This is a genomic window from Pantoea sp. VS1 (assembly GCF_002207995.1).
In the GTDB taxonomy this organism is placed as follows: domain Bacteria; phylum Pseudomonadota; class Gammaproteobacteria; order Enterobacterales; family Enterobacteriaceae; genus Pantoea; species Pantoea dispersa.
In genome coordinates this window covers 1-55303 of sequence record NZ_NHZE01000020.1, presented here as the reverse complement: position 1 = coordinate 55303, position 55303 = coordinate 1, and the positions used below count along the sequence as shown (strand labels likewise).

Annotated in this window: 60 protein-coding genes (1 of these 60 cut by a window edge); 32 read left to right on the top strand and 28 right to left on the bottom strand. The window is 56.6% G+C overall.

Annotated elements, in window-relative coordinates; translation table 11 throughout:
• On the bottom strand, nt 1–342 hold the 5' portion of the coding sequence (locus tag CBW22_RS11525) for a trimeric intracellular cation channel family protein (RefSeq protein ID WP_031279636.1). It extends 276 nt beyond the left edge of the window; the window shows 342 of its 618 coding nt (coding positions 1–342); it begins with the start codon at nt 340–342; the stop codon falls past the left edge of the window.
• A gap of 288 nt (nt 343–630) precedes the next feature.
• Here CBW22_RS11525 and CBW22_RS11520 point away from each other — a divergent pair, with 288 nt between their 5' ends.
• On the top strand, nt 631–1320 hold the full coding sequence (locus CBW22_RS11520; protein ID WP_058759435.1) for a response regulator transcription factor: 690 nt from the start codon (nt 631–633) through the stop codon (nt 1318–1320).
• A 79-nt stretch (nt 1321–1399) separates the two neighbouring features.
• On the opposite strand, the gene CBW22_RS11515 is transcribed toward CBW22_RS11520, so the two are convergent.
• The 6 genes from CBW22_RS11515 to CBW22_RS11490 all read right to left on the bottom strand — a co-directional run bounded on the left by CBW22_RS11515 (nt 1400) and on the right by CBW22_RS11490 (nt 6928).
• Nucleotides 1400–2044: an oligosaccharide flippase family protein gene (locus CBW22_RS11515; protein ID WP_088516691.1), complete on the bottom strand. Its 645-nt coding sequence runs from the start codon at nt 2042–2044 to the stop codon at nt 1400–1402.
• Between the two features lie 74 nt (nt 2045–2118).
• Nucleotides 2119–2385, bottom strand: a complete 267-nt coding sequence (locus CBW22_RS11510) for a hypothetical protein (RefSeq protein WP_088516690.1) — start codon at nt 2383–2385, stop codon at nt 2119–2121.
• 436 nt (nt 2386–2821) lie between these two features.
• On the bottom strand, nt 2822–3217 hold the full coding sequence (locus CBW22_RS11505) for a polyketide cyclase (RefSeq protein ID WP_088516689.1): 396 nt from the start codon (nt 3215–3217) through the stop codon (nt 2822–2824).
• A 121-nt stretch (nt 3218–3338) separates the two neighbouring features.
• Entirely contained in the window at nt 3339–4481 is a 1143-nt protein-coding gene (locus CBW22_RS11500) for an alanine racemase (protein ID WP_176428104.1), read from the bottom strand.
• 53 nt (nt 4482–4534) lie between these two features.
• On the bottom strand, nt 4535–5458 hold the full coding sequence (gene lpxP, locus CBW22_RS11495) for a kdo(2)-lipid IV(A) palmitoleoyltransferase (protein ID WP_021507097.1): 924 nt from the start codon (nt 5456–5458) through the stop codon (nt 4535–4537).
• Nucleotides 5459–6064: 606 nt separating this feature from the next.
• On the bottom strand, nt 6065–6928 hold the full coding sequence (locus tag CBW22_RS11490; RefSeq protein WP_021507096.1) for a YicC/YloC family endoribonuclease: 864 nt from the start codon (nt 6926–6928) through the stop codon (nt 6065–6067).
• A 566-nt stretch (nt 6929–7494) separates the two neighbouring features.
• Here CBW22_RS11490 and CBW22_RS11485 point away from each other — a divergent pair.
• From CBW22_RS11485 to pyrE, 14 genes are all read left to right on the top strand, one after another.
• Nucleotides 7495–8019: a fimbrial protein gene (locus CBW22_RS11485; protein ID WP_088516687.1), complete on the top strand. Its 525-nt coding sequence runs from the start codon at nt 7495–7497 to the stop codon at nt 8017–8019.
• Between the two features lie 63 nt (nt 8020–8082).
• On the top strand, nt 8083–8619 hold the full coding sequence (locus CBW22_RS11480) for a fimbrial protein (protein WP_088516686.1): 537 nt from the start codon (nt 8083–8085) through the stop codon (nt 8617–8619).
• Between the two features lie 29 nt (nt 8620–8648).
• Nucleotides 8649–11195: an outer membrane usher protein gene (locus tag CBW22_RS11475; protein ID WP_088516685.1), complete on the top strand. Its 2547-nt coding sequence runs from the start codon at nt 8649–8651 to the stop codon at nt 11193–11195.
• A 14-nt stretch (nt 11196–11209) separates the two neighbouring features.
• Nucleotides 11210–11959 (top strand): fimbria/pilus periplasmic chaperone, encoded by a 750-nt coding sequence (locus CBW22_RS11470; RefSeq protein WP_088516684.1) that lies wholly within the window; start codon nt 11210–11212, stop codon nt 11957–11959.
• Between the two features lie 3 nt (nt 11960–11962).
• Nucleotides 11963–12499: a fimbrial protein gene (locus CBW22_RS11465; protein WP_088516683.1), complete on the top strand. Its 537-nt coding sequence runs from the start codon at nt 11963–11965 to the stop codon at nt 12497–12499.
• On the top strand, nt 12492–12998 hold the full coding sequence (locus CBW22_RS11460; protein ID WP_088516682.1) for a fimbrial protein: 507 nt from the start codon (nt 12492–12494) through the stop codon (nt 12996–12998). The genes CBW22_RS11465 and CBW22_RS11460 overlap by 8 nt, the downstream gene beginning before the upstream one ends.
• Nucleotides 12999–13007: 9 nt before the next feature.
• Complete coding sequence (locus tag CBW22_RS11455) at nt 13008–13523, top strand: fimbrial protein (RefSeq protein ID WP_072208992.1); 516 nt, start codon at nt 13008–13010, stop codon at nt 13521–13523.
• Between the two features lie 9 nt (nt 13524–13532).
• Nucleotides 13533–14387, top strand: coding sequence for a winged helix-turn-helix domain-containing protein (locus CBW22_RS11450; RefSeq protein WP_088516681.1), 855 nt, complete (start codon nt 13533–13535; stop codon nt 14385–14387).
• Nucleotides 14388–14413: 26 nt separating this feature from the next.
• The gene (locus CBW22_RS11445; protein ID WP_088516680.1) at nt 14414–14863 is read left to right on the top strand and encodes a hypothetical protein; all 450 of its coding nucleotides are present in this window, start codon (nt 14414–14416) and stop codon (nt 14861–14863) included.
• Between the two features lie 190 nt (nt 14864–15053).
• Complete coding sequence (locus tag CBW22_RS11440; protein WP_141097309.1) at nt 15054–16049, top strand: fimbrial protein; 996 nt, start codon at nt 15054–15056, stop codon at nt 16047–16049.
• A 277-nt stretch (nt 16050–16326) separates the two neighbouring features.
• The gene (locus CBW22_RS11435) at nt 16327–18162 is read left to right on the top strand and encodes a PglL family O-oligosaccharyltransferase (RefSeq protein WP_088516678.1); all 1836 of its coding nucleotides are present in this window, start codon (nt 16327–16329) and stop codon (nt 18160–18162) included.
• A gap of 7 nt (nt 18163–18169) precedes the next feature.
• On the top strand, nt 18170–18574 hold the full coding sequence (locus CBW22_RS11430) for a DUF3574 domain-containing protein (protein WP_088516677.1): 405 nt from the start codon (nt 18170–18172) through the stop codon (nt 18572–18574).
• 85 nt (nt 18575–18659) lie between these two features.
• The gene (rph, locus tag CBW22_RS11425; RefSeq protein WP_021507082.1) at nt 18660–19376 is read left to right on the top strand and encodes a ribonuclease PH; all 717 of its coding nucleotides are present in this window, start codon (nt 18660–18662) and stop codon (nt 19374–19376) included.
• Nucleotides 19377–19425: 49 nt separating this feature from the next.
• Nucleotides 19426–20067: an orotate phosphoribosyltransferase gene (gene pyrE / locus CBW22_RS11420; protein WP_021507081.1), complete on the top strand. Its 642-nt coding sequence runs from the start codon at nt 19426–19428 to the stop codon at nt 20065–20067.
• A gap of 89 nt (nt 20068–20156) precedes the next feature.
• On the opposite strand, the gene slmA is transcribed toward pyrE, so the two are convergent.
• The 3 genes from slmA to coaBC all read right to left on the bottom strand — a co-directional run bounded on the left by slmA (nt 20157) and on the right by coaBC (nt 22525).
• Nucleotides 20157–20753 carry a nucleoid occlusion factor SlmA gene (gene slmA / locus CBW22_RS11415; RefSeq protein WP_021507079.1) on the bottom strand — a complete coding sequence of 199 codons (597 nt, stop codon included), beginning with the start codon at nt 20751–20753 and terminating at the stop codon, nt 20157–20159.
• A 115-nt stretch (nt 20754–20868) separates the two neighbouring features.
• A complete protein-coding gene (gene dut / locus CBW22_RS11410) occupies nt 20869–21327 on the bottom strand; it encodes a dUTP diphosphatase (RefSeq protein WP_031279631.1) in 459 nt (152 codons plus the stop codon).
• The gene (coaBC, locus tag CBW22_RS11405) at nt 21296–22525 is read right to left on the bottom strand and encodes a bifunctional phosphopantothenoylcysteine decarboxylase/phosphopantothenate--cysteine ligase CoaBC (RefSeq protein ID WP_088516675.1); all 1230 of its coding nucleotides are present in this window, start codon (nt 22523–22525) and stop codon (nt 21296–21298) included. Before coaBC ends, dut begins: the two co-directional genes overlap by 32 nt.
• A gap of 190 nt (nt 22526–22715) precedes the next feature.
• On the opposite strand from coaBC, the gene radC reads away from it, so the two are divergent.
• From radC to mutM, 4 genes are all read left to right on the top strand, one after another.
• Nucleotides 22716–23372 (top strand): RadC family protein, encoded by a 657-nt coding sequence (gene radC, locus CBW22_RS11400; RefSeq protein ID WP_021507076.1) that lies wholly within the window; start codon nt 22716–22718, stop codon nt 23370–23372.
• Nucleotides 23373–23615: 243 nt separating this feature from the next.
• Nucleotides 23616–23852, top strand: a complete 237-nt coding sequence (gene rpmB, locus CBW22_RS11395) for a 50S ribosomal protein L28 (protein WP_010616494.1) — start codon at nt 23616–23618, stop codon at nt 23850–23852.
• Nucleotides 23853–23863: 11 nt separating this feature from the next.
• Nucleotides 23864–24031, top strand: coding sequence for a 50S ribosomal protein L33 (rpmG, locus tag CBW22_RS11390; RefSeq protein ID WP_001051798.1), 168 nt, complete (start codon nt 23864–23866; stop codon nt 24029–24031).
• Nucleotides 24032–24101: 70 nt separating this feature from the next.
• Complete coding sequence (gene mutM / locus CBW22_RS11385) at nt 24102–24911, top strand: bifunctional DNA-formamidopyrimidine glycosylase/DNA-(apurinic or apyrimidinic site) lyase (protein ID WP_088516674.1); 810 nt, start codon at nt 24102–24104, stop codon at nt 24909–24911.
• Here the strand turns inward: mutM and coaD are convergent, their stop codons facing one another.
• From coaD to CBW22_RS11345, 8 genes are all read right to left on the bottom strand, one after another.
• Nucleotides 24912–25397: a pantetheine-phosphate adenylyltransferase gene (gene coaD / locus CBW22_RS11380; RefSeq protein WP_088516673.1), complete on the bottom strand. Its 486-nt coding sequence runs from the start codon at nt 25395–25397 to the stop codon at nt 24912–24914.
• On the bottom strand, nt 25394–26170 hold the full coding sequence (locus tag CBW22_RS11375; RefSeq protein WP_088516672.1) for a glycosyltransferase family 2 protein: 777 nt from the start codon (nt 26168–26170) through the stop codon (nt 25394–25396). Before CBW22_RS11375 ends, coaD begins: the two co-directional genes overlap by 4 nt.
• Before the next feature lie 3 nt (nt 26171–26173).
• Nucleotides 26174–27448 (bottom strand): lipid IV(A) 3-deoxy-D-manno-octulosonic acid transferase, encoded by a 1275-nt coding sequence (gene waaA / locus CBW22_RS11370; protein ID WP_021507071.1) that lies wholly within the window; start codon nt 27446–27448, stop codon nt 26174–26176.
• Between the two features lie 85 nt (nt 27449–27533).
• Nucleotides 27534–28667 (bottom strand): glycosyltransferase family 4 protein, encoded by a 1134-nt coding sequence (locus tag CBW22_RS11365; protein WP_088516671.1) that lies wholly within the window; start codon nt 28665–28667, stop codon nt 27534–27536.
• Nucleotides 28660–29736: a putative lipopolysaccharide heptosyltransferase III gene (gene rfaQ, locus CBW22_RS11360; protein WP_088516670.1), complete on the bottom strand. Its 1077-nt coding sequence runs from the start codon at nt 29734–29736 to the stop codon at nt 28660–28662. Before rfaQ ends, CBW22_RS11365 begins: the two co-directional genes overlap by 8 nt.
• 73 nt (nt 29737–29809) lie before the next feature.
• Nucleotides 29810–30811 carry a glycosyltransferase gene (locus tag CBW22_RS11355; RefSeq protein WP_088516669.1) on the bottom strand — a complete coding sequence of 334 codons (1002 nt, stop codon included), beginning with the start codon at nt 30809–30811 and terminating at the stop codon, nt 29810–29812.
• Complete coding sequence (locus CBW22_RS11350; RefSeq protein WP_058759423.1) at nt 30792–31913, bottom strand: glycosyltransferase family 9 protein; 1122 nt, start codon at nt 31911–31913, stop codon at nt 30792–30794. The genes CBW22_RS11355 and CBW22_RS11350 overlap by 20 nt, the downstream gene beginning before the upstream one ends.
• Nucleotides 31914–31956: 43 nt before the next feature.
• On the bottom strand, nt 31957–33081 hold the full coding sequence (locus CBW22_RS11345) for a glycosyltransferase (RefSeq protein WP_058759422.1): 1125 nt from the start codon (nt 33079–33081) through the stop codon (nt 31957–31959).
• 314 nt (nt 33082–33395) lie between these two features.
• Here CBW22_RS11345 and CBW22_RS11340 point away from each other — a divergent pair, with 314 nt between their 5' ends.
• A complete protein-coding gene (locus CBW22_RS11340; RefSeq protein WP_088516668.1) occupies nt 33396–34361 on the top strand; it encodes a polysaccharide deacetylase family protein in 966 nt (321 codons plus the stop codon).
• A gap of 14 nt (nt 34362–34375) precedes the next feature.
• Here the strand turns inward: CBW22_RS11340 and rfaC are convergent, their stop codons facing one another.
• Genes rfaC through rfaD form a run of 3 tightly spaced genes read right to left on the bottom strand, consistent with a single transcriptional unit; the run spans nt 34376 to nt 37343 of the window.
• Complete coding sequence (rfaC, locus tag CBW22_RS11335; RefSeq protein WP_088516667.1) at nt 34376–35347, bottom strand: lipopolysaccharide heptosyltransferase RfaC; 972 nt, start codon at nt 35345–35347, stop codon at nt 34376–34378.
• A gap of 2 nt (nt 35348–35349) precedes the next feature.
• On the bottom strand, nt 35350–36393 hold the full coding sequence (gene rfaF / locus CBW22_RS11330; RefSeq protein ID WP_058781669.1) for an ADP-heptose--LPS heptosyltransferase RfaF: 1044 nt from the start codon (nt 36391–36393) through the stop codon (nt 35350–35352).
• A 17-nt stretch (nt 36394–36410) separates the two neighbouring features.
• Nucleotides 36411–37343 (bottom strand): ADP-glyceromanno-heptose 6-epimerase, encoded by a 933-nt coding sequence (gene rfaD, locus CBW22_RS11325; protein ID WP_021507062.1) that lies wholly within the window; start codon nt 37341–37343, stop codon nt 36411–36413.
• A gap of 231 nt (nt 37344–37574) precedes the next feature.
• Between rfaD and CBW22_RS11320 the strand changes: the two genes are divergently transcribed.
• Both CBW22_RS11320 and tdh read left to right on the top strand, forming a co-directional pair.
• Nucleotides 37575–38786 (top strand): glycine C-acetyltransferase, encoded by a 1212-nt coding sequence (locus CBW22_RS11320; RefSeq protein ID WP_058771026.1) that lies wholly within the window; start codon nt 37575–37577, stop codon nt 38784–38786.
• Nucleotides 38783–39811 carry an L-threonine 3-dehydrogenase gene (gene tdh / locus CBW22_RS11315; RefSeq protein WP_058759416.1) on the top strand — a complete coding sequence of 343 codons (1029 nt, stop codon included), beginning with the start codon at nt 38783–38785 and terminating at the stop codon, nt 39809–39811. The genes CBW22_RS11320 and tdh overlap by 4 nt, the downstream gene beginning before the upstream one ends.
• 30 nt (nt 39812–39841) lie before the next feature.
• Here tdh and CBW22_RS11310 read toward each other — a convergent pair whose 3' ends face one another.
• The 4 genes from CBW22_RS11310 to envC form a co-directional block, all read right to left on the bottom strand.
• The gene (locus tag CBW22_RS11310) at nt 39842–40753 is read right to left on the bottom strand and encodes a hypothetical protein (RefSeq protein ID WP_088516666.1); all 912 of its coding nucleotides are present in this window, start codon (nt 40751–40753) and stop codon (nt 39842–39844) included.
• Nucleotides 40746–41975, bottom strand: coding sequence for a glycosyltransferase (locus tag CBW22_RS11305; RefSeq protein WP_088516665.1), 1230 nt, complete (start codon nt 41973–41975; stop codon nt 40746–40748). The genes CBW22_RS11310 and CBW22_RS11305 overlap by 8 nt, the downstream gene beginning before the upstream one ends.
• Before the next feature lie 67 nt (nt 41976–42042).
• Nucleotides 42043–42948, bottom strand: coding sequence for a divergent polysaccharide deacetylase family protein (locus CBW22_RS11300; protein WP_088516705.1), 906 nt, complete (start codon nt 42946–42948; stop codon nt 42043–42045).
• Nucleotides 42949–42951: 3 nt separating this feature from the next.
• Nucleotides 42952–44253 carry a murein hydrolase activator EnvC gene (gene envC, locus CBW22_RS11295; protein ID WP_088516664.1) on the bottom strand — a complete coding sequence of 434 codons (1302 nt, stop codon included), beginning with the start codon at nt 44251–44253 and terminating at the stop codon, nt 42952–42954.
• Between the two features lie 249 nt (nt 44254–44502).
• On the opposite strand from envC, the gene CBW22_RS11290 reads away from it, so the two are divergent.
• The 5 genes from CBW22_RS11290 (at nt 44503) to cysE (ending at nt 47616) form a co-directional block, all read left to right on the top strand.
• Nucleotides 44503–44934 carry a rhodanese-like domain-containing protein gene (locus tag CBW22_RS11290; RefSeq protein WP_058759412.1) on the top strand — a complete coding sequence of 144 codons (432 nt, stop codon included), beginning with the start codon at nt 44503–44505 and terminating at the stop codon, nt 44932–44934.
• 19 nt (nt 44935–44953) lie between these two features.
• On the top strand, nt 44954–45208 hold the full coding sequence (grxC, locus tag CBW22_RS11285; protein ID WP_010616518.1) for a glutaredoxin 3: 255 nt from the start codon (nt 44954–44956) through the stop codon (nt 45206–45208).
• A gap of 40 nt (nt 45209–45248) precedes the next feature.
• Complete coding sequence (secB, locus tag CBW22_RS11280) at nt 45249–45713, top strand: protein-export chaperone SecB (protein ID WP_021507054.1); 465 nt, start codon at nt 45249–45251, stop codon at nt 45711–45713.
• Nucleotides 45713–46732 carry an NAD(P)H-dependent glycerol-3-phosphate dehydrogenase gene (gene gpsA, locus CBW22_RS11275; protein WP_059010949.1) on the top strand — a complete coding sequence of 340 codons (1020 nt, stop codon included), beginning with the start codon at nt 45713–45715 and terminating at the stop codon, nt 46730–46732. Before secB ends, gpsA begins: the two co-directional genes overlap by 1 nt.
• Before the next feature lie 68 nt (nt 46733–46800).
• Nucleotides 46801–47616 carry a serine O-acetyltransferase gene (cysE, locus tag CBW22_RS11270; protein ID WP_021507052.1) on the top strand — a complete coding sequence of 272 codons (816 nt, stop codon included), beginning with the start codon at nt 46801–46803 and terminating at the stop codon, nt 47614–47616.
• On the opposite strand, the gene trmL is transcribed toward cysE, so the two are convergent.
• Genes trmL through cpxR form a run of 3 tightly spaced genes read right to left on the bottom strand, consistent with a single transcriptional unit; the run spans nt 47613 to nt 50193 of the window.
• On the bottom strand, nt 47613–48086 hold the full coding sequence (gene trmL, locus CBW22_RS11265) for a tRNA (uridine(34)/cytosine(34)/5-carboxymethylaminomethyluridine(34)-2'-O)-methyltransferase TrmL (protein ID WP_088516663.1): 474 nt from the start codon (nt 48084–48086) through the stop codon (nt 47613–47615). The genes cysE and trmL overlap by 4 nt on opposite strands.
• A gap of 35 nt (nt 48087–48121) precedes the next feature.
• The gene (gene cpxA / locus CBW22_RS11260; RefSeq protein ID WP_031279625.1) at nt 48122–49498 is read right to left on the bottom strand and encodes an envelope stress sensor histidine kinase CpxA; all 1377 of its coding nucleotides are present in this window, start codon (nt 49496–49498) and stop codon (nt 48122–48124) included.
• Nucleotides 49495–50193, bottom strand: coding sequence for an envelope stress response regulator transcription factor CpxR (gene cpxR, locus CBW22_RS11255; protein ID WP_007885339.1), 699 nt, complete (start codon nt 50191–50193; stop codon nt 49495–49497). The genes cpxA and cpxR overlap by 4 nt, the downstream gene beginning before the upstream one ends.
• Nucleotides 50194–50343: 150 nt before the next feature.
• On the opposite strand from cpxR, the gene cpxP reads away from it, so the two are divergent.
• The 5 genes from cpxP (at nt 50344) to CBW22_RS11230 (ending at nt 55143) form a co-directional block, all read left to right on the top strand.
• Nucleotides 50344–50856 (top strand): cell-envelope stress modulator CpxP, encoded by a 513-nt coding sequence (gene cpxP, locus CBW22_RS11250; protein ID WP_021507049.1) that lies wholly within the window; start codon nt 50344–50346, stop codon nt 50854–50856.
• A gap of 194 nt (nt 50857–51050) precedes the next feature.
• On the top strand, nt 51051–51953 hold the full coding sequence (fieF, locus tag CBW22_RS11245) for a CDF family cation-efflux transporter FieF (RefSeq protein WP_088516662.1): 903 nt from the start codon (nt 51051–51053) through the stop codon (nt 51951–51953).
• Nucleotides 51954–52160: 207 nt separating this feature from the next.
• Nucleotides 52161–53123, top strand: coding sequence for a 6-phosphofructokinase (gene pfkA / locus CBW22_RS11240; protein ID WP_021507047.1), 963 nt, complete (start codon nt 52161–52163; stop codon nt 53121–53123).
• A gap of 147 nt (nt 53124–53270) precedes the next feature.
• On the top strand, nt 53271–54260 hold the full coding sequence (locus tag CBW22_RS11235; RefSeq protein WP_021507046.1) for a sulfate ABC transporter substrate-binding protein: 990 nt from the start codon (nt 53271–53273) through the stop codon (nt 54258–54260).
• A 127-nt stretch (nt 54261–54387) separates the two neighbouring features.
• A complete protein-coding gene (locus tag CBW22_RS11230; RefSeq protein ID WP_058781661.1) occupies nt 54388–55143 on the top strand; it encodes a CDP-diacylglycerol diphosphatase in 756 nt (251 codons plus the stop codon).
• Nucleotides 55144–55303: the final 160 nt, after the last annotated feature.

The window sequence follows — 55303 nt, the reverse complement described above, 5'->3', positions numbered from 1 at the left end:
CGCATGGCCGGAATCCAGCGCAACCTGTGCGCCGATAATCGAGAACACCACCAGACCCAGCGCATCCAGCACCAGAAACACTTTACGCAGATGATTCATCAGCGGCGCGACAAAGGTGGTGACCACGGCCGCCGCCGCGACGATCATGATGTATTCCGGGTGTTTCACCCAGCCGAGCGGATAGTGGCCCAGCAGAATATCGCGCACCGAGCCGCCGCCAATCGCCGTGACTGACGCAATAATAATGACGCCGAACAGGTCCATTTTGCGTCGGCCTGCCGCCAGCGCACCGGTCATTGCTTCGGCGGTAATACCAATGATGTACAGGACGGTTAATAACATAGAGCACTCCAGTAAACTGGCGGCAAGGCTAAAGATTTCCCAGAGTGTAGACCACTGAGATTTTCTAAAAAAAGGTTTTCGGATTAGCCATCCTGATGGCAAGGCTGCTGATGGGCTTGTTACAGAGGAAACGCGGTTGTCAGCCGTTGTTTTCGCATCAATAAAAATGATGCGAGACGGCGGATCGGCCCTGATTTAAGTTTCGCCGATGATGTGTCGTACCTGATTAATGCCTGCTCATTCAGGCTCATCATTTACGGGCGCGACGTGCAGCAACTCTGGACAGGCATGAAAAAACACAGCGAAGACATCCTCTATTACTCCTCCGACAAGCTGGCGGCACTCGGGCTGGAAAGCCTGCTGACGGCATTACCGGTAGGCTGCCGGGTGCATGAGCTCTGGTCGCTCAGTACCGTCATCTCGCAGTGTGAAAAGCTGCGACCCCGCTTGCTGGTGTTTATCTTTCACGAGAATATGCCGCTGAGTGGCACCTTCAAAGTGCTGTATGCGCTGCAGCAGCAGTTTCCGGCTATGCAGGTGCTGGTACTGACGCGACGCCTGTTGCCGATGATGCACGCTCTCAGTCGTTATCTGCCCGGACTCAGCGTCCTCGATTTAAAGTCCTCACACACCGCGCTGTGTCGTTGCCTGCTGGCCTGTATCGCTGGCGGGATACCGCAGTTGCAGGAGGGGGCTGACATTCTGCTACCGGACCGGCAGCTGCGGGTGCTGCTGATGATGGCGTGGGGCTACAACACGGAGCAGATTGGTAACCGGCTCGGTATCAGCCATAAAACGGTGAATGCACACAAGCTGAATGCGCTAACCCGCCTGCAGGTGAAAAGCAAAAACGACATGGCCGATCTGTTTATGGTGATTGATGAGCTGCGCATGCTGGTGGGATGGCTGCGCCTGCACCGCAATGGCAAGCTGAGCGAGCTGGCTTATCATTCGCTGGAAGAGTTACTGGAAGCATAAAAAGAAAAAAGCGTGCTGGTAACCAGCACGCGAACGCATCTTGCAGATGCCCAGAGCCCACCATACAGACTTGTTGTTATTATCCGTTTCTTGCTCGCACTGCGGCGAAAGCTTTCAGGCTAAAACGGTACTCCGGCTGGAACCAGGGACGTCCGTAGTAGCAGTAGATCAGCATTCTGATGGAAACCATCGCCAGGTAACCCCAGATGGCGCACAGCACTGACGGCGTCAGCCACACGGTAAACAGCGTGACCGCCAGCCCTGCCAGCACGGAAGACGTTTCCGTAAAGGCAATGCGCGTAAATTGTTTTTCCCGTTGCAGGATGGCGCGATAGTGCTGCCCCTGCGGAATAATAATAAAGATAACGGAAATCATCTCCAGCATAATTGCCAGTTCCGGCTGTCCCATTATTCGGCTGTAAATATCACTGCCGATAAACAGCGCGGCAAAAATGAATAAACCGCTTAATACATTACCCCAGTAAAGCGTCGAGAGTTCGCTGTTATTTAAACTTTGATAGCGAATAAGTGCGTTACCGAAGCCGCGATCGGCTAGTGTATCAATCACTAATAAGATCACTACGGCAATCGCGAGCAAATTGAGCTCATTTGCCTGCAGGATTTGCGCCAGCAGTGAAAGCTGTAATACCCCAATGCCAACGATTTTTATGGATGACAACACTGACCATTTGGCGCTGGCCAGATTTCTTTCGCGTATCGCCATACTCTGCTCATTATGGTACATGTACCAGTGCAATTAAGGGTTCACCCGGGCGGCGGCCCAGAGTACAGATCACATCAATGCAGCGCTTGCTGTCGCAGTCCTGAGATACCTTTCAGTGCCGGCCATGTCGCGATGCTGTTAATTAAGTGATGCTCTGATAATAAAATGATGCCCCTGGCGCGTAATTGTTGTGGCGTCTGCGCGGTATCTCCTCCGGTCAGGAGGAAATCCGCGAGATCGTTATAAAATCCTTTTGCATTATTATATTTCCCGGCCAGTATCCGTCTGGCAATCTCAACAAATTCTTTTTCAGATAACAAAGGATAGGTTGAGCGATCCATGTTATGTCCCTGCTGTTTTTATTATTAAGTACTGCTGTGTGTGAAGGAGTTATACCGTGTTTTATTTAAATTAACACCATAAGAAAATTCCTATAAATCGACTGCAGGAATAAATGGTTTCAGAATATGGATGTGAATATATAAGTTCTGGTCTTTACAATTTATTAGTCCTTTTCCACCTTTTATGGCGCTGCAAAGTTGAACAAGTCAGCGCACAGGAAAAAACAGAGTTAAATCAGAAGCACTCAGCTCTCGCCAGTCCGGCACGTCCAGGAATTTTCCCGGTTACGACGCTTTAGCCAGACTGGTGAATGGTGCGAAAATGCGCTTTGCGCGCGGTGAAACAGTTAAACACCGCTGCGCGAAAAAAATGCCGCTTTTTAGCGATTGCGTCCAGCGGAGGATAAAGGGTGGCTGGTGGTATAATGCATTGATTCTAATGGGTTAACAGATGCAGGAGGCGCTCAAGATCGCGTTTTACCCAGGCAACATCCCCGGCGAACTTCTCGTCAGACATCAGCGGCTGGCGATAAACCACCATGACGACTTCGGCACCCTGCTCGTTGGCAATGACCCGCATCGGCATATAAATCTCTTTACCGCTGCCGGTGTCAATCCAGTGATCCATCACGCCAAACGGGTTATAGGGAGTGAAACGAATCTTCACTGTGCCTTCCGGGCCTTTCGCTTTCCAGTACTGGCCTTCCTGCGTCAGCGTGCTGTTGCTCAGGCCGCTGGCCCACTTCGCAAAACATTCGGGTTTCCAGATGGTTTCGTACAGATCTAACCAGTTACGGGGAATGGTGAGCGTCACTGTCTGAGATGGCAGCATGGAGCCTCCGCGGGGCAGGTAAACGACAAATTAAACCTGAAACATCGCCTGTCACCTTAACTGAAGGGCACCGGACTGCAAACGGCCCGGTGACGGAAGTGTGCTGCAACAGCGTTTTCTGTCAGATAAAACGGCCACGGCCCTGAATGTCATGCAGTCCGGAGCTGCCGTCGGCCTGACGCAGCACGAAGCGATCGGATTGCGCCACCACCGCGCAGCTGTGATTAGGGAAGATGCGCAGCAGGGCACCAACCGCAGGCGCATGTTCGCCATAGGTTAAAAAGCCGTGCTCTTCCGACAACTTCTGCACTTCATACTGATGGCCATGCTCGTCCACCGCGATGCCGAAACCGCTGGCATTGGTGCCGTGCGGGCCTTTGTCCGAGCTCAGCATTTTGGAGCCGGCATCAATGATGGCGTAATAAGGATTAACGGCCACCACGCGCGTCACGACCGTTAACGCCAGCGCATCCGCCTCACACAAGCCCAGACGCCAGGCAGTGAGATCCAGCAGGGCATAATTGCCGGGACGAATTTCATCGCTGCCGGCGGCTACCGGTGCCGCCAGCGCCGTGGGCGTGGAGCCAACCGAGATGGGACAAGGGGCAAAACCGGCATCCAGCAGTCGCCGTTGCAGGTCACGCATCAGCGCGATCTCCTGCTGCGCCACCTCAGCTATCGCCGTGGCATGACCCGCAGCGTACGCATGACCCGCATGCGAGATCAGCCCGGCGAAGGGCAATCCGCTGGCGACAATCTGCTGCGCCAGCGTCAGCGCGCTATCGCTATGCGGATCGACGCCAACGCGATGCAGACCCACATCCACTTTAATGGCGATCGCCAGCGCGCAGTCCGGCTGCTGCTGATGGGCGGCGGCGATGGCGCTTACGCCCACCGCGCAATCTGCGATGCAGGTAATGCGTGCCTGATGCTGTGCCGCCAGCTGCAACAGTTCGGTCAGCGCGGCGGCGTGCACCACGGGATAGGCCAGCAGCACATCGCATGCCCCGCCGTGCACAAAAGCCACGCCTTCGCTCGGTTTCGACACGGTAATGCCGCGCGCACCCAGCTGGCGCTGCTGTTCAGCGATCCAGACGCTTTTATGGGTTTTAATATGGGGACGCAGCGCGACGCCGGCGGCATCGGCTTTCTGTTGCATAAGTTGCAGGTTACGCTGCAGGCGCGCAGCATCAACTTCCAGGTAGGGCGTAAGCCGGTCGGCGTGCAGCGGTCGCAGCCAGCCTGCTGTCTCAGAGTGTTCCATTATAATAGTCCGCAGGTTATGTCTTGGTGCGGACTATCATTCACGAGCGCCGGTTAGACGTAAAGTGAAGCTTCGCCTGGCGGACGGGTTTTAAAGCGGCGATGCAGCCACAGATATTGCTCAGGCGCGCGCAGAATTTCTTTCTCAATCACCCGATTCATGTACGCCGCGGCGGCCGCTTCATCATCATGCGGGTAGTTTTCCAGCTGCGGCTGAATGATTAGCTGATAGCCGTCTTTGCGCGCATTACGAATCAGCACGATGGTCAGCATCGCCGGTTTGGCCAGCCGCGACAGCACAAAGGTGCCATTGGTGGTGGCCGCTTTCTCGACCGCGAACAGTGGAGCAAACACGCTGCCTTTCGGGCCGTAGTCCTGATCCGGCGCGAACCAGACGGCTTCGCCCTGTTTCAGCGCCTGAACCATGCCGCGCAGATCGCGTCGATCAATCATTGCTTTATTGGATCGCATGCGCCCTTTGGTTTGCGCCCACTCCATCGCCTGATTATTGTGCGGGCGATACATGGCCATCATCGGCTGGCACAGTCCGGTGATACGGCCACCCAGCTCCAGCGACATAAAGTGCACGCCAATCACCATCACGCCGCGCTGCTGGCTCTGCGCATGCTGAAGATTGGCGATGCCGTGCACCTGAAAAAGTTGACGCACGCGCGCATCGGACCAGAACCAGGCGATGCCGGTTTCCGCCAGCGCCATGCCCAGCGACTCAAAATTGCCGGCAATCATCATCTCTTTCTCGTCTTCATTAATGTGCGGGAAGCAGAGTTCGATGTTACGCCGCGTGATGCGTTCGCGCCGCTTCAGGAAGTGGCGTGATAACCGGCCCGCCGTCGCACCCAGCCGGATTAATAAAGGATAGGGGAGCTGCACCAGCAGCCAGAGCACTGCCAGCCCGAACCAGGTAAACCAGTAGCGGGGATGCAAAAGTTTGGAACAGAACTGCCCGGTTTTCTTCATAGCGCCTTCATGTCAGGAGTGAATGTAACGCGCGAAGAAGTCGGTCCATGGTTCCCGGTGCGGTACAACTGTAGTTATTACGACCGGCACTTTAGCAAATAGTGCCGTATAAGATATGTAAACTCTGCAATCTCCAGGATTCAGATGATTGATGGAGCGTGCACTAACTGGCGTGAGAATGAAATCGGATTGGGTTTAAACTGCTTAAAAACAATAGGTTGGTGGATCGGCTAGCCAGATTTATATGTCATTTTCGGTCAGTAACAGACACAGTTGTTCATCATTCAGGCAATAATCCTTACATTGCGAAAATTAAATATTGGTCTACTGCATCGGCTGGCAGCTTCTGTAAGCCAGATTCAGACACAGTAATGTCCATTTAACGCTAAAAAAGCCATGATCAGACACTATTGTGTCTATATGGAAGCGTCATAGATCAACCAGACTTACCCTATGGCTACGGTGTGCAGCAAAATCTCGCCGCATACCTGCGGCAGGCCGTAAAACCGTGCGATCCAGCCACCAGGCGCTATACAAACCGGCGTAATGGCTGCTGTTAGCAAGGAAAGATAAAGCCCTGAGCAGGGCTTTATAGAGAGATAAGCGTTACTCGATGTTCTGAATCTGCTCGCGCATCTGCTCGATCAGAACCTTGAGCTCAATCGCTGAGGCGGTGATGTCCGCATTGATCGATTTCGATGCCAGCGTGTTCGACTCGCGGTTGAACTCCTGCATCATAAAGTCGAGGCGGCGGCCGACGGCTTCTTTCTTCTTCAGAATGTTGTAAGTCTCTTTCACGTGAGCATCGAGGCGATCCAGCTCTTCGGCTACATCAATACGCTGGGCCATCATCACCAGTTCCTGCTCAAGGCGATTGTTCTCCAGCTGAACCTCAGCTTCTTCCAGCTTGCTCACCAGACGCTCACGCTGCCATTTCAGCACTTCCGGCATCTGCGCGCGCACTTTGCTGACCTGCTCAGTCACGCCCTGCAGTCGCTGTTCAATGAGCGCTTTCAGCGCGTTGCCTTCACTTTCACGCGCAATGATGAAATCGTCCAGCGCGCCATCCAGCGCCGCCAGCAGTTCCGCGTTGATGGCGTCCAGATCCTGCTCCTGCGCGGTCATCACGCCCGGCCAGCGCAGAATATCCAGCGGGTTAATCGCGCCTTCATCACTCTGCATCTTCACCCAGTTCGCCGCCTGCACCAGCTGTTTAGCCAGCGACTCATTCAGCTGCAACTCACCCTGGGCGCTGGCATCGGCGTCGAAGCGCAGGTTGCACTCGATTTTGCCGCGCGTCAGGCGGTTACGGATGCGTTCGCGGATCACCGGCTCCAGGCTGCGAAACTGCTCCGGCAGGCGGATATAGGTTTCGAGGTAACGCTGGTTGACGGAACGCAGTTCCCAGGCGGCGCTGCCCCAGCTGCCTTTGGCTTCACGGCGTGCGTATGCGGTCATACTGCGGATCATAAGCTTCTACTCATTCAGGAAATGTTCTTCGAATTATAGCGAGGGTGCTCCCGGCATGATAGGCGTAAACGCACAGCAGGGTGCCAGGCCTTTAACAATCGCGTTTATTGTTATTTACCGATGTTTTCAGGCGATAAAAATATCAAGGTTGTGAATGCAGCGATAAATAACGTTTTAATCTGGCGAAAAAATAGCTACTGCGTGAATTGGCCTGCGTTAATTATCGCCAGCTTGTGAACGGGCAGGCTTTTTCCCTTGATTAAAATCATTAAAACACCGGTGCAAAACTGTGAATTATGTCAATTCATTGATTTTAATGGATTTAATAACCGTTAAAACATAATGGATTTGTGAGTGTTGTTTTTGATCATATATAACGAAAATACCGTTGCGCAGGGCAGAATTGATCTCTATCGTTGGCACCACTTGAGGACGACAACCACAAAAATGATGTGGACGGCCATCAGGAAAAATATAAGTAATTAAATTTTCCTATACACAGCAAATTGAATAAGACCGACGCAGAATGCGCTCCTTGTTTTATTCACCTAAATGGAAATCAGCAAATGAACATGAACAAAATCGTTGTGGCTTTAGGTCTGTCTATGTCTCTGGTGGCGGGTTCCGCGCTGGCAGCAGGTGAAGGTAACGGTACTGTGACGTTTAAAGGTGCGATTGTTGATGCGCCATGCTCCATCGAGCCGGGTTCAATCGACCAGACGGTTGAACTGGGTCAGATTTCCAACGTGGCGCTGAAAGATGGTGGCCGTTCTACGCCGCGTCCATTCCAGATCAAACTCGAGAACTGCGATGCCGCAACCAAAAAAGAAGTGACAGTAACCTTCTCTGGTACTGGTTCTCAGGCTGTTCCAGGCAAGCTCGCAATTAGCGGTACCGCATCAGGCGCGGCAATCGGCATTAATTTCGGTGAGAGCGAGATTGAACTGGGTACCGCCACGCCAGCGCAACAACTGATGGACGGCAACAACCAGCTCTCCTTCGCAGCCTTCCTGCAGGGTGGCGGCGCCTCCAGCACCATCGTCCCGGGCGAATTCCAGAGCGTGGCTGACTTCGCACTGAACTATCAGTAATGGTCAGAGACTGGCGGGCTACCTGGTCCGCCACTCTATCTTTTCGCTTAAGGAACTGCGGCGATGAGTCGTTTTATGCCTGCGGCGATAGTTTCGGCATCGGTGCTTTTCATCAATGCCTGCCGCGCCGAACCGTTGATCGACCGCGGCCGCGTTGCGTTACGCGGCACCATTAATCAGGGTGCCTGCGCCATTAAGGTCGATGATGCTGAACAAACCATCGCGATGGGGGTGATGCCGCTGGCGCGCCTGCAGCGTGACGGTAAAGGGCCGGGTTTTCCCTTCTCTATCCAGCTGGTGAATTGTCCGGTGGAGTACAGCGCGTCGGGAGGCGTGGCTCGCACCTTTTCTATCACCTTTGACCATGATGGCCCGCCGGGTCAGCAGCGCTTTGCTGTGTATGGTGATGCCAAAGGGGTAGAGCTGATGATTACGGATACGCAGGGCAACACCATTGCTCCCGGTGAGGCGCAGCCGATCGATCAGCATCTGACGCAGCAGCACGACCTGCGTTATCGGCTCATGCTGGTCAGCAACCAGCAACAACTGCACAGCGGGAGTTACGCCGCCGCGATTCGTTTTCACATTAATTACAACTGATCTTTCACGGTTTACGGACACCGCTTGCCATGAAAAAGGCTTCATTAACTGCGCCAGCCTCATGTGCGCGCAGGCAGCGTATCAGGCTGACGCCGCTCAGCGTGGCGTTAATGTTAGCCCTCGGCTACAGTGCTCCGCTCTTCGCTGCCGGTGCGGTCTCATTCAACACCGATATTCTTGATCTCAACGATCGGCAAAACATCGATCTGTCGCAGTTTGCTCAGGCCGGCTACATCATGCCGGGCGAATACATGATGGAGCTGCGCGTCAACCAGACACAGATTCCGGAAATGCTGGTGCGCTATTACGCACCCGAAAACGCGCCGAATGAAAGTCTGCCCTGCCTGACACCCGAAATGGTGGATAAACTGGCGCTGAAACCGGAAGTGCTGAAAAACGCGTCGTGGCTGCAGGATGGCCAGTGTCTGGCGGTGGATTCCATCTCCGGCATGCAGGTGCGCGGTAATCTGGGTGAATCTCGCCTCAGCATCACCATTCCGCAGGCCTGGCTGGAGTACAGCGCCGCCAACTGGGAACCGCCGTCGCGCTGGGATAACGGCGTCCCGGGCCTGTTAATGGATTACAACCTGTTTGCCTCTACCACGCGTGCGCAACACGGCGCTAACAGCCAGAGTGTGAGCGGCAACGGCACCGGTGGCGTTAACGCCGGTGCCTGGCGCCTGCGTGCAGACTGGCAGATGCAGCAAAATCGCGGCGCTGGCAGCCACCGTCAGGAATTCACCTGGACACGCTTTTACGCCTATCGGCCGCTGCCTGATCTCCAGGCGAAAGCCACGCTGGGCGAGAACTATCTCGATTCCGGCATGTTTGACAGCTTTCGCTATCTTGGCGCAGCGATCACCAGCGATGACAACATGCTGCCGCCCAACCTGCGTGGCTATGCGCCGGAAGTGACCGGTATCGCCAAAACCAACGCCAAAGTCACCATTAGCCAGCAGGGGCGGGTGATTTATGAATCGCAGGTGGCGGCCGGTCCATTTCGTATTCAGGATCTCAATGATGCCGTCTCCGGCCAGCTTGACGTGCGCGTCGAGGAGCAGGACGGCAGCGTACAGACCTTTAGCGTCGATACCGCCACTATCCCGTATCTGACCCGTCCGGGCCGCGTGCGTTACAAATTCGCCAGCGGCAAACCGGGCCGTGAAGAGCACAAAACGCAGGGACCCACGTTTGCCACCGGCGAATTCTCCTGGGGGATCAGTAACGGCTGGTCGATGTACGGCGGCGGGCTGGCCGCAGGCAATTACAAAGCGTTATCGATGGGTCTGGGACGCGATCTGTTATTACTGGGCGCCATCTCGTTTGATGCCACCCAGTCACAGGCTGGCTTGCCGCAGCAGGGCAACAAAAGCGGCGGCTCTTATCGCCTGAGCTATTCCAAACGCTTCGAGGAACTTGATGGTCAGGTGACGTTTGCCGGCTACCGTTTTTCGCAGCGCAACTTTATGAGTCTGCCGCAGTATCTCGACGCGCGTTATCGCAACCAACAGGTTTCTAACAGCAAAGAGCTCTACACCATTACGCTCAATAAGCACTTTCGCAGCCTGAACCTGAGTAGTTACCTCAGCTACAGCCATCAGACCTATTGGGATCGTGCCCCGCTGGATCGCTGGAGCTTTTCCACCTCGCGCTACTTTGATGTCGGTCGGTTTAAGAATCTGAGTTTAAGTCTGTCGCTCAACCGGACGCAATATAACGGCAAAAACGATGACAGCGTTTATCTCAACTTCAGTATGCCGATTGGCGGTGACAGCAGCCTGAGCTATAGCCAGCAAACCAGCGGTAAGCAAACTACCCACTCGGCCAGTTTTTATGACCGGCTGGACAGTAACAACAGCTACAGCCTGAGTGCCGGCCTTAATAGCGATCGCCGTCAGTCGTTCAGCGGGTTTTACAGTCATCAGGGCAGTCTGACCAGCATGACGGCCAGCGCCAGCGCGCAGCAGGGACAGTACCGCAGCGCCAGCCTGTCACTGCAGGGCGGTTTAACGCTCACGCCGCAGGGCGCGGCGCTGCACCGGCTGGGCATGCCCGGCAGCACGCGTCTGATGGTCGATACCGATGGCGTCTCCGGCGTGCCGGTCAACGGTGGCGGCAGTAATACGTACACCAATTTCTTTGGCAAAGCGGTGATTTCGGACGTGAACAGCTATTACCGCAACACCGCCAGTATTGATGTCACCGGACTCGCCGACAACGTGGAAGCGTCGCGCCCGGTAACCCAGATCACCCTGACCGAAGGTGCCATCGGTTACCGGCGTTTCGGTGTGATTAAAGGCATCAAAGCCATGGCCGCCATCCGGCTGGCAGATGGCAGCTGGCCGCCCTTTGGTGCCAGCGTTCAGAGTAACGGACGCGAAGTGGGCATTCTGGATGATGACGGCCTGGTATGGCTGAGCGGCATTGAGCCCGGTGCCAGCATGGATGTGCGCTGGAACGGCGAAACCCAGTGTCAGCTGGCATTACCCGATCCTCTGCCGCAGCAGTTGCTCGACGAAGGACAGAACTTGTTATTACTTTGCACGCGCCGCGCAGCGCCTGCTTCTTCAACGTAAGGAAAGAGTTAATCATGCTGGTAAAAACGCTGAGTGGCGCCTTGCTGCTCTCCACGCTGACGCTATCACTGCAGGCTCACGCGGCGATTGCGCTTGATCGCACCCGAGTCATTTTTAACGGTAACGAAAAAAACGTCTCGCTGAATATCAGTAATGAAAATAAGCAGCTGCCTTATCTGGCACAGGGCTGGATTGAAGACAGCAGCGGTAAAAAAATTACGTCACCGCTGGTGCTGCTGCCGCCGGTGCAGCGCGTTGAACCGGGCGAGCGCAGCGTGGTGAAAGTGCAGTCGCTGCCCGCCATCAAGTCTCTGCCGCAGGATCGTGAGTCGGTGTTCTATTTCAGCATGCGTGAAATCCCGCCGCGCAGCGAGAAGAGCAACGTGCTGCAAATCGCACTGCAGACGCGTATCAAGCTGTTCTATCGCCCGGAAGCGATCGTGGTGAGCAATCCGTCGGTGGTGACGCCATGGCAGGAAAAACTGACGCTGACGCGCCAGGGTGCACGCTACCAGCTTAATAATCCCACGCCTTACTTCATTACGCTGGTGGATGCGCAGCCGGCGAAAGGCCAGTCGCTGAAGAAGAGCTTTGAACCGGTAATGGTTGCGCCAAAAAGCAGTATCGATCTGGGCGTGAACGCAGCAGAACTGGGCAGCGCGCCGCTGTTAACTTACATCAACGACTACGGCGGCCGTCCAACGCTGGCGCTGAAATGTGCCGGTGACAGCTGCAGTGTCGTCAGTAACAAGGTGGAGCAGTAAGCGATGCGTGTGCTGTTGCTGGCGCTGACGCTGACGCTGCTGAGTCTGACTCTGCAGGCGGCAACCAACGGCGTGGTGCATGTGTATGGCGCGCTGCAGGAGAGTCCATGCTGGCTTGACGTTGGTAACAATGATCAGGCGGCTGGCCTCGATACCACGCCGACCGCCGCGCTGCAACAGGTCGGTGAGCAGGTGATGAAGCAGGCGTTAACGCTGCATTTGCAGGACTGCCCGTACAGTATCCGCAATGTCGCCGATCCGCTATGGCTGCAACATGTGCCGTCCATCAGCATCGACTTCTTTGCCCCGCAAAGTCTGGCCGACCCGCAGCTGATTCGCGTCCAAGGCTCTGACGGCGTGGGCCTGCAATTGTTTGATGAGAACCATCAGCCGCTGCCGCCCACCTTCCGCAATCTGCGCGTGCCGCTCAGCGCCGGTAGCAATGTGCTGAGCTGGCTGACGGTAGAGGAACGCACCGCGCTGCCGCTGCAGCCGGGAGCCTGGTCAGCCAGCGGTCAGTTACAGGTGAACTATGACTAAGCATCGACTTGTTCCGTTGATGACGTATTACAGCAGGCTGCTGATCGGTAGCCTGCTGCTGTGCATCTGCTGGCCGCTGCATGCGGTGGAGCTACGCCTGCACGGTACGCTGATCGAGAATCCGCCCTGCACGCTGAATGACAACCAGAGCCTGATGATTGAGTTTGGCGATGCGCTGAGCGTGAAAAAGATCGATGGCGTCAACTACCTGCAGCGTAAGGCGATACCGGTCAAGTGCACCGAGGATCCGGGTGCGGCATTGCAGGTGCGTCTGACCGGTACCGCTTCCGGATTCGACAGCAGTGCACTGCTCAGCAGCGTGAGTGCGCTGGGTATTCGCTTTTATCTGGCCAGCAAGCCGCTGGCGGTCAACAGCACGTTGCCGATTGTTTTCCCCGGTACGCTCGATCTCGGCGCAGTGCCGGTTCAGCAGCCGGGGGTGACGCTGGAGGGTGGGGAGTTCTCCGCCAGCGCGGCGCTGCTGCTGGAATATCAGTAAGGAGAGGCGATGAGAGCGGGCGTAATGCTGGTACTGGGATGGCTGCTGGTGCCACAGGCACAGGCGATAGAGATGCAGCTGCACGGCACGCTGGTGGCGGAACCCTGTTCGCTGGAACCGGATCAGCAACAGCTGGAGCTCAACTTTGGCGACATCGTCGCGAAATCGCTATATCAGAATCCGCGCACGCCGGCGCGTCCGCTGGTGATGCGCCTGAGCGGTTGTGATACCGAACTGGGTAAAGACGTCGAGCTGGTGTTCAACGGCATTGCCGATGCCGAGCAGCCCGATCTGCTGGCGCTGGCCGGTGATGCCGGCGCCAAAGGCGTGGCCATTGGGCTGAGTGATGCGGACGGAAAGCTGGTGCCCATTAACCGCGGCGTGATGCATTTTCCGCTGCAGCAGGGCGACAACCAGCTGCAGTTCAGTGCCTGGCTGCAGGCTTCGGCGAGCGCGATTGCCGAACGCACCATTGAGCCTGGCAATGTATCGGCGATTGCCACTTTTTATCTGAACTATCCCTGAGTGCCTGTTATGTGGTTGATCAATCAACATATCACGTTTGACCCGGATCGGCGCCTGTTGCGCGATCGGCATGATAACGAGCTGCTGCTCAACCAGAGCAGCGCGCGCTGCCTGGCGCTGTTTCTGCAAAAGCCGGGTGAGGTCATTAGCCACGAAACGCTGCTGGACGAAGGCTGGCGTAGCCAGGGGGTGCACGTGACGGAAAACTCGCTGCGCCAGATGCTGTCGATGCTGCGCAAACAGTTTCTGCAATTGCGGGTGGAAGGAGAAACCTTTGTCACCGTTCATCGTCAGGGCTACCGGCTGCATGAGTCGGTGCGGGTGGAAGCCTGTTTACCGCTGGCTGAAGCCGTGGAAGAAGCGCGCATCACGTCGGAAGCGCGTATTCAGCCACTGGTCACCACCCATGTGCACACGGCGCCGCTGCCGGTAATAGCGCCGCCGCCGGCCACCGCCACCGTGGAGGAGGATACGCCCGCTGCGGCGCCACGCAGCCGTTCCGGGCTGGTGTTAATCGGCATGTTGATCAGCGCGGTGTTGTTACTGGTGCTGGCCTTACTCGGCATTAAGGTGCTGGAGATTCGCGATGTGGTCACCGTGACCTATGCACCCTATCGGCACGTGCAGGGCCGGCAGTGGTATATCCAGGACGACTTCAGCGCCACCGAACGTGAAGAGATCGATCAAAACCTGCAGCTGGTGAGTGACAGCATGGCGCGCTTTATCCAGCTGGCCGAAGAGGAACGCCACATCTATATCAACCGCACCAAGCTGGCTGACCGTTACAGCTGGTTTATCTGTCAAAACCCTATCGAGCAGAGGGATGCGTTATGTCGGTCAGCCATATATTTCGTCGCCGAGTAACCTGGGTGTTGCAGGGGGGATTACTAATGCTGGCGCTGGTACTGGCGGCCATCCTGATTTATCAGCTGTCACGTCGCATTCCCCATTGTGAAGCGGATTCGATTCTGATTTCCAGAGAGGCGGGACAGTTGGTGGTGTCGCACGGCCAGTGGAAAGTGCAAAACAGCCTGTTTCAGGCCACCGGCAATTACAGCGGTATGATCAGTTATTACTCGCCACAGCAGCAACTGCAGCGCCGCGAACCGGTAGACGTCTCTTTTGAGCTTCGCCACAGCTTCTCCGGCGCCGCGCTGCGCAGCGAAACCACTGCCATTTCCTACAATCTCGCCAACCGCGCCTCACCACAGAATATTGAACGCTATATCTCCGCCGGCCTGGCGCCCGGCCATGTCAATTACGGCTGGATTTATCGTCTGCAGAATGTGCGTTATGTGATTGGGAACAATGCGAATCCGTCGGTGATTTGTCGCAGATAGTTAAGGCTACGTATAGTGAGTATAAGCATCGATTAAAACTCTGAGCCCCCATAGTTACTTAATGGAGACCTTCATTGATAACAACTCCGTTCGAAAGGAGGATAATGGGCGAGTTTATCAAAGGAATGTATTTTAAATTCTTTTTTATTAAATGAGAAGGTTTCATTTCTTATGAAGCAGGGGGGATGGAGTGTCATTAATAAGATTGGTTTTTTTCTTTTCTTTTACTCTGTTTTTTAGTAAGGGAATATATGCGCAGCCAGATCTAACATGTTGGGGGAACCCGGTTTCAGATATACAACGGAAACTAAGCGAGATTAAAATTAACGGTAACACCAGGGGGTCTACAGGTAGTGGATTTTATGATTTTGACACCCCGTATCCTGTGTTCTGCACTAACGCCTCATCAGATGAGAAAAGAATACCTTATTATATCAAAGGTATTTCCGAACTTCCGGTGTCAAACATTAATCCTGGATATTTTATCTTATCTGATGATCTTGATATAATGGTAAAGGTAAAGGGGTACTCCATTTATCATAAAGTTCCTTTTGATGTGGAAGCTGAAACCATTATACATTTTCCGGGCGGAAGTTTTCAGGATGAGCTGGCTTTTCTTACACATGGTAATATTGAGTTGAAGTTGAGGCGAGATGTTATCGGAGGTGCGGTTGTCATTCCTTTTGGTAAAAAACTTGTCAGTAATTATCTAACTGCGAATCCGCGGCGAGAATATGCAACGCTCCCCCTTTTTAATTTAATTAGCGAGCTTCAGATCATTCCTGTGCCAATTGTATGTAATATTAATGATGGCATTGAAATTAATGTCGAATTCAATCGCATCGCAATTGAAACTCTCTCTGAATCAGTAACAAGTGTTGTCCACTCTAAAGACATACCTTTACAAGTGAGGTGTAATGTAACTTTAAATCAGGAAGTCAATTTACGCTTAGTTGCCGGAACCCCCTCTTTCTCGAATGAACTCATCGCCACCAATTATCCTGATCTGGGCATTGCAGTTAAACATAAAGGACAATTGCTCAAACCGATGGGCACTTCTGCTGTCCGGTTAATCAACGGCATGGCGTCAGAAGTTATCACCGTGTTCCCGGTTAAAAAGAAAGGACAACCGCTGAGCGGTGGTGAATTCAATGCTTCAGCAACATTGCTGATCAGCCTGCCGTGATGGTGCTTTAAACCACGTTATTGATATTAATGTTAATTAATCTTTTTATGATGGTTAAAGTTAAACACTTATCAGAGGGAGATCGGCTTAACCTGCAGCGATACAGGTTAACGGTGTTTGAAAATATTTTTCATCATCACAGCGCTGTGAATCACCATGATTCACGGGGGTTTTCACACCATTCACAGCTTTTTGGCCGTACATTTTCTCTAGCCAAAGTCTATCAACCATTATTCAACGAGACAGTTTTTGGCCTGTTTCGGCAATTGGGTTTGCTATGCTCTTTCTCTGTTTTATGTCGTGGTATCTGTCCGGACGAGACCCGCGCGTCACCCCGCCTTTGCTGATGCAGCAATTCCTGCAGCGGCGGCGTCGGGGACAGTGCGGTGAGAAAGTCGCCTCTTTCCCTTTCGCTTCGCTGGCCTGTCTTATCTGTTTTTTCCCCACGCTGATCTATCTGCCCAACAGTGGTGGCAGTGGCTTTAATCTGCCGCTGAATTTACTCACTGCTGGCTGCCTCGCGCTGCTGGCGGCCACGCTGCTGTTGAAGAACTGGCGCCAGCCGCGCGATTTAATTGACGACAATGTCATGACGCATGCGCTGTTGCTAATGCTGTTTTGCTTTGCGCTGGCGGTGATCCTGCAGGAGAACGATAACGGACTGCTGACCGGCGTTATCCGACTACTGGGGCTCAGCGCCATACTCATTCTGTGGCTGCTGCTGGGCCTGATGCCGCAGCTCTGGCAGCAGCGTCAGCGAATCATTGCCGGCATCGTATTGCTCAGCACCTTCCAGGCACTGCTGGCGATTGTACAGACCTGCTTTCCGGTTCAGCTGCAAACGCTGATGGAGTTTCGCTATCACGCCGGCCAGATTCGCCCTTACGGTATTTTTCAGCAGTTCAATTTGCTGGCCAGCTTTCTGGCGACCGGCCTGGCGGCAACGGTCTGGCTCTGTCTGCAATCTGACACCAGGCACCGCTTCTTGCTGCTGCCGGCAGTGCTGATCAACAGCCTGGCGCTGCTTCTGACGCAGTCGCGTACCGGTGCGTTTGGCTTTGCGCTGGCGCTGCTGGTGATGCTGCTGGTGTGCGATCGCCGCCAGCGCGCGGTAATCATCAGGATTGTCATGGTGATGGCGCTGGCCGTGCTGTGCGCCCTGTTGCTGCGCAGTGAATTAGCGCCGGGCATGCGTGAATTTGCGTCGTCCGACCTGGCGCGCCAGCAGCTGCTGGAATACACGCTGCGCATGATTATGGAAAAACCGTTCAGCGGCTGGGGCTTTGGCCAGTTTGAGTTTCATTTTTCGCGGATACGCATGGCGGATGCGATTTACCCGGACGATTTTAATGCCACCCATCCTCATAACGAGTGGCTGTATAGCTGGGTGGAAGGCGGGGTTTTGCCGATGGTAGGCTTCACCGCGGTGTTGCTGGCATGGCTGACGCCGTTGTGGCGCTGGCGCAGTCAGCCGCAGCGCCTGATGCTGTGGAGTCTGACGCTGCCCGTCATGCTGCATAGCATGGTCGAGTTTCCGCTCTATCAATCGCTGCCGCATCTGTGGCTGCTGATGCTGCTTACCCATCTGGCGTTACGTCAGCCCGAAGATCGGTCAATGATTGAACCTGCGACGCCGGGTCTGCCGTCGCGCATGCTGCGCCTGAACATGGCCGGCGGCGCGATTGCGCTGATGCTGTTCTTCTTCAGCGGCCTGCAGACCAACGCGCTGCTCACCCAGGCGGAGCGCGGTCAGTTCCTCTCCTATCCTTCACGCGATCAGCTGTGGAATCCGTGGATTCAGGGCGAGCGCTATGAATTCGGCGAAATGGTGCATTGCCTGATGCGCTACAACCAGACGCGGGATGAGCGCCTGCTGGCGCGCTTTGTGCAGCAGTCGTCGCTGTGGCTGGAGCGCCATAACGATCTCAACGTGTTCCGGAACGCGGTAATGATTGAGTGGCATCTGCGGCACTATCAGCGCTCGCGCAGGCTGCTGCGTCAGGCGCTGACTCTCTATCCAACAGATGAAAGCCTGCTGCAGCTGAAAGCAAAAATGATGACGGAATGGTCATCGGCGGCCTATGCTGTGACAGATGAGACAGGCAACTTCTGAGGCTAAGATGTTGAATAAATGGATGAGGCCGCTGGGCTTCGCCATGATGTTAAGCGGATGTCAGACTTCTCCGCTCACCCCGCAGGTCATTCCGCCGCATACCGCGCCCGTGGCCGTGTGCGGGGCCGGCGAGATGATGATGCAAACCACGCTGTGGTTTGACCTGCCGTCCTCCGCTGGCGCAGCGGGCTGGTCGCAGTTTGCTGAACGCGACATCACGCCGCACTTTCCCTCGCCGCTGACGATTTACGATGGCCGCGGCCCGCAGGGCAATCGCAAGGTACTGGTACTGCTTCATCCGGCGGATCGGGCCAGCTCCGAAAGCATTAATGCGCTGCGCGACAAGTTTAAAAATCGTTTTGCGACACAACCAGTAACGCGTATTGACTCGCTGGTGTGCGCGGCGCTGTAACACGCGCTGCCTGCACGCGGGCAGGACAGCCGCCTGTGAAGTCCGTATAATGCGCAGCCAAACCCAAGCAAGCCGGAGAGAAACCATGCGTCCAGCAGGCCGTAGCACTTCTGAAGTGCGTCCCGTCACCCTCACTCGTCACTTTACCAAACATGCGGAAGGCTCGGTTCTTGTCGAGTTCGGCGAAACCAAAGTCCTGTGCACCGCGACCGTTGAAGAGGGCGTGCCGCGTTTTCTCAAAGGCAAAGGTCAGGGCTGGGTAACCGCTGAATATGGCATGCTGCCGCGTTCGACGCACAGCCGTATGGCGCGTGAAGCCGCCAAAGGTAAGCAGGGCGGACGTACGCTGGAAATCCAGCGCCTTATCGCCCGCTCGCTGCGTGCGGCGGTTGATCTGCAGGCGCTGGGTGAATTCACCATCACGCTGGACTGCGACGTGATTCAGGCCGACGGCGGCACGCGCACCGCGGCAATCACCGGTGCCTGCGTGGCGCTGGCGGATGCGCTGAACGCGCTGGTGGCAGCCGGTAAACTGAAAGCCAGCCCGCTGAAAGGCATGGTGGCGGCGATCTCGGTCGGCATCGTGGCCGGTGAAGCGGTGTGCGATTTAGAGTATGTCGAAGACTCCGCCGCTGAAACGGATATGAATGTGGTGATGACCGAAGATGGCCGCATGATTGAGGTGCAGGGCACCGCAGAAGGCGAGCCGTTCAGCCATGATGAATTGTTGCAGCTGCTGGCGCTGGCGCGCGGCGGCATTGAGCAGCTGATTCAGGCGCAGAAAGCGGCGTTAATTGATTGATGTAACAGGCGACCACAGAGTCGCCTTTTCTTTATTTGAGGAGTGAGAAATGAAAGCCTGGCAGCGTCAGTTTATTGAGTTCGCCCTGAACAAAGGGGTGCTGAAGTTTGGTGAGTTCACCCTGAAGTCTGGCCGCAAAAGTCCCTATTTCTTTAATGCCGGTCTGTTCAACACCGGGCGCGATTTAGCGCTGCTGGGCCGTTTCTATGCGCAGGCGCTGGTGGATGGCGGCGTCGATTTCGACCTGCTGTTTGGCCCGGCCTACAAAGGCATTCCCATTGCGACCACTACCGCCGTGGCGCTGGCCGATCATCATGACCGCGATGTGCCGTACTGTTTTAACCGTAAAGAGGCCAAAGATCACGGCGAAGGCGGTTTACTGGTGGGCAGTCCGCTGCAGGGCAAAGTGATGCTGGTCGATGATGTGATTACCGCCGGCACGGCAATTCGTGAATCGATGGACATCATCAATGCCCACAACGCTACGCTGGCCGGCGTGCTGATTTCGCTCGATCGCCAGGAGCGCGGCCGTGGCGAGATTTCCGCGATTCAGGAAGTGGAGCGCGATTATCAATGCAAGGTCACCGCGATCATTACGCTGAGCGAGCTGATTGATTACCTGGCGGAGAAGCCAGAGATGGCCGACCATCTGGCGAAGGTGAAGGCGTATCGTAAAGAGTACGGTATTTAAGGTTTGCGGCGGTAGTCAGCGCCGCACGATAGCGTAGCGGCGCAATTTATTGCGCGATGAATCGTGCCGCTACAAATCCGCTGTGCGTATTAAACCAGCTGTGCGGCAATCAGTGGCCAGCGGCTGTCGAAATCGGCGGTCGGGCGATAACGGAACTCCGAGCGTACATAGCGTGACAGCAAACCTTCGCAGAACGCCAGCAGCTGGCTGGCGAGCAGCGTCTCATCGGTCTGGAAACCTTCGCCGTCGCGCATCTTCTTCTCTTTCATCACCTGGCGCAGCTGAACTTCGATACGCTCAAACAGCTGATTAATGCGCCCCTGCAGGCGATCCTGTTCAAACATCAGCGCGTGGCCGGTCAGGATGCGCGTCAGCCCTGGATTACGCTCACCAAATCCCAGCAGCAATTGCACGATCAGGCGCAGACGCGCCATCGTCTCTTTTTCATCTTTCAGGATCAGATTGATGCGGGTAATCAGACTGTCTTCAATAAACTCAATCAGGCTATCAAACATGCGCGTTTTGCTGGGAAAGTGGCGATATAACGCCGCTTCCGAAACGCCGACATTGGCGGCCAGCTTGGCGGTGGTGATACGCTGACTGCCATCGCCCGACTCCAGCATTTGCGCCAGCGCCTGCAAAATCTCTTCGCGACGATTCCGTTTCGCGACTTTTTTTTCTGCCATGACCTTCAACACCCCTGAAATTCACCAAAAACAGGCAATACTGCCTTATCTGCCACAGATAAAGCGGCCTGTGGCGACAAGAAATAAAAAGATGGCTATGCGAAAAGTGAACGTATTACTGACGGCCAGAGTGACCGAAACCGCCTGCGCCGCGATCGCTGGCGTCAAAATCTTCCACCAGGTTAAATTCGGCCTGCACCACCGGTACAAACACCAGCTGGGCCAGGCGATCGCCAGGCTGCAGCGTGAAGCTATCCTGGCCACGGTTCCACACTGAAACCATCAGCTGGCCCTGATAGTCGGAGTCAATCAGCCCCACCAGGTTACCCAGTACGATGCCGTGTTTGTGACCGAGACCGGAGCGCGGCAGGATGACGGCGGCCAGTGACGGATCGGCAATGTGAATCGCCAGGCCGGTTGGCACCAGCGTGGTCATGCCCGGTGCGATTTCCAGTGCGTCATCAAGGCAGGCACGCAGATCGAGACCCGCGGAGCCAGAGGTCGCATAGGTGGGTAGTGGGAATTCCTTGCCTACGCGCGCATCAAGTATTTTTACGTCGATTTTTTTCATCATAACGGCTGACAATCTCGTCTATTAATTGTTGGCCAAGGAGCGTCTTATCACTGAGCGGTAAGACTTTCTCTCCCTCCTGCCAAAAAAGGTGAAGAGCATTGGTGTCGCTATTGAAGCCCTGCCCGGCCTGCGCCACATCATTGGCGCAAATCAGGTCCAGGTTTTTCCGCACCCGTTTTTGCCGCGCGTATTCTTCCACATTCTGGGTTTCGGCAGCAAATCCCACCACGAAAGGGCGCTGCACTTTGAGCGCCGCGACGCCTGCGACAATATCCGGGTTCTTCACCAGCTGCAGCGTGACGTTATCATCGCCACCCTGTTTTTTAATTTTCTCTGCGGCAATGTTTGCCGCCCGGTAGTCTGCCACGGCTGCGCTGGCAATGAAAATATCTTGTTGGCTGATTTGCGCCATCACCGCCGCTTCCATCTCCAGTGCGCTGTTGACATCAATGCGCGTCACGCCGGCGGGCGTGGCTAAGTTCACCGGACCGGAAATCAGCGTCACGTTTGCGCCGCGCTTTGCCGCCGCAGCAGCAACCGCATAGCCCATCTTGCCGGAGCTGTGATTAGTGATATAGCGCACCGGATCCAGCGCTTCACGCGTCGGACCGGCGGTGATCATAATGTTGAGATGTTGCAGATCGTTGACGGGCGCGGCCCACTCCAGCGCATGCGCAACGATGGCCAGCGGGTCCAGCATGCGGCCCGGGCCGATATCACCGCACGCCTGGCTGCCGCTGTCCGGTCCCCAGACCAGCACGCCGCGCTGCGCCAGACGCTGCAGATTCTCCTGCGTTACTGCCGCGCGGTACATCTGCTGGTTCATGGCCGGCACGATGGCGACCGGTGCCGCGCTGGCCAGGCAGGCGGTGGTGACCAGGTCGTTTGCCATGCCGGCGGTAATGCGTGCAATCAGATCGGCGGTTGCGGGCGCAAGCACAATCAAATCGGCCCATTTTGCCAGTTCGATATGGCCCATTGCCGCTTCGGCCGCCGGGTCGAGCAGGTCATCAAACACCGGATAGCCGGAAACCGCCTGCAGGCTGAGCGGCGTAATAAAGGCTTTGGCCGCATCGGTCATCATCACGCGGACATCCGCGCCGCGATCGCGCAGACGGCGCACCAGTTCCGGTGCTTTATAGGCCGCGATGCCGCCACTGACGCCCAGCAGAATTTTTTTTCCGGCTAATCCCATCATGTTGTTTGCCTCACTTCAACGCAGAGTGCCGCGCCTGGCGCGACAGATGCAGGCAACTTTATCACAAAATCGGCGACCCGCCTTTTCACTGCCTGCGCCCTTTGCGAGCCGGCTCTGGAATTTGTCACGCGCCGCTGGTGGCCTGCAATGCACCGGCGCAGAATGGCGGCATTGCAGGGAGGGCGGAACGATGACGGAACTGGCACCACGGGAAAAACTGACGCTGCTGGGCGCCGAGGCGCTAAGCGATGCCGAACTGCTGGCGATCTTTTTACGTACCGGCACGCGCGGCAACAGCGTGATGGGGCTGGCGCGGCTGATGCTGAATGAATTCGGTTCGCTGTATCGCATCATGACCGCCAGTAAAGAAGAGCTGGGGCAGATAAAGGGCGTCGGCAGCGCCAAAATGACGCAACTGCATGCCATTGCGGAACTGGGACGGCGCTTTTTTGCCAGCCAGCTGGCGCGCGAAAATGTGATGGAGAATCCGCAGGTCACGCGCCACTACCTGCAAAGCGTGCTGGCACATCAGGAGCGTGAAATCTTTATGGCGCTGTTTCTGGATAACCAGCACCGCGTTCTGCAGGCGCAGAAGATGTTTTCCGGCTCTATTGCCAGCGTGGAAGTGCATCCGCGTGAAATCGTGCGTGAGGCGCTAAAGCTCAACGCGGCGGCGGTGATACTGGCGCATAATCATCCGTCCGGCATGGCGGAACCGAGCCGTGCCGATCGCGAGATTACCAGCAAGGTGGCGCAGGCCTGCGCGCTGCTGAATATCCGCTTATTAGATCATCTGGTGATTGGTCACGGCGAGTTTACCTCTTTCGCTGAGCGCGGCTGGCTGTAATTCGCGGCGTCAACTGGGCAGAAATCCGGCGTTTTTGCGCGATCCGGAGGGATCTTTATCTGTTCGGGACTTGAGCACTTCGGCTTAGCGGCGTATACTACGCCACCTTTGAGAATCTCGGGTTTGGCGTTTGGGCCAGCTTAGCGGGTTCACATGGAACTCGCCTGGGCGGGCTAAGGCCTGACGAGGCGGCCAAAACCTAGTTTTTAAAGCTCGAGCTGATTTGATTTTTGGAGAATAGAAATGTCACGAGTCTGCCAGGTAACTGGAAAGCGTCCGGTGACCGGTAACAACCGTTCCCACGCAATGAACGCGACGAAACGCCGTTTCCTGCCGAACCTGCACTCTCACCGTTTCTGGGTTGAGAGCGAGAAGCGCTTCGTTACTCTGCGTGTATCTGCTAAAGGTATGCGTGTTATTGATAAAAAGGGCATCGATACGGTTCTGGCCGAAATCCGCGCCCGTGGTGAGAAGTACTAAGGAACTGAATCATGGCTAAAGGTATTCGTGAGAAGATCAAGCTGGTTTCCTCTGCTGGTACAGGTCACTTCTATACCACCACGAAGAACAAACGTACTAAACCTGAGAAACTGGAACTGAAAAAGTTCGATCCGGTTGTACGTCAGCACGTGATCTACAAAGAAGCCAAAATTAAGTAATTTTGGTGTTCTTGCGAAAAACCCGGCTCCGGCCGGGTTTTTTGTTTTTGCGCTACGTTGAGGAGATGAGATGCCTGAATTACCTGAGGTAGAAACCAGCCGACGCGGTATAGAACCTCACCTGGTGGGGGAAACCATTCTGCATGCCATTGTGCGCAATCCGCGTCTGCGCTGGCCGGTTTCCCATGAAATCCACGCGCTGAGCGACCAGCCGGTGCTCAGCGTACAGCGCCGCGCCAAGTATCTGCTGCTGGAGCTGCCGCACGGCTGGATTATCATTCATCTTGGCATGTCCGGCAGCCTGCGCGTCCTGCCCGGCGAACTGCCGGCTGCGAAGCACGACCACGTCGATTTGGTGATGAGCAATGGCAAAGTGCTGCGCTATACCGATCCGCGGCGTTTTGGCGCCTGGCTGTGGACTACCGATCCGGAAGGCAGCAGCGTGCTGGCGCACCTCGGTCCGGAACCGCTGAGCGATGCCTTCAGCGGCGGGTATCTGTATGAAAAGTCGCGTGGCAAACGCACGGTGATCAAGCAGTGGCTGATGGATAACAAAGTGGTGGTGGGCGTGGGGAACATCTATGCCAGCGAATCGCTGTTTACCGCCGGGATCTTACCCGATCGTCCGGCGATGAGCCTGAGTGAAGCGGAAGCGGAACTGCTGGCGAACACCATCAAAGCCGTACTGCTGCGTTCAATTGAGCAGGGCGGCACCACGCTGCGTGATTTCCTGCAGACCGACGGTAAGCCAGGCTATTTTGCGCAGCAGCTGCAGGTGTATGGCCGCACTGGCGAGCCCTGTCGCGCCTGCGGTACGCCGATCCTCAGCGGTAAACACGGTCAGCGCAGCACCTTCTGGTGTCCACGCTGCCAGCACTGATTACGGCTGCGCCAGCTTCGCCAGCAGCGCCTGATGCACCACGGCAGGCAGAAATGCCTGCACGTCACCCTGATGGCGCGCCACTTCCTTGACCAGCGACGACGAGACAAACGAGAAGCCTTCGGACGGCATCAGAAACACGCTCTCCAGCGTGGGCAGCAGATGACGGTTCATGTGCGCCAGCTGCAGCTCATACTCAAAGTCTGATACCGCACGCAGACCGCGCACCAGCACGTTCGCGTTCTGCGCCTGGGCAAAATTCGCCATCAAATCGCTAAAGCCAACCACCTCAACATTGGGCAGATGGGCCGTAACCTGGCGCGCCAGATCGACACGTTCATCAAGGCTAAACAGCGGCTTCTTACTCGTGCTGGCGGCAATCGCCAGCACGATGCGATCAAACATCTGCGCTGCGCGCGTGACGATATCCAGATGGCCCAGCGTCATCGGGTCAAACGTGCCGGGATAAATCGCTTTTGTGCTCATACGCGGCCCTGTGTTGAGGTGTGATGCAGCGCCCAGAGCGCCGAGTATTTGTTGAAGGTGTATTGTGCGTTGACCACCGCCAGAATCCAGCCCTGTTTACCATCGAGAAAACCGGCGCGCAGCAGCAGCGTCTTAATAAACGCGCCCGCGGTGTGGCTAAAAACAGAGAGAATACTGCAGCGCTTGCCGCGCTGAAAGCGCTCCTGCGCCCAGGCTTCGGCATAGTTCATCTGCTTGCGCTGGAAGGCGATCAGGTCGCGGCAGGTCAGGTGTTGCAAATCACCCGGCAGCGCCACCACCGGCGTGCCCTGCGTCTCCAGCGATTCGTGCACCAGATTGTCGTTATAGCGCAGATGGCGCGGATAGAGGCGCAGCACGCGGTCGGGATACCAGCCGCTGTGGCGCATAAAGCGGCCGAGAAACAGATTACTGCGGCCGAGGCTATAAACCTTATCGCTGGGCGGCTGTGTCAGCACCTGCTCAATGGCGCGGCGCAGTTCCGGCGTAACCCGTTCATCGGCATCCAGCATCAGAATCATATCGCCGCTGGCAAAGGCCTGGGCGCGCTGACGCTGCTTACCAAAGCCGGCCCAGCCGTCTGCCTGATAGACCAGAGCACCGTGCGCGCGTGCCACCTCGATGGTCGCATCGCTGCTGCCCGAATCCAGCAGAATGATTTCATCTGCCCAGCTGACGGAAACCAGCGCCTCCGGAAGGAGTTCAGCTTCGTTTTTGGCGATCATCACTACGGAGAGACGTTGGCGTTGCGACATGCGTTAATGAGCTCGTGGAGGCAGATGCGGTTCGAGTAACTGTAGCAGACGCTGCAGTGCGCCCTGATTCTGGTGCAGCACATCTACCGCGTGGCGGCCGTAGTAGCGGCGATAATCGTCATCCTGCAGCAGGTTCGCCACTTCTTTTTCCAGCGACACCACATCAGTAACGGTAATCAGCCCTTCCGCCTGCTGCAGACGGGCGCAGATATCTTTGAAGTTCCAGATGTGCGGGCCCATCAGCACCGGAATGGCATGCGCAGCGGGCTCGAGCGGATTATGGCCGCCGCGCTCCACCAGGCTGCCGCCGACAAAGGCCAGATCGGCGATGCCGTACAGCAGCATCAGTTCGCCCATGGTATCGCCAATCACCACCTGCGTGGCGCTGGAGGGGATCTCGCCGCTGCTGCGCAGGGTAAAGCTGAAGCCGCGTTTTTGCGTCAGGTTGCAGGCATCTTTAAAGCGTTCCGGATGGCGCGGCACCAGAATCAGCAGCAGATCCGGGAACTGTTGCAGCAGGCGGCGATGGGCGTCGAGCACGATAGCCTCTTCGCCTTCGTGCGTGCTGGTGGCGATCCACACCGGCCGGCGCGATGCCCACTGGCGGCGCAGCGTCACCGCGCGTGCCGCCAGCTCCGGCGTAACGGAGATATCAAACTTAAGACTGCCGGTCACGGCCAGATGCGAGCGCTTCAGGCCGAGGCTGAGGAAACGATCGCCGTCCTCAACGTTCTGCGCGGCAATCAGCGTAATGCGCTGCAGCAGGTCACGCATGAAACCGCCGAGCTTTTTATAACCTCTGGCGGAGCGTTCAGACAGGCGCGCATTGGCAATCACCAGCGGAATCTGGCGCTGATGCAGAATGCGAATGATGTTCGGCCACAGCTCGGTTTCCATGATAATCACCAGCCGCGGGTCGACGGTATCGAGGAAACGGTTGATTGAACCGGGCAAATCGTACGGCAGATAGACATGGTGCACGTCTTTGCCAAACGCCGACTGGGCGCGCTCGGAGCCGGTGGGCGTCATGGTGGTCACGGTAATGGGCAGCGTCGGATAGCGATGACGCAACGCGCGCACCAGCGGCACGGCGGCGAGCGTTTCACCGACCGAAACCGAGTGCAGCACGATGCCGTGCGGCGCTACTTTACCGCTGCAGTAGCCGTAGCGTTCCGCCCAGCGTTTACGATAGGCCGGTGCTTTTCGACCGCGCAGCCACAGGCGCAGCCAGATCAGTGGCTGAATCAGATAAAGCAGGGCTGTATAGAGAGTCGTCATAGTTAAGGTTACGACCAGTTCGCGTCAAAAAACACAGGAAAGGCGGCATGTTAACAGAAACTGACCGCCTGCTCATACCACTTCGTCAACGGGTTTGCAGGACGTGCTGATAAAGCGAAGTCAGCGCCTGCGCCAGTCTTTGCGGACCATAAGGTTCAATTTTGCGACGTGCGGCTTCGCCCAGCGCCGGATTGTGCGAAAGTGCGGGCGTCGCTATTACCGCTTCGTTTAACGCTTTGATATCCAACGCATCGCAGACAAAACCCTCTTCACCGTTGGTAATAAATTCTGCGCCGCCGCAGCCGGTGCTGGTAATGATTGCCAGCCCGCAGGCCATCGCCTCCAGCACCACATTGGGGAACGGATCGTACAGCGTTGGCAACAGCAGCGCATCGGCAGCGTGATAAAACGGCTGAACGTCCTGCTGCACGCCCGCAAAGCGCAGGCGGTCAAGACAGTTAAGCTGGTTCGCCAGCTGCTGATAGCGCGCCAGCTGTTTGTCCTGGCCGACTACCACCAGGTAGCGATCGCTATTAGCGACCGCTTCGATAGCGGCCTTTAGCCCTTTGCGTTCGAAGCCGGAGCCGACGTAGATCATCACCGTGGCATCCTGCGGCAGGTTGAGTCGCTGACGCGCGGCGTGACGCAGCGTGTCGCTGGCAGGCTGAAAACGCTGGCTATCAATGGCGTTGTGGATCACGTGAATTTTGCCGGCATCCAGCGCGAAGTGGCGCAAAATATCCTGCTTCACCATGTGCGAATTACAAATCACCGCTTTCAGCGAGGGCGCGTTGAACATCTCCGCTTCCGCCTGCAGCACATAGCGATGGTACGGGCTCAGGCTGGCGCTCAGCCGCTGCCACGGCGAAACAATGCGCGCGCGCTGCTCCAGCCATACGCGATGCACGCCGTCGCCGGCGCGGAAAATATCGCAGCCGGCGATGCGCTCGTGGCTCTGTACGATATCGAACTTTTCCCGCTCCCAGCAGGCGCGCGCCGCGCGGGCAAAGCCGCGTTCACGCGAGATGCGGCCGAACTTTGCCGGATTGCAGATGTGCAGGTGCCAGGCCGGGTTCGGCGTGCCCTGCCAGCTGCGGGTAATGATGTTGAGATCGAGCTGCTCGCTGTCCAGCGCTTCCAGCGCGCGTGAGATAAAGCGCTCGGCACCGCCGTCCGGCCGATATTTCTGCCGGACAATCGCCAGCCGTAACTTAGTCATGCAAAAGGCTCCTGGCGGCGGCAAGCACATCCTCAACCGGGATGGCAGACAGATAGCGCTGCTCGGTATTGGTATTGATCGAATCCGGTGACGGCAGCGGTGCATAGTCGCCCGCCCAGATAACGCGGTTATTGTCGCCCCACGGGCGCCAGTGCTGCAGCTTGGTCGGGCCGAACAGCGCCAGGCACGGCGTCTGCAGCGCTGCGGCCATATGCATCGGTGCGGAATCGACGCCAATAAACAGCTGTGCGGCGTCGATCAGCGCCGCCAGCTGCGGCAGCGAGAGCTGGCCCGCCAGCGACACCACGTTCGGCGTGCGGCACAGCGACTGGATATGGGCGATCATCGCCAGCTCTTTCTGATCGGGCGCGGCGGTCAGTACCACGCTGCGACCATCAGCGGCCAGCGCATCAATCAGCTGCGCCACCTTTTCATCTTCCCAGCACTTAAAAACCCAGCGCGAGGTGGGCTGCAGCACCACAAACGGTCCGGTAATCGGCTGCTGAGCGAGGACGTCCTGCACTTTTTGCTGGTCGGCGGCGCTGAAATGCATGGAGGCTGTCGCCCCGGCGGTGGGAATGCCGAGCGGCTGCAGCGCCGTCATGTTTTGTTCCACGGTATGCAGCTGATGGTGACGGTCGGTGGAAACCAGCTGGTTATGGCACCAGCGCCAGAAGGCGTTGTCGCGCTTGCGGTAGGCAAAGCCAATGCGCACCGGCGCACCAGACAGGCCGGTAATAATGGCGCTGCGCCACTGGTCGGCCAGATTAATCACCACATCGTAATGGCAGGCGCGCACCGCCCGCACCAGCGCGACCTCATGGCGAAACTTCTGCCAGCCGCCTTCCTTTTTCCAGTTGCGATCGATGATATGCAGCTGACGGATCGCCGGATGCGCTTCCAGCATCGGCCGCGTCTCTTTATACAGCAGCACATCAATGTTGGCCTGCGGATAGCGCTGGCGCAGCGCATTGATGGCAGGCGTGGTCAGCAGCATATCGCCATGATGACGCAGCTTTATCAGCAAAATATTTTGCGGTGCAAAGTGGGCTGGAATCGGGCTTGCCATACTCAAATCATCTCAAAATTCAGTGAGCTGATTGTAGGGCAAACCCTGGAGGGGTTAAAGCCGCGGCAGGCGCTTATTTATTGCGCCAGCGATAAATGCGGCTCAGCCACAGCAGCAGCTGATACCACTGACGCGCGCCGCGCGCATTGCGCAGCATGCGTTTGTGCGTCTGGCTGCTAAACAGATCGGCGATCATTGCCTGGCGCGCTGCGGCGTCCGGTTCGCGCCGGATAGCGTGGCACACGCTGAGCGCTTCGCGGGTAATCTGCGCGTGGAAGCTCGGGTAAATCATCACCTTGTGACGATAGCGCGTATTGATCTCTTCCAGCATGCGCGCGATTTTCAGGTAGTGACGCTGATAGTCGACGTTGTGCTGGCCGGTGCGCTTGCGGTTGCTGATCGACGCATCGTGCATGTAGTAGCGATACAGCACCCGATCGGTGTAGCGCACGCGCTGTACGTTGAGCATGAACTCAGTGGTCCACGGGATGTCCTGATGATGCAGACCGGGTTCAAACTGCAGATTAAGCTGTTCGATCAGCTCACGGCGGTAGATACCGAGCCACACGACGTGCAGGTAACGCCGGGTTTTCAGCGCCTTGTTGAGCCACTCCGGCCCGCTTAATACGCCGGTGCTGGTGAGGCGATCCCGCGGAATCATCGGCTTAATTGTCTGGCTGGCCTTGAAAAACCACTCGGCGTTGCACTGCGCAGCGTCCAGCCGATCGCGCTCCGCCATGTCGACCAGCGTCTGGTACATCGCCGGGTCCATGGTGTCGTCGGCGTCGGGAAAGCTGACATATTTACCCCGCGCCACGGCCAGCCCGGCATTGCGCGCACGCGATACGCCACCGTTCGGCTGATGAATCACCTGGATATGCGGGTACTGCTGCGCCAGCGCGTCGGCGCGCTCGCCGGAACCGTCGGTGGAGCCATCATCAATAATGATGATCTCCAGCGACGTCAGGGTTTGCGCCAGCAATGCATTGATACAGCCGGTAAAGTCAGCACCAGCGTTAAACATCGGGATAATGAGACTGAGTAGCGGGGATGAGCTATCGGGCTGCGCTGTCATGTTCTTCGTTGTTCCGTCGCGCCAGGCGCTGCTGCTGCCGGGTGCGGATAAAATCATGGATATCATTTAGCTTGCGTTCATCCAGCTCGAACAGCTGTTCAACCGGATGGGCAAATTTGTATTGCGCAGCGAACACAAACGAAGAGGGCGCGATGTGGTTCGGGCCAATTAAGAGCACGTCACCCAGCGGCCTTTGCTCCTCTACGCAGCAGGGACCATAAATTAAAATCACCGGTACCTGTTGCGCGTCGGCAATATACACATTGCCGGAATCCGAGGCGATATAGAAATCCATCTCGTTAATGGCGGCAGGCAGCGCCTCGAGCGGGATTTTACCCACCAGACTCACCAGATTGTTTCGCTGACCGGCAACTTTAAACAACTCCTGAACGCGTGATTGTTCATTCGGTGCGCCGAAAGCAAAAAAAGTGCAGGGGAGATCGCTCAGGTGGTCGAAAAGCCGACACCAGATTAACGGCGGAATGGTTTTGGCCTGATTCCCTGCCGTTACGCTAATACCAATACGGATGCCCGGCGCCTGCGTAATTTCCGCTGGCAGGGTTTCCGGTTGCCACAGTGGCAGGGTGGCATGTTTGGGATAACTCTCTTTGGTAAAAGAGCGATCGGCCAGTTTCAGGTAATTTTCCAGCGTTAAGGTATTTTTCTCGTGATAAACCACGCCGCTGGCCGTTAAATAAAACAGGCCCTGATAGCCTTTGCGCCGATAGCTGGAAAGAAATTGTTTGTTGCTGGCATTGCAGCAGGCGGCAATAAATAAATTGAGATTGGTGGGATGCAGCAAATAAATATTGTCGTAGCGATTGAGCAGCTGCCACACCAGTTTTATTTTTTTCATCAAACCGGAGCGATGATCTTCGATATACCAGATGTGCTCCAGCGTGGCGTCACGTTCAGCCAGCGGGGCGACACTATAGCTCAGCAGGGCATCGCTTTTTCCCAGGTGGGATAATAACGGCGTGATATTAATATAGTCGCCAATTTTAGCGGTCTGTATCACCAGATTTTTACCGGTGCGGCCATGAACAAACTTCATCACCCATTTGACCGGCGAAAAAAGAATAAACAGTAGTACGTACGTCAAGTAGTCATCCCCATGATTCGGTCACACCGTCATGGGGGACCTGTTAACCTGAAACGTGCTGCGTGGTTGAAAATGACGTCTCCGCCACCTGAATAAGCTGCAGGTATTGCTGGCAAACAACGCTCAAACTATAAATGCTTAAGTCCAGATGTTGCAACCTGGGGGGGGTTGTATAAATTTCTCGCATTTTTTCTGCCAGCGATGTTGCATTCATCTCTGCCAGACCGCGTGACAGTTCGCCGGTGAGGATCGAAACAGGACCGCCCGGACAGCGCGTACTGACCACCGGGGTGCCGCAGCTCAGGGCTTCGACCAGCACATTACCAAAACCTTCACTGTCGGAACTGACCACCAGCAGGCGCGCGTGCCGTATCCAGGGATACGGGTTGCGCTGAAAACCTTCGAAGCGCACGCGCTCCGCAATGCCTGAATTCTGCGCCTGCTCACGCAATTTTTGCGTTATTTTTTCGCTTCCCTGTCCCAGCAGAACCAGCGGCGCGGTGATGCCACTCAGGGCATAGGCTTCGAGCAGGCGGTCATGGCGTTTGGTTTCATGGAAGCGTCCCACATGCACCAGGAAATCGGTGCCGGCTAACGGGCAGGGTTCAGCCGCCAGCCGGGCAAGGCTGTCAAAATCGAAAGGATTGGCGATCACTTTGGCCTGGCGGGGCTGTACGCCAATGTTTTGCACCATATCGTCGATGACGTACTGCGAAACCCCGACGATTTGGCGATCCTGATAAACGTGACGGATTTTCAGCCGCTTCAGCCACAGCGAGAAGCCGGTTTTACGTGCCAGATACGAAGCAGAAAACACGCCGTGCAGACAGAACCAGGTCCTGTCTCCATCGAGCGCAGGCGTTTGCCTGACAATGCGGTCAGTTTTATGCAGATGAGAGAGGATCAGATCAAATTTGCCGTGCCGCGCTTCACTGTCGCGCACCGCACGATCCAGCAGGCGCGCGCGGCGCCATGTTTCTGTCAGCTTGCGCCACGGGTGGTTACAGCGATCAAGAATCACCTGGTAATCCACGCCAGCCGGAATAGGGTAATCACATACCTTCCGCAATGAGAAGATCGAAACCTGGTGTCCCTGACTGAGGAAGCCCCCCGCCAGAGTCAGTACGACTTTTTCGGCGCCGCCGCCCGGCAGGCCATCAATCACCATTAAAATGCGTTTCGACAAAATTTTTTACCCCTACATGCCAGTCTGCTGTAAAGACTTAGCTGCTATCATTCCCGGTGCTATCAGGACTTAATATAAGAAAATTCAATTAATTATTTTTATGGCCAGGTAATTTTACACGAACGTGCGCTCGGTTAATTGCTAAAATTCAGGCCAGTGAAGAGTTTAAATTATTCTAGTTTAACTAATCTTATACCGCTATCGACTTCCCCCTGAACCCGCATGGGAAAAGTTTGCGCCCGTCAGGAGCGTTGCGTACCATAGCGATTATAACACTGTAATTCACCGGATAAGTTATGGAAAAACCTGCCTTTTTAATTACCCTTGATACCGAAGGGGATAACCTGTGGCGCAATCGCAGCGGCAAGGTCACTACCCATAACGTCCGGTTTTTACCGCGCTTCCAGGCGCTGTGTGAGAAATACGCTTTTAAACCGACCTGGCTGACCAACTATGAGATGGCCAGTGACCCGGCTTATGTCGAGTTCGGGCGCGATCTGCTGGCGCGCGGTCAGGGCGAAATCGGTATGCATTTACATGCCTGGTACAGTCCACCTGAATATGCGCTGACCGACGATGAGTGGCGTTACCAACCTTATCTGATCGAATATCCGGAAAACGTCCTGCGCGATAAAGTCGCCTATATGACCGATCTGCTGGAGAACGCTTTTCAGCGTAAAATGACCAGCCACCGCGCCGGCCGCTGGGCATTTAATGAAGTGTACGCCCGCGCCTTGATCGATCAGGGCTATCAGGTTGACTGCTCGGTTACGCCGCGCGTGAGCTGGCGTAATGCGCAGGGTGCACCGCAGGGACAGGGCGGAACGGATTACAGCCATTTCCCCGATCGCGCTTATTTCCTCGATGAACAGGATATTTCCAGGCCGGGCGACAGTCCGCTGCTGGAACTGCCAATGAGCATTCAGTATCGCTATGGCGCGTTCACCAATCAGCTCAAAAAAGTGTGGAATGGCATCCGCGGCAGGCAGCGTGGACCTTCAGTGAACTGGCTGCGTCCGGTGGGGGGGAATCTGGCCCAGATGAAACAGGTGGCAGAACAGACGCTCGCACAGGGCAACGACTATGTGGAGTTCATGCTGCATTCATCCGAGTTTATGCCAGATGGCAGCCCCACGTTTAAAACGGAGGCTGATATTGAACGCCTGTATGACGATCTGGAAGGCCTGTTCAGCTGGCTGGCGACCAAGACGCAGGGCATGACGCTCACGGAGTTTGCCCGGCTGAAGCAACAGCAGCGCTAAGCCGCCCAATCGCGTTACAGCGCGATCTCAGCCAGCATGGCCATCACGTCGTCAGGCTGAATGTCTGCCATGCTGCTGCTGCCCTGCGCGGGCCGTAACGCATGCTGATTCCTGCCGTAGCCACCAATCAGCCCCGGATCGGTCGGGCCGAACAGGGTGATGTTGGGGCGATCCAGCGCGGCGGTCAGATGGCTCAAACCGGTATCCACCGAGACCACCGCACGGGCGCCCGCCAGCTGCTGCGCCACCTGCTCCAGCGTCAGCTTCGGCAACACCTCTGCATGATCAAACCCTGCTGCCAGCCGCTGCGCGCGCTGGTGCTCGTGTTCGGCGCCCCACGGCAGCCTGACGCGCAGGCCAGTGGGCTGAACCCGCGCGATGAGCTGGCGCCAGTGATCTTCCGGCCAGTGTTTGTTGTCGCGCGTTGTGGCGTGCAGAAACACCAGGTACGGTTGGCTATCCTGCGGTTGCGCCGCGAGAAAATGACCGGCAATGGCATAGTCGCCCTGCGTGGCCGGTTTTTCATAGCCCAGACTTTTCGCGAACAGTTCGCGCGTGCGTTCCACGGCGTGCTGCTGCTTACCAATCTCATGACGCTTGTCATACCACCAGCTGGCGAACGGTTCGCGTGCGCTGCGGCTGTCCTGACCATGTTTGATGCCTTTGGCGAGGCGCGTCACCAGCGCGGCGCTTTTAATCAGCCCCTGGGCATCAATCACCACGTCGTACTGACGTGACTGCAGCTCGCGTTTGAATTGCACGCGCTCTTCGCGCTGCTGGCTGCCAAACCAGTGTTTGCGCCAGCGACGAATCGCCACCGGCAGGACTTTATCGACGGCCGGATGCCAGCCAGGAATTTGCGCAAAATTCTCTTCCACCACCCAGTCGAAGCGAATGCCGGGAATCGCCTGCATCGCGTCGGTCAGCGCCGGCAACGTGTGCAACACATCACCCATCGACGAGGTTTTAACAATCAAAACGTGCATGGTTACTCCTGCACCGGATGCAGTAACTCATTGAGTTCCTGATGCACGCGTGCCGGTTGAATATCAATCAGGCTCTGGTGATAGCCTTCTGCGGCATCGCCTTTGCGCACTTTGTGGTAGCCGGTAATCAGGCGAATGATGCGCGCCTGATGGGACAGCGGCGGCGTGAAATCCGGGCTGCTCGGGCCATACAGCGCCACCAGCGGCCGGTTGAGCGCGGCGGCAATGTGCATCAGTCCGGAATCATTGCTGACGACCGCAGCACAGTGGGCGATCAGAATCACCGCCTGCTCCAGCTGCGTTTCGCCCGCCAGATTGCGGCAGTGTGCGCGTGCCGTGTCCGGCAGCGCCTGCAGGATCGCCTCGCCGGTTTCCCGATCTTTAGCCGAGCCAAACAGCAGCACCTGATAGCCTTCAGCAATCAGCTGTTCTGCCAGCGCGGCGTAGTGATAGTGTGGCCAGCGCTTCGCGGGACCAAATTCGGCACCGGGGCAGAAGCCGATGGCCGGGCGATCGGCCGACAGCGCAAACTGCGCCGCGGTCATGCGTTTTTCATCGTCGTCGACGCGCAGCTGCGGCCACAACAGCGGCTGCGGCAACTGTGCTGCCGCCGCAACCGGCTGGTCATAGCCCAGCGCCACATAGCGCTCCACCATTAAGGGAAACGCGGCTTTGTCCAGCACCCGCACGTCATTCAGCACGCCATAGCGCATTTCGCCGCGCCAGCCGATGCGGCGTTTGATGCCGGCAAAAAACGGCACCAGCGCCGATTTAAACGAGTTTGGCAGCACATAGGCGCGATCGTAACCGCTGGCCCGCAGCGCTTTGCCCAGGCGACGGCGCTCACCCAGCGCCAGCGCACCGTGGCCAAGCGGCATCGCCAGCGCCTGATTCACTTCCGGCATGCGTGACAGCAGCGGCCGGCACCAGGCCGGCGCCATCACATCAATTACCGCCTCAGGGTGCGCCTGTTTCAGCGTGCGATAGAGACTTTGCGACATCATCATATCGCCGACCCAGGAGGGGCCAATAACCAGAATTTTCATCGCTGGTGCCGGTTTCCTTATGCGTGACGGTTCAGCCAGGCCATGTATTCACCCACGCCCTGGGCAACGGTTTTAAACGGTTTGTCATAGCCCGCGGCGCGCAGTTTGCTGAGATCCGCCTGCGTAAAGGCCTGATAGCGCCCTTTCAGTTTGTCCGGGAACGGGATGTATTCGATCTGGCCTTGCTGGTGGAACTTCAGCACCGCATCCGCCACTTCCTGGAAAGATTCGGCGCGGCCGGTACCACAGTTATAGATGCCGGAAACGCCGTTTTCCCAGCACCACAGATTGACTGCCACTACATCATCCACGTGGATGAAGTCACGACGGAAGCTGTCGCTGCCCTCGAACAGCTTAGGATTTTCACCGTTGCTGATTTGCGTATTGAGGTGGAACGCGACGCTCGCCATGCTGCCTTTATGGCCTTCACGCGGCCCGTACACGTTGAAATAGCGGAAGCCGCACACTGGCGAATCTGCTTCCGGCAGAATCTGGCGGACATAGTGGTCGAACAGCATTTTTGAGTAGCCGTACACGTTGAGCGGCTGCTCGTACTGGCGCTCTTCAATGAAGTTCTCGTTACGCCCGCCATAGGTGGCGGCCGATGAGGCATACAGGAACGGGATTTCACGTTCGAGGCAGAAGTGCAGCAGATCTTTTGAGTACTGATAGTTGTTATCCATCATGTACTTACCGTCCCACTCGGTGGTGGCTGAACAGGCACCTTCATGGAACACCGCTTCAATCGGACCCAGATCTTCACCCGACATGATGTAGGTGAGGAACTCCTCTTTATCCATGTAATCCGCGATGTCCAGATCCGCGAGATTCACGAATTTGGTGCCATCTTTCAGATTATCCACCACCAGGATATCGGTATGACCGCGATCGTTGAGCGCTTTCACAATGTTGCTGCCAATCATGCCCGCGCCGCCGGTTACGATAATCATATGCTTTGCCTTTAAACAGTTGGGGTGAAACAGGAGGTTTCACGCACGAATACCTAACATCATAACATTTCAGCCCGATGCGGACAGCCAGATGACGCCGATCGCGCTGCACAAATCCTGCGCGCCGCGTGAACTATGCTGCAAAACGGAGATTTCCCTGGCTGAATTGTCGTCCATTCGCTTTTCGATCAGTAATATGTGCCAAAATTTTGCTATCTGAGGAGCAGAATCATGTCCGATCAGTTCTATTCACAAATCCGGCAACAGCTTGAGACAACGCGGCAGGACGGATTGTTCAAACAGGAGCGCACCCTGACCTCGGCGCAGCAGGCGGAAATCAACGTCGCCAATAGCCCGCCGGTAATTAACTTCTGCGCCAATAACTATCTCGGCCTTGCGAACCATCCGGCGCTGATTCAGGCCGCCAAAGACGGTATGGATACGCATGGTTTTGGCATGGCGTCGGTGCGTTTTATCTGCGGCACGCAGGACAGCCATCAGCTGCTGGAGCGCCGGCTGGCGGAGTTCCTCGGCATGGAAGAGGCCATCCTGTTCTCCTCATGCTTCGACGCCAACGGCGGCCTGTTTGAGACCCTGCTGGGCGCGGAAGATGCGATTATCTCGGATGCGCTCAACCATGCGTCGATCATCGACGGCATCCGCCTGTGCAAAGCCCAGCGCTATCGTTACGCCAACAATGATATGGCTGAGCTGCGCGCGCGCCTGCAGGAGGCCCGCGACAAGGGCGCGCGCCACCTGCTGATTGCCACCGACGGCGTGTTCTCCATGGATGGCGTGATCGCTAACCTGCAGGGCATTTGCGACCTGGCCGATGAGTTTAATGCGCTGGTGATGGTGGATGACTCGCACGCGGTGGGCTTTGTCGGCGCAAGCGGACGCGGCACGCATGAATACTGCGGCGTGATGGATCGCGTGGATATTCTGACCGGCACGCTGGGTAAAGCGCTGGGTGGCGCGTCCGGCGGTTACGTGGCGGCAAAACGCGAGGTGGTTGAATGGCTGCGTCAGCGCTCGCGCCCTTATCTGTTCTCCAACTCGCTGGCACCGGCGATTGTGGCCGCGTCGCTGCGCGTGCTGGATCTGCTGAACGAAGGCGATGGGCTGCGGCAGCGGCTGTGGGAAAACGCCCGCTTCTTCCGGGAAAAAATGACCGCCGCGGGCTTTACGCTGGCCGGTGCCGATCACGCCATCATTCCGGTGATGCTGGGCGATGCCAAAGTGGCGCAGCAGTTTGCCAGCCTACTCCAGCAGGAAGGCATCTACGTTACCGGCTTCTTCTATCCGGTGGTGCCGCAGGGCCAGGCGCGCATTCGCACGCAGATTTCTGCCGGCCACACTCAGGCGCAACTGGAGCACGCGGTGGCGGCCTTCACGCGCATCGGACAACAGTTAGGGGTTATCACTGCAGGAGCCAACGGATGAAAGCACTGGCTAAACTGAAAGCGGAAGAGGGGATCTGGATGGTGCACGACGCGCCGGTGCCGGAGCCCGGTCATAACGATCTGCTGATTAAAATCCGCAAAACCGCCATCTGTGGCACCGATGTGCATATCTATAACTGGGACGACTGGTCGCGCAAAACCATTCCGGTGCCGATGATCACCGGCCACGAATACGTGGGCGAAGTGGTCGGTATCGGTCAGGAAGTGAAGGGTTTCGCCATTGGCGATCGCGTATCGGGCGAAGGTCACATCACCTGTGGCCACTGCCGCAACTGTCGCGCCGGCCGTACCCATTTATGCCGTAATACCGTGGGTGTCGGGGTAAATCGTCAGGGCTGCTTCGCCGAATATCTGGTGATCCCGGCGTTTAACGCGTTCAAAATTCCCGACAATATTTCCGACGAGCTGGCGGCGATTTTCGATCCATTCGGTAACGCGGTGCATACCGCGCTCTCGTTTGATCTGGTAGGTGAAGACGTGCTGATCTCCGGTGCCGGACCGATTGGCATTATGGCGGCAGCGGTGTGTAAGCACGTCGGCGCACGAAACGTGGTGATCACTGACATCAATGAGTACCGCCTCGGGCTGGCGCGTGAAATGGGCGTGACGCGTGCGGTCAACGTGGCGCAGCAGAATCTGCGTGAGGTGATGACGGAACTGGGGATGACCGAAGGCTTTGATGTCGGACTGGAGATGTCCGGCGCGCCGCCGGCGTTTCGTACCCTGCTGGAGACCATGAATCACGGCGGACGCATTGCGCTGCTGGGCATTCCGCCGGGTGAGATGTCGATTGACTGGAATCAGGTTATCTTCAAGGGGCTGTTTATCAAGGGGATTTACGGCCGTGAGATGTTTGAAACCTGGTACAAAATGGCCGCGCTGATTCAGTCCGGCCTCGATCTGACGCCGATCATCACGCATCGCTATCACATCGACGACTTCCAGCAGGGCTTCGACGAGATGCGTTCCGGGCGTTCAGGCAAAGTGGTGCTGAGCTGGGATTAAACGACACACCGGCCGGCGGGCCGGTGACGCTCAGGATTGCTGTTTTTCCGCATCGGTCAGGTAACGCACCTTACGCGTGTAATCCTGGCCTTTGAAGCTCAGCGGCTGGTGCGGATCCTGCAAATATTTTTGCCATTCACTTAAGGGAAAGCCGCCATGCGCGCCAATCACCTGCGGTGGAATCACGGCCGACTGACCACCAATGCGTTTCGACACCGGCCAGTTAGCCCATTCGCCCAGATTGACCGTGCGGATATCCAGCAGGTCGAGCAGGGCAGCGAGCGGTAGCTGATCGGTTGGCGGCTGGTCGTCGTTCATCAATTCCCAGGTATCATTAAATAACGTCAGCCACAGCGGACAAATACGCTGCCATGTGCGACGGGAGGCCGCTAGGTAGGCGCCATTCACGTGATCCTGCAAATAAGGGCGAACGGTGTGGTGGTAATAGGCCGGAATATGTTCTTCTGGCGCGCCGGCCAGTTTGGCGATCATCTTGCCCTGACGGAAGCTGCTGTACAGATGATGCTCACGCATCGCAATATCCGGCGTTTTTAATAAATTGAGATCGGAATCGATCATCAATATACCTTCACCGGTCGCCTGCAAGGGGGCCTGAAGTTTAATCAGGCGGCTGCGGTAGATCTGTTTATAGCGGTAGTTTTCTTCACGAAACGGCACCTCCAGCGTCACCACGCGCACGCGTGCCGGCAGCGGCGGAAAAGCGCTGGAAGGCTGATCGCTGACGATGACAATTTCGCTGATGGTGTCGGCGCAGCGGCTGGCAAAATAAGCGCTGAGCACCGCTTCTTCAATGTAATCAGCGCCGGTACAGGGGATGACGACGGAACTGACGGCAATGGTGCCCTGCGCATCCGCCTGCGTGGCGGGAATGTTGTGGCGCGAGAGAATATAGCGACGGTGTTTATTTAAAAAATCAAACATGCTTTTCTCTCTCCATGACGTTTTCCAGAATGTTTTCCACGCCCGACACGTAATGTTCAATGCTGTAGCGCTCGCGCACCCGGGCGGCGGCGGCGGCGATTAAACGCTGACGCAGTGCAGTATCCTGCCACAGCGCGCTAAGATGCTGGCTAAGCTGTTGCGTATTGCCATAGTCAAACAGTAAACCGGTCTCGCCGTGTTGAATTAATTCCGACGTACCGACGACATTCGAACCTATCACCGCCGTATTCACCAGCATCGCTTCCAGCACCACGCGCGGTAGCCCTTCACTGGCTGAGGCAAGAATAAACGTATCGAATGCCGCCAGATAATCCAGTGCGTTATTTTGAAAGCCGGTAAAAATAACCTGCGCGGCAATCCCCTCTTTTTGCGCCAGCTGTTGTAAGTGCTGCTGCTCCGGGCCGGCACCGACGATCACCATTTTCCATTTAGCGGCAGGATGCGCGCGGCTGAATGCACCTAGCGCCTGCAAAATATGATGGTTGGATTTACGCGCAATCAGGGAACCGATGGAGCCGAAAATAAAGGTATCCGCGGGATAATCAAAGCGCTGACGCACCGCCTCACGCACCGGCAACGGCTGATGAATATCGATAGCGTTGGATACGGTAAAGCAGCGCTGCGCATCAACACCGCTTTCGCTTAAGGTGCGGTGTACGCCCTGTGACACGGCAATCACCGCATCACAATGCCGATTAATCATCTTGACCAGCGCATTATTGAGTAACGGATCAATGCGGCAGTGCTGAATTAACGCCACGTGAGTCTGTTCAGCGGCGAGATAGCCTTCAACGTTGGTGCTGGGCTGATTATTCATGTACAGCGCATCATAGCCACCGTCGCGTAAAATCGTCGCGATTTGGCGGGCGTTAGGCTGCATGCGCCACTGGCGATCGATGCGGTCGATGGCGTTTTTTTTCACCGCGCGGTTAAAAAACAGCAGGGTGCGCAGCAACTCTTTGGTGATTTTTGCCCAGAGCGGCTGGCGGCGCTGCGCAATAAATAGCACCGGAATGCCGATCGCGTCTAATACCGATGCAATCGTCTCCTGATTGCCACGCGCATAATTCTGATAAAAACAGCAGGTGATAGCGAAACGCTGGCGATCAATGCGCTTGAGTAATTCCAGCATGCTGTTGGTGCCGCCGCCCCATTCGCGCCCGGTGTCCAGCAGCAGAATTTTCTTTCTGGTTGACGTCATCTGTTCCGATATCCTTGCGCGGAAAAGGTGTGGCGTTAAATAAGGCGCAGCACGCTGCGCCTGATAATCAGAATAGCTGTTTAAGCGACTGCACGAGTGGACTGCCGGTAATGCTCTCTGTCACCACCTCCACCGCACGACTCTGCGGTACGGCAGGCAGCGGCTGTGCAGGCTTACACACGCCCGGCGCACGGAATACCGGGGTGCGCGGTTTCACCGGCGTGCTGGCCGGCGGCGTAGCGCCCTGGCGCAGCGGTTCGTTGAGCAACTGGCTGGGGCGGACGAGGGTGATATCGCCCGGTAGCGTCGGCAACATCTGCTGCAACACCCGTACCGTGGTGGGATGCGGATGGCCAATAGCGATAGCGTAGCCATCACGCTGTGCCAGCCTCACTACGCGGGTGAACTGGGTGCGAATCGCCGCTTCATTCTGGCTGTCGTCGAGGAATACGCGCCGCTTCAGCACCTTAACCTGCGTGCCCTGCGCGGCCGGAACCGACTGGCTGTTGCCAATGGTCATGCTATCGAGGAAGTAGTAGTTGTAGTGATTGAGCACCTGCATCACTTTCTGCATGCCGGGCAGGCTGGAGGTCATTTTGCTGCCCATATGGTTGTTCAGGCCAACCGCATACGGCACTTTGTTGCTGGCTTCACGCACGATGCGCGCGATCTCTTCGCTGCTCATCTCCGGCGTCAGCGTGTCCTTCTCCAGCGGCTGTTTGCTCAGCGGCGCCATCGGCAGGTGAATCAGCACTTCATGACCGCCCTGATGCGCTTTGGTTGCCATATCACGCGCATGAGGCGCATTGGGCAGCACCGCCACAGAAATCGCGGCAGGCATCTGCAGCACTTTATTCTCTTCAGCCGGGCGGTAGCCGAAGTCGTCAATGACGATAGCCAGTTTTCCCGCATGGGCGGCAAAGGTTAAAAACAGCCCGCACAGGGCGGCGCTAAGCTTTTGGGACTGAAACAACACTTATCTTCCTAACCACGGCAGTGGATTGACGGCCTGTCCCTGACGACGAATTTCAAAGTAGAGCGAGGGCGTGCCGCGGCCGCCGCTGGTGCCCACGAGGGCGATAGGCTGTCCTGCCTTCACCTGCGCACCGACGCTCACCAACGCGCTCTGATTGTAGCCATAAAGGCTCATATCGCCTTTACCGTGTTCGACGACCACAACCAGGCCGTAGCCTTGCAGCCAGTCGGCCATCAGCACGCGACCATCAGCAATGGCTTTGACTTCAGTGCCTTCCGGCGCATCAATCACCAGACCTTTCCAGCGCAGTTCGCCCTGCATTGCTTCACCAAAGCGATGTTCAATGCGACCGCGCACTGGCCAGATGGCCTGTCCGCCCGGCCGGCCAAGGCCGCCGGTGCGCGCCATCAGCTCGCGCTCGCTTTGCGTAGGGGAATAGCTGGAGCCTTTGGCTTTTGCCTGGGCCTGACGCTGGCGCACTTTTTCCGCCTCGCGCGCTTCGCGTTGCGCCCGTTCGCGCGCCTCACGTTCGGCCTTGGCGATTTTGTCCTGCAGGCGGCTTTCGTTCTGACGCATCTCGACCAGATCGGCCTGGTCTTTCTCGAGCGCGCTCTCCAGTGCGGACAGCGTTTTCTTGCGTGCGGCGCTGGCGGTTTCCAGTTTGTTCTGTTGCGTCTGCTGCTGCGCTAACAGCGACTTTTGCTGCTCCTGCTTGCCCTGCAGCGCCTGACGCTGCTGCGCCAGTTCCTGCTGAGTCTGCTTAAGCTCATCGATATTTTTCTGCCGGGCGGCATTGAGGTAGCCAAAATAGGCCAGAATACGTTCGCTGCGCTGTGCTTCTTCACCGCCGAGCAGCAGCTGCACGCCGTTGTGCTGGCCCTGACGAAACGCGGCATCCAGCTGCTGCGCCAGCAGTTTTTCCTGCTGTGCCTGCTGCTTTTCCAGCCGGGCAATGGCGGCGGTGGTTTGGGCGATTTCGCCGTTCAGCGCGCTCAGGCTATTGCGGGTTTCACGCAGCTGGCGACTGGCCTGGGCAATCACTTTTTCCTGACTCTGCAGCTGATCGAGCAGCTTACTGCGCTGCAGCTTCTGCGCTTTAACGCTTTTCTCTTTTTCGGCGATGTCCTGCTGAATGGACTTTAGCTGCGTTTTGCTGTCATCGGCGCTATGCGCGGCGATGGGCAACAGCAACGCACCCGCACAAAGCAGGCTGAGGGAGATATCGGACCAGCGAAATGACAACGGAGATGCCGGGTCGTTGTAACGGGTCCTTGTGTGTGTAACGGTCGCTTTTCCCTTCATAGTCGATAATTATTCCACGATGAACAGCCGCTTACCAGTTATCCCGGCCGGGTTTTGCTTTACGAAAGATGTCGGCCACAGCTTACCGGGATAAAGATTGTCTCAATTTTGCGATTAGAACACTTTTTTTGGAAAATGACGCACAAATCGTAACTCTGCCCGCTTCGCGACTGTACATGCGAAGTGGCGCAGGTATACTCAGAACCCTTGTTTTAGCTTATTAGCCCCGGTCTGGAGTCGTTACCCCTCATGCAAGAAATTATGCAGTTTGCAAGCAATCACCCCATCCTTAGTCTGGCATGGGTCGCTTTACTTATTCTGGTGATTGTAACCACCGTTAAAGGTATGTTCTCCAAGGTAAAAACCATCAGCCGTGGTGAAGCAACCCACCTGATCAACAAAGAGGACGCGGTGGTGGTAGACGTTCGTTCACGCGACGACTATCGCAAAGGACACATTTCAGGGGCTATTAACATCGCCGCAGCCGATATCAAAAAAGGCAGCTTCGGCGAGCTGGAAAAGCACAAGTCGCAGCCCATAATTGTGGTATGTGCCACCGGCCAGAGCGCCGCAGAACCGGCAGCCACCCTTAGCGCAGCGGGTTTTGACAAAGTGACCGTGCTGAAAGATGGTGTGAGCGGCTGGAGTGGCGAAAACCTGCCGCTGGTTCGCGGTAAATAACTTCCTGAGGTATCACCGCATGGCTAATGTTGAGATTTACACCAAAGTGACCTGTCCTTACTGCCACCGGGCGAAGGCGTTGCTGGATCAAAAAGGCGTGTCATACCAGGAGATTCCCATTGATGGGGACGCGGTAAAGCGCGAAGAGATGATCAAACGCAGCGGCCGCACCACGGTGCCACAGATCTTTATTGACGCGCAGCACATTGGCGGCTGTGACGATCTCTACGCGCTGGACGGGCGTCAGGGACTCGATCCCTTGCTCCGCGCATAACATTTTCGACCGACAATTTTCACTTAAAGGATTCAGTAACATGTCAGAGCATAGCAGCAACGAAATGCAGTTCCAGATTCAACGCGTTTACACCAAAGACGTTTCATTTGAAGCGCCAAACGCACCTCAGGTTTTCCAGAAAGAGTGGGAACCGGAAGTGAAGCTGGATCTGGACACCGCCTCTTCTCAGCTGGCGGATGAAGTGTATGAAGTCGTGCTGCGCGTTACTGTCACCGCCACCGTGGGCGAAGACACCGCGTTCCTGTGCGAAGTACAGCAGGCCGGTATTTTCACCATCAGCGGTATCGAAGGCACGCAGATGGCACATTGCCTCGGCGCTTACTGCCCGAACATTCTGTTCCCGTATGCGCGTGAATGTGTCACCAGCCTGGTGTCACGCGGTACCTTCCCTCAGCTCAATCTGGCGCCGGTCAACTTTGATGCGCTGTTCATGAATTATCTGCAGCAGCAGGGTGAAGGCGAAGCGCCACGTCAGGATGCCTGATGACTACACTCAACGCTTCGATTAGCGTCATCGGTGCCGGCTCGTACGGCACCGCACTGGCCATTACGCTGGCCCGTAATGGCCATCCGGTGCTGCTGTGGGGCCACAATCCGCAAAGCGTGGCGCAGCTGCAGGCTGACCGATGCAATACCGCTTTCCTGCCCGATGTTCCTTTCCCCGATAATCTCGTTCCTGAAGCCGATCTGGCCCGCGTCGTCAGCGCCAGCCGCGATCTGCTGGTGGTAGTGCCAAGCCATGTGTTCGGCGACGTGCTGATGCAGCTCAAACCGCTGCTGCGTGCCGACTCACGCATTGTCTGGGCGACTAAAGGACTGGAAAAAGAGACCGGACGGCTGCTGCAGGATGTGGCGCGCGAAATCCTCGGCGACAGCATTCCGCTGGCGGTGATTTCCGGCCCGACCTTTGCCAAAGAGCTGGCGGCCGGTTTGCCGACGGCGATTGCGCTGGCGGCCACTGACGCGCAGTTTGCCGACGATCTGCAGCAAAAGCTGCACTGCGGCAAAAGCTTCCGCGTTTACAACAATCCGGACTTTATCGGCGTGCAGCTGGGCGGCGCAGTGAAAAACGTCATTGCGATTGGTGCCGGGATCTCCGACGGCATTGGCTTTGGTGCCAACGCGCGTACGGCACTCATCACCCGCGGTCTGGCGGAGATGAGCCGTCTCGGTGCTGCGCTGGGTGCCGATCCAACGACCTTTATGGGCATGGCGGGTCTTGGCGATCTGGTGCTGACCTGTACCGATAATCAGTCGCGCAACCGCCGTTTCGGCATGATGCTGGGGCAGGGCGAAAGCGTGGATGAGGCGCAACGCATTATCGGACAAGTTGTAGAAGGCTACAGAAACACCAAAGAAGTCAAAGCGTTAGCTGCGCGTGTAGGCGTGGAAATGCCAATAACCGAGCAAATTTATCAGGTATTATATTGCGAAAAATCGGCGCGAGAGGCAGCATTGAGCCTGCTTGGTCGTACAAGGAAGGACGAGAACAGCCAAAGCTAAAGCAGGACGCTTAAGCATTATCACCTGTAGCGCCTAATCGGGCGCTTTTTTATCGGGAGCAAACAGCAATGTCGTCTGAAGAGTTAGAACTGGTCTGGAACCATATCAAAGCCGAAGCCAGAGCGCTGGCCGATTGTGAACCGATGCTGGCCAGTTTTTACCATGCGACCTTGCTCAAGCACGAAAATCTTGGCAGCGCGCTCAGCTACATGCTGGCTAACAAGCTCGCTAACCCGATCATGCCCGCTATTGCCATCCGCGAAATTGTTGAAGAAGCCTATCGTCAGGATCCTGAGATGATTGTCTCGGCCGCGTACGATATTCAGGCGGTGCGTCAGCGCGATCCGGCGGTCGACAAATATTCCACGCCGTTACTCTATCTGAAGGGCTTCCACGCGCTGCAGGCGTACCGTATTGGTCACTGGCTGTGGAAAGAGGGACGGCGCGCGCTGGCGGTGTATCTGCAAAACGAAATCTCGGTCTCTTTTGCCGTGGATATTCATCCGGCGGCGCGCATCGGGCGCGGCATCATGCTGGATCACGCCACCGGTATCGTGATTGGTGAAACGGCTGTGGTGGAAAATGACGTCTCCATTCTGCAGTCGGTCACGCTGGGCGGTACCGGTAAAACCAGCGGCGATCGCCATCCGAAGATCCGTGAAGGGGTGATGATTGGCGCGGGTGCCAAAATCCTTGGCAATATTGAAGTCGGGCGCGGTGCCAAAATCGGCGCCGGTTCGGTGGTTTTGCAGCCGGTGCCGCCCCATACCACGGCGGCCGGCGTGCCGGCGCGCATTGTCGGTAAACCAGCCAGTGACAAACCGTCGATGGATATGGATCAGCATTTCACCGGCGCCGGGTTTGAGTACGGCGACGGCATCTAGCTTTTGATCAGCGCGCCCGCATAATCCAGCTGGCGCCACGCCTCATACACCACCACTGAAACCGCATTCGACAGGTTCATGCTGCGGCTCTCCGCGCGCATCGGAATGCGGATCTTTTGTTCTGCCGGCAACGCATTAAGAATGTCTGGCGGTAAGCCACGGCTCTCCGGGCCAAACAGCAGATAGTCGCCCGGCTGATAGCTGACGGCGCTGTGCGCCGGTGTGCCTTTGGTGGTCAGCGCGAATAAGCGCTGTGGCGCTTCCGCCGCCAGAAAAGCGGCGTAGCTGGCGTGCTTTTTCAGCGCGGTATATTCATGGTAATCCAGTCCGGCGCGGCGCAGGCGTTTATCATCCCAGGCGAAGCCTAACGGCTCAATCAGGTGCAGCTGAAAGCCGGTATTGGCGCACAGGCGGATGATGTTGCCGGTATTTGGCGGGATTTCAGGTTCAAATAAGACAATGTTTAGCATAAGGCCCCCGGAAACGAGGGCCGCAGCATAGCAAATTATTGCCGGGCGGAGTACAGCGGCAGCCACAGCGTCAGGCGCAGACCGCCTAACGGGCTGTCATCGGCTTTCACCCAGCCGCGGTGCTGTTGCACGGCGGTTTCGACAATCGCCAGCCCGAGCCCGGTGCCGCCGGATTCACGGTCACGCGCTTCATCGGTGCGGTAGAACGGACGGAAAATCTGCTCGCGATCTTCCGGGCTGACGCCGGGACCGTCGTCGTCGACGTGCACGGTGATGCCCTGAATATCCACCGCAAAGCTAACGCTGATGTGCGTGTGCGAATAGCGCAGCGCGTTACGCACAATGTTCTCCAGCGCGCTTTCCAGCGCATGCGGGTTACCGTACAGCGGCCACGGACCGGGCGGATACGGCACGTCCATGGTTTTACCCATCTGCTCCGCTTCGAATTTGGCATCTTCCAGCACGCCGTTCCACAGCTGGTTGGCCTTCATCGCTTCGCTCACCAGCGCGTTCTTGTGCTGGGTGCGCGACAGTACCAGTAAGTCGTTGATCATGCCGTCCAGACGCTGCGCTTCGGTCTCAATACGCTCCAGCTCTTTGCCTTCGCCATGACGCCGGCGCAGTAGCGCCGTCGCCAGCTGCAGGCGCGTCAGTGGCGTGCGTAATTCATGGCTGATATCCGACAGCAGACGCTGCTGTGCCGTCATCATGCGTTCGAGCGCGCTCACCATCTGGTTGAAACTGGAGCCGGCAGCGAGAAATTCCTGCGGGCCCGATTCCAGTTCCGGATGCTGACGCAAATTTCCGCTCGCCACTTCATCCGCGGCATGTTTTAGTTTGCGTGCCGGACGCGCCAGGCTCCACGCCAGCCACAGCAGCAGCGGTGAGCTGATTAACATGGTAACGATGAGCAGCAGCAGAGGACGGTCAAACAGCAGGTTGACGAAATCGAGCTGGGAACTGGTGGCGGGACGGATCAGATAGAGCTGGTAATTGTCTTCGCCGTCGCGCACCGCGAAGGGGCCGACCATCTCGACGCGGCCATACTTTTTCTTCTGCGGATGATCGGCATTATCGGACTGGCCGATAAAGTTGCGGATCACCTGCATTTCATTGTGCTGCGCACCGATCACCCGTCCTTCGCTGGTCACCAGCAGCAGGCGCTGACCGGGCGGTGCCCATTTGTCGATGGCGCGAAACAGCCGGCGCCACCACATCAGGTCGTTGGGCGGATCCTGTGACAGCTCCGCCTCAACGTGTTGCTCAATCATGGTGCCCTGGCGCTGTTCGCTCTCCATCAGCGAGGTCATCTGGCGCGAATCGAGTTTGGGCACCATCAGTACCAGCATCAACACCAGCGCCAGGGTGAGCCAGAAGATGGCGAAGATGCGGGTGGTCAAACTTCCAATCATGATGCCGAAACCATCAGATAGCCGCGTCCGCGCAGAGTTTTGAACCACGGATGACCATCACGACGTTCCGGCAGCTTACGACGCAGGTTGGAGATGTGCATATCGATGGCGCGGTCAAACGGCGTCAGGCGCTTGCCCAGCACTTCCTGGCTGAGATGCTCGCGTGACACCACCTGGCCAAGATGCTGCGCCAGTAAGTAGAGCAGGGTGAACTCGGTGCCGGTGAGATCCAGCGTTTCGCTGTCGAAGCTGGCTTCCTGACGGCCCGGATTCAGGCGCAGGCAATCCACTTCCAGCGTCGGTGAGCTGTTATCGTGCTGTTGCTGCTGTTCGCTCCAGTTGGAACGGCGCAGAATCGCACGGATACGCGCCACCAGTTCGCGATCGTTGAACGGCTTTGGCAGATAGTCATCCGCGCCCAGTTCCAGGCCCAGAACGCGGTCCAGCTCGCTACCGCGGGCGGTCAGCATGATGACAGGGGTTTGATGTTGCTGGCGTAGCTCTTTTAACGTGTCGATACCGTTCTTCTTCGGCATCATGACATCGAGCAAAAGCAGGTCGACGGTGTTGTCCAGCAGATTGAGCGCCTGCTCGCCATCGCTGGCGACAATCACCTCAAAACCTTCCATTTCAAGCAGTTCTTTAAGCAGCGAAGTCAATTCGCGGTCGTCATCAACCAACAGGATTTTATTCATTTTTTGTTGCCCTCCGCAGGCAAAATACCGTGTTCCTATAGTGGCAATCCAACGCTTTACGTAGTTTTACACCCCCTGACGGATGTTTGCAGCTGTCGCCGTACACTAGCTCTCGTTGAATCGCAAAACGGAACGAACCGGGAGTAAACGATGCGCTACTTAACCGCCGTCGTCTTTGCCTCAGCGATGGTTCTCAGTCACGCCAGCGCAGAAGCAGCAGACACGACGACGATTGACGAGATGCATCATAACGGCGGATTGACGACAGGCAGTATGACGCAAAATCCGCAAAGCCACATGTTCGATGGCATTGAGCTGACTGAACAACAGCGGCAACAGATGCGCGACCTGATGCAGCAAGCGCGCCATGAACGCCCGGTGTTAAGCGTTCAGGACATAGAAACTATGCATGACCTTGTCATTGCAGACAAATTTAACGAATCGGCTATCCGCCAGCAGGCAGAGAAACAGGCCCGCGAGCAGGTAGAACTGCAAATCGAGATGGCCCGGGTTCGTAATCAGATGTATCACCTGCTAACGCCTGCACAGCAAGCGACATTGCAGAAGAATTTTGAGCGGCGCCTGAATGAAGCGCGTCGGCTCTCCGGATTGCAGCCATCATCACCGCTGCAAGCAGTGAGTAGTACCAGCAGTAACCAGTAACATAGTATCCCTGTTTTCCTTGCCATAGACACCATCCCTGTCTTCCCCGCCATGATGGCGGGGTTTTTTTTGCCCTGAATTCGCGGGCAAATTGCATCCGTTTCGCTATCCTGTCACGCAGTCTGCACGGGACGGTGATAAACTTGAGCCATTTTCCACTGCATGGCGTGCTGCAGCGCCTGACGAGGCAAGGCATGGAACCTTCCTACGCAAAACTGGTAAACCGCGCGGCGCTGGCGGCGACCACGCTGGCAACGCTGTTGCTGATCGTGAAAATTTTCGCCTGGTGGTACACCGGTTCGGTCAGCGTGCTGGCGGCGCTGGTGGATTCGCTGGTCGATATCGCCGCGTCACTGACCAATCTGCTGGTGGTGCGCTATTCATTGCAGCCTGCCGATGACGAGCACACCTTTGGTCATGGTAAAGCGGAATCGCTGGCGGCACTGGCGCAAAGCATGTTTATCTCCGGATCGGCGCTGTTTCTGTTTCTTACCGGGCTGCAGCATCTGGCCACACCGGAAACGCTGCGCGCGCCGCTGGTGGGCGTAGTCGTGACGCTGATCGCCCTCAGCTCCACGCTGGTGCTGGTCGCTTTTCAGCGCTGGGTGGTGCGGCGTACCCGCAGCCAGGCGATACGCGCGGACATGCTGCATTATCAGTCGGATGTGGTCATGAACGGTGCGATTCTGGTGGCGCTGGGCTTAAGCAGTTATGGTTTTAAGCGTGCGGATGCGCTGTTTGCGCTCGGCATCGGCGTATATATCCTCTATAACGCGCTGCGCATGGGCTATGAAGCGGTGCAGTCGCTGCTCGATCGTGCGCTGCCGGAGCAGGAAAAACAGGCGATTATCGCGCTGGTAAGCCACTGGCCCGGCGTGCGCGGTGCCCATGCGTTACGTACGCGGCAGTCTGGCCCGACGCGGTTTATTCAGCTTCATCTGGAGATGGACGATCATCTCCCGCTGGTGCAGGCGCATCAGGTGGCCGATCAAATTGAGCAGGCATTACGGCAAAAATTTCCCGGCTCAGATGTGATCATTCATCAGGACCCCTGTTCTGTCGTGCCGCAAAATCAGCAGGGTTTTTTTCAGTTTTAGCCGTTATAAAACATAGCATTGCGTGAAAAAAATGACGTAACGCTAACAACTCTGTAAAAAATTAGCGAAAACTTGTCTGACCTGAATCAATTCAGCATCAAGCCTTTGATATACTATCTGCAACTATTAAGCCGTGCGATCGCGAGCTGGTCCACACCGGTCGACAGGCAGGAATAATCCTTAGTTTTGAACAATCCAGAGGTTGTCATGATCAAAAAAATCGGAGTACTGACCAGCGGCGGCGACGCCCCAGGCATGAACGCAGCCATTCGCGGAGTTGTCCGTTCCGCGCTGAGTGAAGGCCTTGAAGTTTTTGGTATTTATGACGGCTATCTGGGTTTGTACGAAGACCGCATGATCAACCTCGACCGCTACAGCGTGTCGGACATGATTAACCGCGGCGGCACCTTCCTCGGCTCGGCGCGTTTCCCGGAGTTCCGCAACGAAGAAGTGCGTCAGGTCGCGATCGAAAACATGAAAAAGCGCGGCATTGATGCGCTGGTGGTAATCGGCGGTGACGGTTCTTACATGGGTGCCAAACGCCTGACCGAAATGGGTTTCCCGTGCATTGGCCTGCCGGGCACCATCGACAATGACGTCGCCGGTACCGATTACACCATCGGTTATTTCACCGCGCTGGAAACCGTAGTTGAAGCGATTGACCGTCTGCGCGACACCTCTTCTTCGCATCAGCGTATCTCCATCGTAGAAGTGATGGGCCGCTACTGCGGTGACCTGACCTTGGCGGCGGCCATCGCCGGTGGCTGTGAGTTCATCGTGCTGCCTGAAATCCCTTACACGCGCGAAGAGCTGGTGGCAGAAATCCAGGCTGGCATTGCGAAAGGTAAAAAACACGCCATCGTGGCGATCACTGAACACATCTGTGACATCGACGATCTGGCGCACTTTATTGAAGCGGAAACCAAGCGTGAAACCCGTGCCACCGTGCTCGGCCACATCCAGCGTGGCGGTGCGCCATGCGCTTACGACCGCATTCTGGCATCACGCATGGGCGCTTATTCAATTGAGCTACTGCTGCAGGGCTACGGCGGTCGCTGCGTGGGTATTCAGAACGAGAAGATGGTGCATCATGACATCATCGACGCTATCGAAAACATGAAGCGTCCGTTCAAGCGCGACTGGCTGGATACCGCGAAAAAACTCTACTAATCAACGATAAATCGGGCGCGATCGCTTTCGCGCCCTTTTTTATGCCTTGCTATATTCCCCATAGTTATAACAGCTTATTTTTAATTCTTTAATCCATGGATTGCTTTGTGTCAGTCTTGTTCTATAACGACCTCGGGAGAGCAAGCAATGAACAAGTGGAGTATTGGTGTCACCCTGTTACTGGCTTCAACCAGTGTTCTGGCAAAGGATATTCAGCTATTAAACGTCTCTTACGATCCAACCCGTGAGTTGTACGAGCAGTACAACAAAGCGTTTAGCGCGCACTACAAGCAGGAAACCGGCGATAACGTGGTGATCCGCCAGTCGCACGGCGGTTCGGGTAAGCAGGCGACGTCCGTGATCAATGGCATCCGCGCGGATGTGGTGACGCTGGCGCTGCAGTCCGACGTGGATGCTATTGCTGACCGTGGTCGTATCGATAAAAACTGGATCAAGCGTCTGCCGGACAACTCGGCACCTTATACTTCCACCATCGTGTTCCTGGTACGCAAAGGCAATCCTAAAGGCATTCATGACTGGCCGGATCTGATTAAGCCAGGCGTTTCCGTGATCACGCCAAACCCGAAAACCTCCGGCGGCGCACGCTGGAACTATCTGGCGGCCTGGGGCTGGGCGCTGGACCAGAACCACGGTGACCAGGCCAAAGCGCTGGCTTACGTCCGGGCGCTGTTCAAAAACGTTGAAGTGCAGGATTCCGGTGCACGTGGCGCGACCAACACCTTCGTTGAGCGCGGTATCGGTGATGTGCTGATTGCATGGGAAAACGAAGCCTATCTGGCCGTTGATAAGCTGGGCAAAGACAAGTTTGAAATCGTTACGCCGAGCGAATCGATCCTCGCCGAACCGACGGTCTCCGTGGTCGATAAAGTGGTGGATGAGCAGGGCACGCGTAAGGTGGCGGAAGAGTATCTGAAATATCTCTACTCACCGGAAGGCCAGACCATCGCGGCGCAAAACTTCTATCGCCCGCGCGATCCTGAGGTGGCGAAGAAGTTTGCCAGCAGCTTCGCGCCGGTTAAGCTGTTCACCATCGATGACAAGTTTGGCGGCTGGAGCAAAGCGCAGAAAGCACACTTTGCCGACGGCGGCAGCTACGATCAGGTCATGAAACCGTAACCGCGTTTTCATCATGACGAAACGGTCAGCCCTGCGCTGGCCGTTTTGTTTTACGGCGCGGAAAAAGCCGTGACTTTCCGCTGGCGACAGGTGAGGATGCTGACAGCTCATCACTGAGGATCTGGCCATGCAGGCGCGCCGCCGTAGTGTTACGTTGCTGATTATCGCGTTCATCCTTCTGATTGCCGGGCTGATCGCCGGTGCGGTGCATTTGCATAAAAACGCCGACGCGCTGTGGCAGATTGTCAGCGAAAAGTGCGTACCGGACATGACGCAACGCGGTAATCCTGCCCCCTGTCAGCAGGTCAATCTGGCGCAGGGTTACGTCACGCTCAAAGATCTGAATGGCCCGCTGCAATATCTGCTGATGCCGATAGCGAAAATCACCGGCATGGAGAGCCCAATCCTCCTCGAACCCACTACGCCGAACCTGTTTGCTGCCGCCTGGCAGCAGCGCCGCCTGCTGGCACAGAAGCGCGGTGCGCCTGTCGACGACCGCGTGCTGTCGCTGGCCATCAACGCGCAGTATGGTCGTACGCAGAATCAGCTGCACATTCATATCTCCTGCCTGCGACCGGATGTGCGTCAGCAGCTGGATACGCTGGCACCGAAGCTGAATGCGCAGTGGCAGACGGCAACGCTGCTGCGGCATACCTGGCTGATTCGCACGCTGAGCACCGCCGAACTGGCGCAGCAGAGCGTGTTTATCCGGCTGGCTGAGGAGGTGCCGCATGCACGCGGTGAGATGGGCAAATACGGGCTGGCGCTGGCCCAGCTGCCGGATGGACGCCTGGCGCTGCTGGCGCTGGAGCGCAACTGGCTAAAGCTGAATCGCGGTTCGGCGGAAGAACTGCAGGATCACCAGTGCCGTTTGCTGGAGTGAGTGGCATCGCGACCGATTAAGGCAATAAAAAAGGCGGCTCATCAGCCTAATGCTTGTCAGTTAAGCTTTTAAGGACGCCGCAGCGGATAACGCTGCGGTTTCTTTTTTACCGCCCGCGGATAATGCCGCTGACGACGGCCGGGTAATACGAAGCTTCCCG

Bases quoted from the DNA above. Each gene is read 5' to 3' on its own strand.
- CBW22_RS11520 (WP_058759435.1), top strand. From the start codon at position 631: ATGAAAAAACACAGCGAAGACATCCTCTATTACTCCTCCGACAAGCTG.
- CBW22_RS11515 (WP_088516691.1), bottom strand. From the start codon at position 2,044: ATGGCGATACGCGAAAGAAATCTGGCCAGCGCCAAATGGTCAGTGTTG.
- CBW22_RS11510 (WP_088516690.1), bottom strand. From the start codon at position 2,385: ATGGATCGCTCAACCTATCCTTTGTTATCTGAAAAAGAATTTGTTGAG.
- CBW22_RS11505 (WP_088516689.1), bottom strand. From the start codon at position 3,217: ATGCTGCCATCTCAGACAGTGACGCTCACCATTCCCCGTAACTGGTTA.
- CBW22_RS11500 (WP_176428104.1), bottom strand. From the start codon at position 4,481: ATGGAACACTCTGAGACAGCAGGCTGGCTGCGACCGCTGCACGCCGAC.
- lpxP (WP_021507097.1), bottom strand. From the start codon at position 5,458: ATGAAGAAAACCGGGCAGTTCTGTTCCAAACTTTTGCATCCCCGCTAC.
- CBW22_RS11490 (WP_021507096.1), bottom strand. From the start codon at position 6,928: ATGATCCGCAGTATGACCGCATACGCACGCCGTGAAGCCAAAGGCAGC.
- CBW22_RS11485 (WP_088516687.1), top strand. From the start codon at position 7,495: ATGAACATGAACAAAATCGTTGTGGCTTTAGGTCTGTCTATGTCTCTG.
- CBW22_RS11480 (WP_088516686.1), top strand. From the start codon at position 8,083: ATGAGTCGTTTTATGCCTGCGGCGATAGTTTCGGCATCGGTGCTTTTC.
- CBW22_RS11475 (WP_088516685.1), top strand. From the start codon at position 8,649: ATGAAAAAGGCTTCATTAACTGCGCCAGCCTCATGTGCGCGCAGGCAG.
- CBW22_RS11470 (WP_088516684.1), top strand. From the start codon at position 11,210: ATGCTGGTAAAAACGCTGAGTGGCGCCTTGCTGCTCTCCACGCTGACG.
- CBW22_RS11465 (WP_088516683.1), top strand. From the start codon at position 11,963: ATGCGTGTGCTGTTGCTGGCGCTGACGCTGACGCTGCTGAGTCTGACT.
- CBW22_RS11460 (WP_088516682.1), top strand. From the start codon at position 12,492: ATGACTAAGCATCGACTTGTTCCGTTGATGACGTATTACAGCAGGCTG.
- CBW22_RS11455 (WP_072208992.1), top strand. From the start codon at position 13,008: ATGAGAGCGGGCGTAATGCTGGTACTGGGATGGCTGCTGGTGCCACAG.
- CBW22_RS11450 (WP_088516681.1), top strand. From the start codon at position 13,533: ATGTGGTTGATCAATCAACATATCACGTTTGACCCGGATCGGCGCCTG.
- CBW22_RS11445 (WP_088516680.1), top strand. From the start codon at position 14,414: ATGCTGGCGCTGGTACTGGCGGCCATCCTGATTTATCAGCTGTCACGT.
- CBW22_RS11435 (WP_088516678.1), top strand. From the start codon at position 16,327: ATGCTCTTTCTCTGTTTTATGTCGTGGTATCTGTCCGGACGAGACCCG.
- CBW22_RS11430 (WP_088516677.1), top strand. From the start codon at position 18,170: ATGTTGAATAAATGGATGAGGCCGCTGGGCTTCGCCATGATGTTAAGC.
- rph (WP_021507082.1), top strand. From the start codon at position 18,660: ATGCGTCCAGCAGGCCGTAGCACTTCTGAAGTGCGTCCCGTCACCCTC.
- pyrE (WP_021507081.1), top strand. From the start codon at position 19,426: ATGAAAGCCTGGCAGCGTCAGTTTATTGAGTTCGCCCTGAACAAAGGG.
- slmA (WP_021507079.1), bottom strand. From the start codon at position 20,753: ATGGCAGAAAAAAAAGTCGCGAAACGGAATCGTCGCGAAGAGATTTTG.
- dut (WP_031279631.1), bottom strand. From the start codon at position 21,327: ATGATGAAAAAAATCGACGTAAAAATACTTGATGCGCGCGTAGGCAAG.
- coaBC (WP_088516675.1), bottom strand. From the start codon at position 22,525: ATGATGGGATTAGCCGGAAAAAAAATTCTGCTGGGCGTCAGTGGCGGC.
- radC (WP_021507076.1), top strand. From the start codon at position 22,716: ATGACGGAACTGGCACCACGGGAAAAACTGACGCTGCTGGGCGCCGAG.
- rpmB (WP_010616494.1), top strand. From the start codon at position 23,616: ATGTCACGAGTCTGCCAGGTAACTGGAAAGCGTCCGGTGACCGGTAAC.
- rpmG (WP_001051798.1), top strand. From the start codon at position 23,864: ATGGCTAAAGGTATTCGTGAGAAGATCAAGCTGGTTTCCTCTGCTGGT.
- mutM (WP_088516674.1), top strand. From the start codon at position 24,102: ATGCCTGAATTACCTGAGGTAGAAACCAGCCGACGCGGTATAGAACCT.
- coaD (WP_088516673.1), bottom strand. From the start codon at position 25,397: ATGAGCACAAAAGCGATTTATCCCGGCACGTTTGACCCGATGACGCTG.
- CBW22_RS11375 (WP_088516672.1), bottom strand. From the start codon at position 26,170: ATGTCGCAACGCCAACGTCTCTCCGTAGTGATGATCGCCAAAAACGAA.
- waaA (WP_021507071.1), bottom strand. From the start codon at position 27,448: ATGACGACTCTCTATACAGCCCTGCTTTATCTGATTCAGCCACTGATC.
- CBW22_RS11365 (WP_088516671.1), bottom strand. From the start codon at position 28,667: ATGACTAAGTTACGGCTGGCGATTGTCCGGCAGAAATATCGGCCGGAC.
- rfaQ (WP_088516670.1), bottom strand. From the start codon at position 29,736: ATGGCAAGCCCGATTCCAGCCCACTTTGCACCGCAAAATATTTTGCTG.
- CBW22_RS11355 (WP_088516669.1), bottom strand. From the start codon at position 30,811: ATGACAGCGCAGCCCGATAGCTCATCCCCGCTACTCAGTCTCATTATC.
- CBW22_RS11345 (WP_058759422.1), bottom strand. From the start codon at position 33,081: ATGGTGATTGATGGCCTGCCGGGCGGCGGCGCCGAAAAAGTCGTACTG.
- CBW22_RS11340 (WP_088516668.1), top strand. From the start codon at position 33,396: ATGGAAAAACCTGCCTTTTTAATTACCCTTGATACCGAAGGGGATAAC.
- rfaC (WP_088516667.1), bottom strand. From the start codon at position 35,347: ATGCACGTTTTGATTGTTAAAACCTCGTCGATGGGTGATGTGTTGCAC.
- rfaF (WP_058781669.1), bottom strand. From the start codon at position 36,393: ATGAAAATTCTGGTTATTGGCCCCTCCTGGGTCGGCGATATGATGATG.
- rfaD (WP_021507062.1), bottom strand. From the start codon at position 37,343: ATGATTATCGTAACCGGCGGCGCGGGCATGATTGGCAGCAACATTGTG.
- CBW22_RS11320 (WP_058771026.1), top strand. From the start codon at position 37,575: ATGTCCGATCAGTTCTATTCACAAATCCGGCAACAGCTTGAGACAACG.
- tdh (WP_058759416.1), top strand. From the start codon at position 38,783: ATGAAAGCACTGGCTAAACTGAAAGCGGAAGAGGGGATCTGGATGGTG.
- CBW22_RS11310 (WP_088516666.1), bottom strand. From the start codon at position 40,753: ATGTTTGATTTTTTAAATAAACACCGTCGCTATATTCTCTCGCGCCAC.
- CBW22_RS11305 (WP_088516665.1), bottom strand. From the start codon at position 41,975: ATGACGTCAACCAGAAAGAAAATTCTGCTGCTGGACACCGGGCGCGAA.
- envC (WP_088516664.1), bottom strand. From the start codon at position 44,253: ATGAAGGGAAAAGCGACCGTTACACACACAAGGACCCGTTACAACGAC.
- CBW22_RS11290 (WP_058759412.1), top strand. From the start codon at position 44,503: ATGCAAGAAATTATGCAGTTTGCAAGCAATCACCCCATCCTTAGTCTG.
- grxC (WP_010616518.1), top strand. From the start codon at position 44,954: ATGGCTAATGTTGAGATTTACACCAAAGTGACCTGTCCTTACTGCCAC.
- secB (WP_021507054.1), top strand. From the start codon at position 45,249: ATGTCAGAGCATAGCAGCAACGAAATGCAGTTCCAGATTCAACGCGTT.
- gpsA (WP_059010949.1), top strand. From the start codon at position 45,713: ATGACTACACTCAACGCTTCGATTAGCGTCATCGGTGCCGGCTCGTAC.
- cysE (WP_021507052.1), top strand. From the start codon at position 46,801: ATGTCGTCTGAAGAGTTAGAACTGGTCTGGAACCATATCAAAGCCGAA.
- trmL (WP_088516663.1), bottom strand. From the start codon at position 48,086: ATGCTAAACATTGTCTTATTTGAACCTGAAATCCCGCCAAATACCGGC.
- cpxA (WP_031279625.1), bottom strand. From the start codon at position 49,498: ATGATTGGAAGTTTGACCACCCGCATCTTCGCCATCTTCTGGCTCACC.
- cpxR (WP_007885339.1), bottom strand. From the start codon at position 50,193: ATGAATAAAATCCTGTTGGTTGATGACGACCGCGAATTGACTTCGCTG.
- cpxP (WP_021507049.1), top strand. From the start codon at position 50,344: ATGCGCTACTTAACCGCCGTCGTCTTTGCCTCAGCGATGGTTCTCAGT.
- fieF (WP_088516662.1), top strand. From the start codon at position 51,051: ATGGAACCTTCCTACGCAAAACTGGTAAACCGCGCGGCGCTGGCGGCG.
- pfkA (WP_021507047.1), top strand. From the start codon at position 52,161: ATGATCAAAAAAATCGGAGTACTGACCAGCGGCGGCGACGCCCCAGGC.
- CBW22_RS11235 (WP_021507046.1), top strand. From the start codon at position 53,271: ATGAACAAGTGGAGTATTGGTGTCACCCTGTTACTGGCTTCAACCAGT.
- CBW22_RS11230 (WP_058781661.1), top strand. From the start codon at position 54,388: ATGCAGGCGCGCCGCCGTAGTGTTACGTTGCTGATTATCGCGTTCATC.